Annotated in this window: 51 protein-coding genes and 1 pseudogene; 32 read left to right on the top strand and 20 right to left on the bottom strand. The window is 53.3% G+C overall.

The window, feature by feature from the left end; genetic code table 11:
- From V7028_RS10965 to V7028_RS10945, 5 genes are all read left to right on the top strand, one after another.
- Nucleotides 1–1,245, top strand: a 1,245-nt coding sequence (locus tag V7028_RS10965; protein ID WP_334120119.1) for a class I tRNA ligase family protein, incomplete at its 5' end; no start/stop codon positions are given.
- Entirely contained in the window at nucleotides 1,238–1,765 is a 528-nt protein-coding gene (gene lspA, locus V7028_RS10960; protein ID WP_334120118.1) for a signal peptidase II, read from the top strand. The genes V7028_RS10965 and lspA, both read left to right, overlap by 8 nt.
- Before the next feature lie 11 nt (nucleotides 1,766–1,776).
- Nucleotides 1,777–3,009: a bifunctional phosphopantothenoylcysteine decarboxylase/phosphopantothenate--cysteine ligase CoaBC gene (gene coaBC / locus V7028_RS10955; protein WP_334120117.1), complete on the top strand. Its 1,233-nt coding sequence runs from the start codon at nucleotides 1,777–1,779 to the stop codon at nucleotides 3,007–3,009.
- Nucleotides 3,010–3,022: 13 nt separating this feature from the next.
- Nucleotides 3,023–3,475, top strand: a complete 453-nt coding sequence (dut, locus tag V7028_RS10950) for a dUTP diphosphatase (RefSeq protein ID WP_442918731.1) — start codon at nucleotides 3,023–3,025, stop codon at nucleotides 3,473–3,475.
- Between the two features lie 61 nt (nucleotides 3,476–3,536).
- A complete protein-coding gene (locus V7028_RS10945) occupies nucleotides 3,537–4,688 on the top strand; it encodes a GGDEF domain-containing protein (RefSeq protein WP_334120116.1) in 1,152 nt (383 codons plus the stop codon).
- Here V7028_RS10945 and clpA read toward each other — a convergent pair.
- Nucleotides 4,685–7,009, bottom strand: coding sequence for an ATP-dependent Clp protease ATP-binding subunit ClpA (gene clpA / locus V7028_RS10940; protein WP_334120115.1), 2,325 nt, complete (start codon nucleotides 7,007–7,009; stop codon nucleotides 4,685–4,687). The genes V7028_RS10945 and clpA overlap by 4 nt on opposite strands.
- A complete protein-coding gene (gene clpS / locus V7028_RS10935; RefSeq protein WP_334120122.1) occupies nucleotides 7,006–7,314 on the bottom strand; it encodes an ATP-dependent Clp protease adapter ClpS in 309 nt (102 codons plus the stop codon). The genes clpA and clpS overlap by 4 nt, the downstream gene beginning before the upstream one ends.
- A 363-nt stretch (nucleotides 7,315–7,677) precedes the next feature.
- Between clpS and V7028_RS10930 the strand changes: the two genes are divergently transcribed.
- Entirely contained in the window at nucleotides 7,678–7,899 is a 222-nt protein-coding gene (locus V7028_RS10930; protein ID WP_305563770.1) for a cold-shock protein, read from the top strand.
- Between the two features lie 138 nt (nucleotides 7,900–8,037).
- Here V7028_RS10930 and icd read toward each other — a convergent pair whose 3' ends face one another.
- A complete protein-coding gene (gene icd, locus V7028_RS10925; RefSeq protein WP_334120114.1) occupies nucleotides 8,038–9,285 on the bottom strand; it encodes an NADP-dependent isocitrate dehydrogenase in 1,248 nt (415 codons plus the stop codon).
- 161 nt (nucleotides 9,286–9,446) lie between these two features.
- On the opposite strand from icd, the gene V7028_RS10920 reads away from it, so the two are divergent.
- Nucleotides 9,447–9,938 (top strand): DUF192 domain-containing protein, encoded by a 492-nt coding sequence (locus V7028_RS10920; RefSeq protein WP_334120113.1) that lies wholly within the window; start codon nucleotides 9,447–9,449, stop codon nucleotides 9,936–9,938.
- Between the two features lie 73 nt (nucleotides 9,939–10,011).
- On the opposite strand, the gene sodB is transcribed toward V7028_RS10920, so the two are convergent.
- Both sodB and xseA read right to left on the bottom strand, forming a co-directional pair.
- Nucleotides 10,012–10,593: a superoxide dismutase [Fe] gene (sodB, locus tag V7028_RS10915; RefSeq protein ID WP_334120112.1), complete on the bottom strand. Its 582-nt coding sequence runs from the start codon at nucleotides 10,591–10,593 to the stop codon at nucleotides 10,012–10,014.
- Nucleotides 10,594–10,668: 75 nt separating this feature from the next.
- Nucleotides 10,669–12,036 (bottom strand): exodeoxyribonuclease VII large subunit, encoded by a 1,368-nt coding sequence (gene xseA, locus V7028_RS10910; protein ID WP_334120111.1) that lies wholly within the window; start codon nucleotides 12,034–12,036, stop codon nucleotides 10,669–10,671.
- Between the two features lie 299 nt (nucleotides 12,037–12,335).
- On the opposite strand from xseA, the gene V7028_RS10905 reads away from it, so the two are divergent.
- From V7028_RS10905 to adk, 6 genes are all read left to right on the top strand, one after another.
- The gene (locus V7028_RS10905) at nucleotides 12,336–12,953 is read left to right on the top strand and encodes a MotA/TolQ/ExbB proton channel family protein (protein WP_334120110.1); all 618 of its coding nucleotides are present in this window, start codon (nucleotides 12,336–12,338) and stop codon (nucleotides 12,951–12,953) included.
- 11 nt (nucleotides 12,954–12,964) lie between these two features.
- Nucleotides 12,965–13,393 (top strand): ExbD/TolR family protein, encoded by a 429-nt coding sequence (locus V7028_RS10900; RefSeq protein WP_334120109.1) that lies wholly within the window; start codon nucleotides 12,965–12,967, stop codon nucleotides 13,391–13,393.
- On the top strand, nucleotides 13,390–14,460 hold the full coding sequence (gene lpxK / locus V7028_RS10895) for a tetraacyldisaccharide 4'-kinase (protein WP_334120108.1): 1,071 nt from the start codon (nucleotides 13,390–13,392) through the stop codon (nucleotides 14,458–14,460). The genes V7028_RS10900 and lpxK overlap by 4 nt, the downstream gene beginning before the upstream one ends.
- Entirely contained in the window at nucleotides 14,441–14,617 is a 177-nt protein-coding gene (locus V7028_RS10890; RefSeq protein ID WP_334120107.1) for a Trm112 family protein, read from the top strand. The genes lpxK and V7028_RS10890 overlap by 20 nt, the downstream gene beginning before the upstream one ends.
- A 6-nt stretch (nucleotides 14,618–14,623) precedes the next feature.
- On the top strand, nucleotides 14,624–15,391 hold the full coding sequence (gene kdsB, locus V7028_RS10885) for a 3-deoxy-manno-octulosonate cytidylyltransferase (protein ID WP_334120106.1): 768 nt from the start codon (nucleotides 14,624–14,626) through the stop codon (nucleotides 15,389–15,391).
- A gap of 165 nt (nucleotides 15,392–15,556) precedes the next feature.
- Nucleotides 15,557–16,210: an adenylate kinase gene (gene adk, locus V7028_RS10880; protein ID WP_334120105.1), complete on the top strand. Its 654-nt coding sequence runs from the start codon at nucleotides 15,557–15,559 to the stop codon at nucleotides 16,208–16,210.
- Between the two features lie 61 nt (nucleotides 16,211–16,271).
- Here adk and murJ read toward each other — a convergent pair whose 3' ends face one another.
- Nucleotides 16,272–17,831, bottom strand: coding sequence for a murein biosynthesis integral membrane protein MurJ (gene murJ / locus V7028_RS10875; RefSeq protein ID WP_334120104.1), 1,560 nt, complete (start codon nucleotides 17,829–17,831; stop codon nucleotides 16,272–16,274).
- 75 nt (nucleotides 17,832–17,906) lie between these two features.
- Between murJ and rpsT the strand changes: the two genes are divergently transcribed.
- Nucleotides 17,907–18,173, top strand: a complete 267-nt coding sequence (rpsT, locus tag V7028_RS10870; RefSeq protein ID WP_334120103.1) for a 30S ribosomal protein S20 — start codon at nucleotides 17,907–17,909, stop codon at nucleotides 18,171–18,173.
- Between the two features lie 83 nt (nucleotides 18,174–18,256).
- On the opposite strand, the gene V7028_RS10865 is transcribed toward rpsT, so the two are convergent.
- The 5 genes from V7028_RS10865 to xseB all read right to left on the bottom strand — a co-directional run bounded on the left by V7028_RS10865 (nucleotide 18,257) and on the right by xseB (nucleotide 22,538).
- Complete coding sequence (locus V7028_RS10865; RefSeq protein WP_334120102.1) at nucleotides 18,257–18,583, bottom strand: DUF3579 domain-containing protein; 327 nt, start codon at nucleotides 18,581–18,583, stop codon at nucleotides 18,257–18,259.
- A gap of 68 nt (nucleotides 18,584–18,651) precedes the next feature.
- Entirely contained in the window at nucleotides 18,652–19,482 is an 831-nt protein-coding gene (gene folE2, locus V7028_RS10860; protein ID WP_334120101.1) for a GTP cyclohydrolase FolE2, read from the bottom strand.
- A 7-nt stretch (nucleotides 19,483–19,489) separates the two neighbouring features.
- On the bottom strand, nucleotides 19,490–21,412 hold the full coding sequence (gene dxs / locus V7028_RS10855; RefSeq protein WP_334120121.1) for a 1-deoxy-D-xylulose-5-phosphate synthase: 1,923 nt from the start codon (nucleotides 21,410–21,412) through the stop codon (nucleotides 19,490–19,492).
- Nucleotides 21,406–22,275, bottom strand: coding sequence for a polyprenyl synthetase family protein (locus tag V7028_RS10850; protein WP_334120100.1), 870 nt, complete (start codon nucleotides 22,273–22,275; stop codon nucleotides 21,406–21,408). Before V7028_RS10850 ends, dxs begins: the two co-directional genes overlap by 7 nt.
- A gap of 2 nt (nucleotides 22,276–22,277) precedes the next feature.
- Nucleotides 22,278–22,538, bottom strand: a complete 261-nt coding sequence (gene xseB / locus V7028_RS10845; RefSeq protein ID WP_334120099.1) for an exodeoxyribonuclease VII small subunit — start codon at nucleotides 22,536–22,538, stop codon at nucleotides 22,278–22,280.
- A gap of 193 nt (nucleotides 22,539–22,731) precedes the next feature.
- Between xseB and V7028_RS10840 the strand changes: the two genes are divergently transcribed.
- The 4 genes from V7028_RS10840 (at nucleotide 22,732) to V7028_RS10825 (ending at nucleotide 27,203) form a co-directional block, all read left to right on the top strand.
- A complete protein-coding gene (locus V7028_RS10840; protein WP_334120120.1) occupies nucleotides 22,732–23,823 on the top strand; it encodes an aromatic ring-hydroxylating oxygenase subunit alpha in 1,092 nt (363 codons plus the stop codon).
- 122 nt (nucleotides 23,824–23,945) lie between these two features.
- Entirely contained in the window at nucleotides 23,946–26,303 is a 2,358-nt protein-coding gene (locus V7028_RS10835) for a hypothetical protein (protein WP_334120098.1), read from the top strand.
- A 47-nt stretch (nucleotides 26,304–26,350) separates the two neighbouring features.
- A complete protein-coding gene (locus V7028_RS10830) occupies nucleotides 26,351–26,776 on the top strand; it encodes a CesT family type III secretion system chaperone (RefSeq protein ID WP_334120097.1) in 426 nt (141 codons plus the stop codon).
- Nucleotides 26,763–27,203, top strand: coding sequence for a CesT family type III secretion system chaperone (locus V7028_RS10825; RefSeq protein ID WP_334120096.1), 441 nt, complete (start codon nucleotides 26,763–26,765; stop codon nucleotides 27,201–27,203). Before V7028_RS10830 ends, V7028_RS10825 begins: the two co-directional genes overlap by 14 nt.
- On the opposite strand, the gene V7028_RS10820 is transcribed toward V7028_RS10825, so the two are convergent.
- The 3 genes from V7028_RS10820 to polA all read right to left on the bottom strand — a co-directional run bounded on the left by V7028_RS10820 (nucleotide 27,145) and on the right by polA (nucleotide 31,654).
- Nucleotides 27,145–27,744, bottom strand: a complete 600-nt coding sequence (locus V7028_RS10820) for a ZIP family metal transporter (protein WP_334120095.1) — start codon at nucleotides 27,742–27,744, stop codon at nucleotides 27,145–27,147. The genes V7028_RS10825 and V7028_RS10820 overlap by 59 nt on opposite strands.
- Nucleotides 27,745–27,948: 204 nt before the next feature.
- On the bottom strand, nucleotides 27,949–28,854 hold the full coding sequence (locus V7028_RS10815) for a dienelactone hydrolase family protein (protein ID WP_334120094.1): 906 nt from the start codon (nucleotides 28,852–28,854) through the stop codon (nucleotides 27,949–27,951).
- 16 nt (nucleotides 28,855–28,870) lie between these two features.
- Entirely contained in the window at nucleotides 28,871–31,654 is a 2,784-nt protein-coding gene (polA, locus tag V7028_RS10810; protein ID WP_334120093.1) for a DNA polymerase I, read from the bottom strand.
- Here polA and V7028_RS10805 point away from each other — a divergent pair, their 5' ends adjacent.
- The 3 genes from V7028_RS10805 to V7028_RS10795 all read left to right on the top strand — a co-directional run bounded on the left by V7028_RS10805 (nucleotide 31,655) and on the right by V7028_RS10795 (nucleotide 34,226).
- A complete protein-coding gene (locus V7028_RS10805; RefSeq protein ID WP_334120092.1) occupies nucleotides 31,655–32,392 on the top strand; it encodes a TIGR00730 family Rossman fold protein in 738 nt (245 codons plus the stop codon).
- A 65-nt stretch (nucleotides 32,393–32,457) separates the two neighbouring features.
- Nucleotides 32,458–33,420: a homoserine kinase gene (locus tag V7028_RS10800; RefSeq protein ID WP_334120091.1), complete on the top strand. Its 963-nt coding sequence runs from the start codon at nucleotides 32,458–32,460 to the stop codon at nucleotides 33,418–33,420.
- Nucleotides 33,421–33,431: 11 nt separating this feature from the next.
- Nucleotides 33,432–34,226: a BPSS1780 family membrane protein gene (locus tag V7028_RS10795; RefSeq protein WP_334120090.1), complete on the top strand. Its 795-nt coding sequence runs from the start codon at nucleotides 33,432–33,434 to the stop codon at nucleotides 34,224–34,226.
- Nucleotides 34,227–34,262: 36 nt separating this feature from the next.
- Here V7028_RS10795 and V7028_RS10790 read toward each other — a convergent pair whose 3' ends face one another.
- Nucleotides 34,263–36,494: a UvrD-helicase domain-containing protein gene (locus tag V7028_RS10790; protein ID WP_334120089.1), complete on the bottom strand. Its 2,232-nt coding sequence runs from the start codon at nucleotides 36,492–36,494 to the stop codon at nucleotides 34,263–34,265.
- Between the two features lie 130 nt (nucleotides 36,495–36,624).
- On the opposite strand from V7028_RS10790, the gene V7028_RS10785 reads away from it, so the two are divergent.
- The 7 genes from V7028_RS10785 to V7028_RS10755 all read left to right on the top strand — a co-directional run bounded on the left by V7028_RS10785 (nucleotide 36,625) and on the right by V7028_RS10755 (nucleotide 45,916).
- Nucleotides 36,625–38,496 (top strand): adenylate/guanylate cyclase domain-containing protein, encoded by a 1,872-nt coding sequence (locus V7028_RS10785; protein WP_334120088.1) that lies wholly within the window; start codon nucleotides 36,625–36,627, stop codon nucleotides 38,494–38,496.
- Nucleotides 38,497–38,618: 122 nt separating this feature from the next.
- Complete coding sequence (leuS, locus tag V7028_RS10780; RefSeq protein ID WP_334120087.1) at nucleotides 38,619–41,264, top strand: leucine--tRNA ligase; 2,646 nt, start codon at nucleotides 38,619–38,621, stop codon at nucleotides 41,262–41,264.
- 25 nt (nucleotides 41,265–41,289) lie between these two features.
- Nucleotides 41,290–41,784: an LPS-assembly lipoprotein LptE gene (locus V7028_RS10775; RefSeq protein ID WP_334120086.1), complete on the top strand. Its 495-nt coding sequence runs from the start codon at nucleotides 41,290–41,292 to the stop codon at nucleotides 41,782–41,784.
- The gene (gene holA / locus V7028_RS10770; protein WP_334120085.1) at nucleotides 41,781–42,821 is read left to right on the top strand and encodes a DNA polymerase III subunit delta; all 1,041 of its coding nucleotides are present in this window, start codon (nucleotides 41,781–41,783) and stop codon (nucleotides 42,819–42,821) included. The genes V7028_RS10775 and holA overlap by 4 nt, the downstream gene beginning before the upstream one ends.
- Nucleotides 42,822–42,834: 13 nt before the next feature.
- Nucleotides 42,835–44,091: a glutamate-5-semialdehyde dehydrogenase gene (locus V7028_RS10765; RefSeq protein WP_334120084.1), complete on the top strand. Its 1,257-nt coding sequence runs from the start codon at nucleotides 42,835–42,837 to the stop codon at nucleotides 44,089–44,091.
- Between the two features lie 27 nt (nucleotides 44,092–44,118).
- Nucleotides 44,119–44,550, top strand: a complete 432-nt coding sequence (locus V7028_RS10760; protein WP_334120083.1) for a CopD family protein — start codon at nucleotides 44,119–44,121, stop codon at nucleotides 44,548–44,550.
- Between the two features lie 16 nt (nucleotides 44,551–44,566).
- Complete coding sequence (locus V7028_RS10755; protein ID WP_334120082.1) at nucleotides 44,567–45,916, top strand: THUMP domain-containing class I SAM-dependent RNA methyltransferase; 1,350 nt, start codon at nucleotides 44,567–44,569, stop codon at nucleotides 45,914–45,916.
- Nucleotides 45,917–45,927: 11 nt separating this feature from the next.
- Here the strand turns inward: V7028_RS10755 and V7028_RS10750 are convergent, their stop codons facing one another.
- Complete coding sequence (locus tag V7028_RS10750; RefSeq protein WP_334120081.1) at nucleotides 45,928–46,416, bottom strand: glutathione peroxidase; 489 nt, start codon at nucleotides 46,414–46,416, stop codon at nucleotides 45,928–45,930.
- A gap of 57 nt (nucleotides 46,417–46,473) precedes the next feature.
- A complete protein-coding gene (locus V7028_RS10745; RefSeq protein WP_334120080.1) occupies nucleotides 46,474–47,508 on the bottom strand; it encodes a type IV pilus twitching motility protein PilT in 1,035 nt (344 codons plus the stop codon).
- A 39-nt stretch (nucleotides 47,509–47,547) separates the two neighbouring features.
- Here V7028_RS10745 and V7028_RS10740 point away from each other — a divergent pair, with 39 nt between their 5' ends.
- Complete coding sequence (locus V7028_RS10740) at nucleotides 47,548–48,261, top strand: YggS family pyridoxal phosphate-dependent enzyme (protein WP_334120079.1); 714 nt, start codon at nucleotides 47,548–47,550, stop codon at nucleotides 48,259–48,261.
- Nucleotides 48,262–48,277: 16 nt separating this feature from the next.
- A complete protein-coding gene (proC, locus tag V7028_RS10735; RefSeq protein WP_334120078.1) occupies nucleotides 48,278–49,081 on the top strand; it encodes a pyrroline-5-carboxylate reductase in 804 nt (267 codons plus the stop codon).
- On the opposite strand, the gene ubiA is transcribed toward proC, so the two are convergent.
- The 3 genes from ubiA to V7028_RS10720 form a co-directional block, all read right to left on the bottom strand.
- Nucleotides 49,013–49,918 (bottom strand): 4-hydroxybenzoate octaprenyltransferase, encoded by a 906-nt coding sequence (ubiA, locus tag V7028_RS10730; protein WP_334120077.1) that lies wholly within the window; start codon nucleotides 49,916–49,918, stop codon nucleotides 49,013–49,015. The genes proC and ubiA overlap by 69 nt on opposite strands.
- A gap of 3 nt (nucleotides 49,919–49,921) precedes the next feature.
- A complete protein-coding gene (locus V7028_RS10725; protein WP_334120076.1) occupies nucleotides 49,922–50,866 on the bottom strand; it encodes a LysR substrate-binding domain-containing protein in 945 nt (314 codons plus the stop codon).
- A 71-nt stretch (nucleotides 50,867–50,937) separates the two neighbouring features.
- Entirely contained in the window at nucleotides 50,938–52,908 is a 1,971-nt protein-coding gene (locus V7028_RS10720; protein ID WP_334120075.1) for an APC family permease, read from the bottom strand.
- A 131-nt stretch (nucleotides 52,909–53,039) separates the two neighbouring features.
- On the opposite strand from V7028_RS10720, the gene V7028_RS10715 reads away from it, so the two are divergent.
- The gene (locus tag V7028_RS10715) at nucleotides 53,040–53,423 is read left to right on the top strand and encodes a RidA family protein (RefSeq protein WP_334120074.1); all 384 of its coding nucleotides are present in this window, start codon (nucleotides 53,040–53,042) and stop codon (nucleotides 53,421–53,423) included.
- 34 nt (nucleotides 53,424–53,457) lie between these two features.
- Nucleotides 53,458–53,713 (top strand): annotated as a pseudogene (locus tag V7028_RS10710) (ATP-dependent DNA helicase RecG); the annotation flags it as partial.

Genomic DNA, 53,713 nt, shown 5'->3' with positions numbered 1-53,713 from the left:
CATGTGTCGGTTGAAGAACTGATCGGCGATGAGGCAAAAGACTACGTCAAGAACCCCGACACGCTGGATGTGTGGTTCGACTCCGGCACCACCCACGAAACGGTTTTGCGCGGCAGCCATGCCGACGAAAGCCACTTCCCGGCTGACCTTTACCTTGAAGGTTCCGACCAGCACCGCGGCTGGTTCCATTCAAGCCTGTTGACCAGTTGCATGATCAACGGCGTGCCACCTTACAAAGCCCTGCTTACCCATGGTTTTGTGGTCGACGGCCAGGGCCGCAAAATGAGCAAGTCGGTGGGCAATGTAATTGCACCGCAGCAGGTTTCAGACAAAATGGGCGCTGAAATTTTGCGCCTGTGGGTGGCCAGCACCGATTATTCTGGCGAGTTGACAATCTCTGACGAAATCCTGAAACGTGTGGTGGAAAGCTACCGCCGCATTCGCAACACCCTGCGTTTTTTGCTCGCCAATATTTCTGATTTCGACTTTGCAACACAGGCCGTGCCGACTGAAGCATTGCTTGAGGTAGACCAGTACGCGCTGACGCTGATCAGCAAATTGCAAAGCGAGTGCGAAGCGCACTACTTGAAATACGAATTTCACCCGATTGTCAGCAAGCTGCAAATTTTCTGTTCCGAAGATTTGGGGGCGTTCTACCTCGATGTACTGAAAGATCGCCTGTACACCACGGGCGTCGATTCAAAATCACGCCGCAGCGCCCAAACCGCGTTGTATCACATCACGCATGCACTGCTTCGCCTGATGGCCCCAGTGCTCAGCTTCACCGCCGAGGAAGCGTGTGAAGTGATGGGCAATGTGGAAGTATCCGTGTTCTGCAACGAGTTTTACAAGGTGCCCAATGTGACCAATGCCGAAGCCTTGGGCAGCAAGTGGACCGAATTGCTGGCGCTGCGCGCACGGGTGGTGAAGGAACTGGAAAACCTGCGCACCGAAGGCAAAATTGGTTCATCCCTGCAAGGCGCAGTTGCCCTGCAACTTCCAGCCGACCTGTATGCGGCAGCTGAAAGCCTGGGTGACGATTTGAAGTTCCTGTTCATTGTGTCCAGCCTGAGCATCGCAACGGCCAGCGAGGAGAAAATCGAAGTGGGTATTGCAATAGGCGAAAAATGCGAGCGCTGCTGGCATGTACGCCCCGACACAGGCGCTGATCCGGAACACCCTGGCGTGTGTGGCCGTTGCGTGAGCAATCTGTTTGGCGAAGGCGAGGTGCGCAATCATGTCTAAAGCAACCAATGCATTGAAGCCACAAAAAAAATCAATCCTGCCCTGGATTGGTTTTTCATTGCTGCTGATTCTGCTCGATCAAATCACCAAGTTGTGGGTTCAAGCCCGACTCGACCTAGGTAACGTGGTTGAAATCACCGGCTTCTTTAATCTGGTCTATGTGTTGAATCCTGGCGCAGCATTCAGCTTTCTGGCTGACCAGGAAGGCTGGCAAAAACATTTCCTGTCTGGCGTGGCGATCGTGGCCTCCATTGTGATTCTGTTCATGATGCGTTCATCCAGCCACCGCAAATTCGCGATGTTCTGCCTGGCCTGTATTTTGGGTGGTGCAATCGGTAACCTGATTGACCGCGTAGCACATGGCGCAGTAATCGATTTTCTTGATTTCTACATTCAGAACTATCACTGGCCAGCTTTCAATGTGGCTGACATTGCGATTACCATGGGTGCAATCGGCCTGATTGTTGATGAATTGTTTTTCAACAAAGAGCACAAAGCCAAACCCGCCAAAAGCCAATAAGGTTTAAACGCATGCGTCCAGTTGAATTGCCACAACTTCCAGGTTTGAACCAACTGCGTGTGGTGCTGGGTGTGTGCGGCGGAATTGCCGCCTACAAATCTGCCGAACTGGTGCGCCTGTTAACCAAACAGGGTTGCGAGGTGCAGGTGGTCATGACCGAATCGGCCACCAAGTTCATCGCCCCACTAACCTTTCAGGCGCTATCTGGCAAACCAGTGCACGTGTCGCAATGGCCTACAGGCGCCAACGACCGCGGCATGCCGCACATTGACATCAGCCGCCAGGCCGACTTCCTGCTCGTTGCGCCCTGCACGGCCAATTCGCTGGCCAAATACACCCACGGCTTTGCCGACAACTTGCTCGACAATCTGGTGCTGGCCCGCAATTGCCCCTTGGCCATTGCACCGGCCATGAACGTGGAGATGTGGAACAACCCCGCCACCCAGCGCAACCTGACCCAGCTGCAGGCCGATGGCGTGCATGTGTTTGGCCCGGCTGCCGGCGAGCAAGCCTGTGGTGAAGTGGGCGGCGGCCGCATGCTGGAGCCGTTCGAGATTGTTCTGGAACTGGCCCGCGCAGTGAACCCCAAACCCTTAGCAGAAAAAAGCGTGTTGCTGACCGCAGGCCCCACATTTGAAGCCATTGACCCAGTGCGCGGCATTACCAACCGGTCCAGCGGCAAAATGGGCTACGCCCTTGCACAGGCAGCGTGGTTTATGGGCGCCAAGGTGAACCTGATCAGCGGCCCCACCGCCTTGCCTGCACCTTACGGTGCACATGTGCTGAACGTGCAATCGGCCAAACAAATGCACGCTGCCGTATTCAGTCAAATTGAGCACTGCGACCTGTTTATTGGTGTGGCTGCAGTGGCCGATTACGGCATCAAAAATCCAAGTAATCAAAAACAGAAGAAACAGGCCGACCAACCCGCAGGCCTGAGCATGGAATTCGAACTGAACCCCGACATTCTTGCCGATGTGGGCGAGCTGGCCGCGCAGCGACAAAAGCCACTGACCGTGGTGGGCTTCGCAGCCGAAACCGAACAGCTTGATGAATACGCAAGTCGAAAACTGACCAGCAAAAAAGCCCACTTCATCATTGGCAATCTGGCGCAAAACGCCTTGGGCGCAGACCTGACCGAACTGACCCTGTACAGCCACACAATGGCGCCCGTGCACTTGCCGAAATCCAGCAAACTGCAGGCCGCACAATCTGTACTGGTATTCATTACCGAACATTCCTAAACCACTGGCAACCATGAAAATTCAAGTAGAACTGAAAGTACTCGACCCCCGCATGCAAGAACAATTGCCAGCCTATGGCACCCCCGGCAGCGCTGGCATTGACCTGCGTGCCTGCCTGCTTGAACCCCTGACCCTGCAACCCGGTCAGGCCGAGCTGGTGCCCACAGGCCTGTCGATGTACATTGGTGACCCCAACTACTGCGCAACCATTTTGCCGCGCTCGGGTTTGGGCCACAAAAAAGGCTTGGTGCTAGGCAATTTGGTGGGCTTGATTGATTCCGATTACCAGGGCCCTCTCATGGTATCTGCCTGGAACCGCAGCCAAACTGTTGTAACGATTGAACCCATGGAGCGCATTGCGCAATTGGTTATCCTGCCGGTTGCCCATGCCGACTTCAAAGTAGTCGACGACTTCACGCCCAGCACACGGGGCGAAGGTGGCTTTGGCAGCACAGGCACCCGATAGGGGGGAACCTATTACACATTTTTGACCACTGAGTTGCATTGTAAAAACGTCAAGGAATGCAATGAACTCAGGGGTTGGCGAGCCACACGTGCCCGCGAAGTATGGTCTGCGGAAGTATTTGCTCAAGCAGATTCGCCCCTGTTCTGAAAAAGCGCTTCGCTATTTCTGGATGGGCCTTTGTGCCATGTTGGCGTTGGTGGCGGTGTTTAACTACGATCAGGCCCTGCAGATTCAGGGCGACATGGCCAAACGGCGTTTACTGGAAGTGTCTTTGCAAGACCTCATTGTGCAAAGCACTGCACTGCGCCACTTGGGCAATCCGCACGCTTACGAAACAAAACTGGGTCTTGAAACCCGGGGTTACGGTTCCCCCCAGGAACTGCTGAATCAGCTTGCAGCGCGCTTGGCCGTGATTGAGGCCGTCAACGAGCCAGCCAACCTTGTCGAGCATGCCCGCGCCTTGCGCAGGCATTTAATTGCCATTGATGAACTGATCAACAACCCGAGGCAGGCTGACCCAAAGACCATGGATCAATGGTTCATTGAACTGAGTTTGCTCAACAGCGCGATGAAAAAAAGCGCATTGGCCGCCGACGAGAAGGTCAACGCCCTTCAGCGCAACAACCTCATCCTGACCCTGATTGTCCTGTTTTTTTCCGTTGGTTTTGTCAGCGTGACACTGTGGCGTCAATCCAGACTACGGCAGCGCTTTGCCAACGAATTGCTTCACCTTGGCAACCAGGCCAGAACCGACGCCCTCACCGGTCTGCTGAACCTGCGGGGCTGGCAAGACATGACGGGGTCCTACTTGCGAAAAATGCAACGCCAAAACAACCTGCATGGCAGCGTGGCGATGATCGACATTGATTACTTCAAGCAATACAACGACACCTATGGGCACGAAGCCGGCGATGCACGCCTGCGAGAATTCGCCGAAACACTGAGAACAAACTTTCGGCCAGGCGATTTGATTGCCAGAATTGGGGGTGAAGAATTTGCGGTCTTATTACCCAATTGCGCCGCGGACGACGCGCAGCGCATCGTGGATCGAGTTCGATTGGCCAATGCGTGTCAGGTGGGGTTTTCAGCGGGGATCTGCAACATCAAGCACACGGAAGGCATTGAGCGCACCATGGCCATTGCAGACCAGGCGCTGTATCAAGCCAAACACAAAGGAAGAAATCGAAGCTGCCTTGGAAGTGTTGGTTCTTAATCAACCGCCACTTCCGTACCACTTTCCGACTCTTGTCCGGTAGCACCGTCGTCAAACGTCAAGGTCACTTCAGTTTTCCCGGCATCAAGATCCACAGTCACCCTGCCACCATTGACCAACTTGCCAAACAGCAACTCATCGGCCAAGGCCTTGCGAATGGTGTCTTGGATCAAGCGCTGCATTGGGCGCGCACCCATCAGCGGATCAAAACCTTTCTTGGCAAGGTGTTGACGCAAGTCGTCTGTGAAAATTGCATCCACCTTTTTCTGGTGCAACTGCTCTTCAAGTTCCATCAGGAACTTGTCAACCACGCGCAGGATAATTTCTTCATCCAGCGAACGGAAGGAAATCACGGAATCCAGGCGGTTGCGGAATTCGGGGCTGAACATGCGCTTGATGTCTTCCATTTCGTCGCCCTGCACCTTCGACTCCATGAAGCCGATGCCACGTTTGGTCAAGGCCTCCGCACCCGCGTTGGTGGTCATGATAATGATCACGTTGCGGAAGTCGGCTTTGCGGCCATTGTTGTCGGTCAGCGTGCCGTTGTCCATCACCTGCAACAGAATGTTGAATACATCTGGGTGCGCCTTCTCAATTTCATCGAGAAGCAACACGCAATGTGGCTTTTTGGTAATGGCCTCGGTCAGCAAACCACCCTGGTCAAACCCCACATACCCGGGAGGTGCACCAATGAGGCGCGACACAGCGTGGCGTTCCATGTATTCCGACATGTCAAAGCGCAGCATTTCAATGCCCAGAACAAAGGCCAACTGCTTGGCAACCTCTGTTTTGCCCACACCTGTGGGGCCGCTGAACAGGAATGAACCAATTGGCTTATCGGCTTTGCCCAAACCGGCACGCGACATTTTGATCGCATTGGCAAGTGCATCAATGGCCGGGTCTTGACCAAACACAGTGGCTTTCAGGTCGCGGTCGAGCGTGGCCAGCTTGTTTCGGTCATCGGTGTTGACCGACTGAGGCGGAATGCGGGCAATCTTCGACACGATGTCTTCAATATCGCCTTTGGTAATGGTTTTTCGCTGTTTGCTTTTCGGCAAAATGCGCTGCGCAGCACCCGCTTCATCGATCACATCGATGGCCTTGTCGGGCAAGTGGCGGTCGTTGATAAACTTGGCTGACAATTCCGCAGCAGCAGAAATCGCAGCGCTGGAGTATTTCACACCATGGTGGTCTTCAAAGCGGCTTTTCAGGCCCCGCAAAATTTCAATGGTTTGTTCCACGGTGGGCTCAGACACATCAATTTTCTGGAATCGACGAGACAGCGCGTGGTCTTTCTCGAAAATACCGCGGTATTCCGTGAAGGTGGTAGCACCAATGCACTTCAACTGGCCCGAAGACAAAGCCGGCTTCAACAGATTGGACGCATCCAGCGTGCCGCCCGAGGCAGAGCCCGCACCAATCAAGGTGTGAATTTCATCGATGAACAACACAGAATCAGGATTGGCCTTCAACTGCTTTAACACAGCTTTCAAGCGTTGTTCAAAATCACCGCGATACTTGGTGCCCGCCAGCAGCGCGCCCATGTCCAGAGAATGCACTTGGGCGGAGTTCAAAATTTCAGGCACATCGCCTTGCACAATTCGCCAGGCCAGGCCTTCGGCAATTGCGGTTTTGCCTACGCCCGCCTCACCCACCAGCAGCGGGTTGTTTTTGCGGCGGCGGCACAGTACCTGAATAACGCGCTCAACTTCCTGTTCGCGACCAATCAAGGGGTCAATTTTGCCTTCCTTGGCCAGGATATTCAGGTTCTGTGTGTACTGATCCAAAGGCGACTGCTTGTCGCCCACGGTTTGCGCAGTTTCTGCTTCCTGTTCCGGATTCTCGTTTTGAGCACTTTCCGGCTTCGGTGCAGGCGCCTGCGGTGTTTTGGTGATGCCGTGGGAGATGTAATTCACCACGTCCAGGCGTGTAATGCCCTGCTGGTGCAGGTAATACACAGCGTGGGAATCTTTCTCGCCAAAAATCGCAACCAGCACGTTGGCACCGGTCACTTCTTTTTTGCCATTCGAGGTGCTTTGCACGTGCATGATGGCGCGCTGAATTACGCGCTGGAACCCAAGCGTGGGCTGCGTGTCCACTTCGTCCTGACCCGACACCACAGGGGTGTTGTCCTTGATGAAATTTTGCAGGTTCTTGCGAATCTCTTCAACATCGCAGGAACAGGAACGCAACACTTCAGCCGCCGACGGATTGTCCAGCAAGGCCAGTAGCAAATGCTCTACAGTGATGAATTCATGCTTTTGCTGACGTGCGTCAACAAATGCCATGTGCAAACTTACTTCCAATTCTTGCGCAATCATGTTTCCTCCATCACGCACTGCAGCGGGTGTTGATGCTGCTTTGCGAAACCGCATACCATCTCGACCTTTGTCGAGGCGATGTCTCTGGGATATACCCCACAGATCCCTTTTCCCTCACGATGCACTTTCAGCATGATCTGGGTGGCCTGTTCCCTTCCCTTTCCAAAAAACTTCTGCAAAACAATCACGACGAACTCCATGGGGGTGTAGTCATCGTTCAAAAGCACGACTTGATACATCGGGGGCAGCTTCGCTTTTTGCGCCTGCGACTCTACGACTGTTGATGGACTGTTTTGCGAACTCATGACTTCATTGTAATCACTTCCAAGGGGCACGCAACAAGGATAAGGGAGCAATACACCGCCTTTATTCGAGGCTAGAAATTTTTCCTGAAAATTCAATCAATCCCGGCCTTGAAATTATGCGAACCCGCCAACCAATTTGCAATTGATTCAAGCCAGGGTCAATCACCCGAAAAGCCTGAATCTTTCAGATAAGGACAAACAGGGCTCAACACAAGGGGTAAACCCTGAAAAAATGTATCTATTGTATGGTTGACCACAACCCAAACAGGTCAAAGAATAGGAGTCAAGCTGGTTACGACTGGTGAGTTGTCGGAAAGTTCTTGCGTTCCGATCGAAGTATCGTTTTTTGAAGGAGGTTTCGCGATGGCGACCGGCACCGTAAAATGGTTCAATGATGCAAAGGGTTTTGGTTTTATCACGCCTGATGAAGGTAGTGATGAACTGTTTGCCCACTTTTCAGCAATCCAGGCATCTGGGTTCCGCACACTTAAAGAAGGCCAGAAAGTGACCTTTGAAGTGGTGGATGGACCAAAAGGTAAGCAGGCTCAGAACATCTCAGTGATGGACGCAACCAGCGCCGCCTGACAAGTAAAATAATCAAACCACCGATTAAGGAAAAAGCCGGTCCCAAGCCGGCTTTTTTCTTGCCTGTCACCTAAAAACAAACCGCCATGAAAAAAGCCCCTTCGCAGGGGCTTTTTCAAGATTTACAGGCAGACCGATTTACATGTGCTCGATCATCACCTGACCGAAACCGGAACAGCTAACCTGTGTTGCACCTTCCATCAGGCGTGCGAAGTCGTAAGTGACCTTCTTCGACGTGATGGATTTTTCCATCGAACTGATGATCAGGTCGGCCGCTTCAATCCAGCCCATGTGGCGCAACATCATTTCTGCAGACAAAATTTGCGAACCGGGGTTCACGTAATCTTTGCCAGCGTACTTGGGTGCTGTGCCGTGCGTGGCTTCAAACATGGCGATTGAATCAGACAGGTTTGCACCTGGTGCAATACCAATACCACCCACCTGTGCGGCCAACGCATCAGAGATGTAATCGCCGTTCAGGTTCATGGTTGCAATCACGCTGTATTCAGCAGGGCGCAACAGGATTTGCTGCAGGAAGGCATCGGCAATCACGTCTTTGATCACGATGTCGCCGTGCGGAGCCTTGATTTTCATCCAGGGGCCGCCGTCCAGCAGCTCGGCTCCGAATTCATTCTTCGCCAAAGCATAAGACCAAGCTGCAAATGCACCTTCGGTGTACTTCATGATGTTGCCCTTGTGAACAATGGTCACAGAAGGCTTCTTGTTGTCGATGGCGTACTGAACAGCTTTGCGGAACAGGCGTTCGGTGCCTTCCTTGGAAATTGGCTTGATGCCGATGCCAGAAGTTTCGGGGAAGCGGATTTTGCTCACACCCATTTCTTCACGCAGGAACTTGATCAGCTTTTTGGCCTTGTCGGTTTCTGCTTCGTATTCAATGCCGGCATAAATGTCTTCGGAGTTTTCACGGAAGATCACCATGTCGGTTTTGTGGGGTTCTTTCACGGGGCTGGGCACACCAGCGAAGTAACGCACTGGGCGCAAGCACACATACAGGTCAAGCTGCTGGCGCAGGGCCACGTTGATGGAACGAATACCGCCACCCACGGGCGTGGTCAGAGGGCCTTTGACGGACACCACGTATTCTTTCAACACTTGCAGGGTTTCTTCTGGCAGCCACACATCTGGACCATACACTTTGGTGGATTTCTCACCGGCGTAAATTTCCATCCAGCTGATTTTGCGCTTGCCGCCGTAAGCCTTGGACACAGCTGCATCGACCACGTCGATCATGACAGGTGTAATGTCAAAGCCAGTGCCATCGCCTTCGATGTACGGAATAATGGGTTGATCGGGTACATTCAATGAGTAATCACTGTTGACTGTAATTTTTTCACCGACTGATGGGACTTTGATGTGTTGGTACATGGTCTCTCCGCTGCTTCTCTGGTGTGTTAGAGGGAACATTCTAGTGTATTCCCCCAATACGAAAATCTCAATTATTTCGCAATATGAAATCGCATTCCTTATTGCGCCAAGCCGTATAATAACTCCATCTTCTTTCAGATCTCTGACAGGACCTTGATTTCATGCACTTTCATCGTATCAAAAATTCAATTTTCACACTGACCCTCGGTGCGCTTGGTGCCACGCTGGGCTTGGCAGCATGCGCATCCAGCGCAGCCGGCCCGGTGCAGGCGGAATTGCCCAAAATCGAAATTCAGGTAGAGGCCATGCGAGTAATCGCCGAGGTGGCCAATACGGACACAAGCCGGCAAATCGGGATGATGAACCGCGAAAGTTTGGGGCAGAACGAAGGCATGCTGTTTGTATTCAAGCGCAGCGAAACACAGTGCATGTGGATGAAAAACACGCTGATTGACCTGGACGTGGCTTTTGCAGATGAATCGGGGAAAATTTTGAATGTAGCGCAGATGAAAGCGGGCACCGATGGCATTCATTGCTCCAAAGGCAATGCGAAACTGGCGCTTGAAATGAACTTGAGCTGGTTTGCAAGGCGTGGCCTTGGCGAGGGCCATGTGGTGCGCGTACCGGAATCGGCCCTGCAGGCACAGCAATAAAAAAACCGACCCGTTGATGCGCATAGTGCGCAACTTGGGGCCGGTTTTTTTTATTCAACCAGAAAGCGCGATATCAGCCTTCGAAGTTTGAAGATGCAAATGACCAGTTCGCCAGGTTCCAGAACGTTTCCAGATACTTGGGGCGGGCATTGCGGTAGTCGATGTAGTAGGCGTGTTCCCACAGGTCACAAGTCAACAGTGGCTTGTCCTGGGTGGTCAGTGGCGTCGCCGCATTGCTGGTGTTCACAATGTCAACTGTACCATCGGTCTTCTTGACCAACCATGTCCAGCTGGAACCGAAGTTGCCAACAGCGCTTTTCGTGAACGCATCTTTAAATGCATCAAAGCTGCCAAACTTGGCATTGATTGCCTCGGCCAGCTTGCCAGTGGGTGCGCCGCCACCGTTGGGTGACAGACTGTTCCAGTAGAAGGTGTGGTTCCAGATCTGGGCTGCGTTGTTGAACACACCACCAGTGGACTTCTTGACGATGTCTTCCAGGCTTGAGTTTTCGAACTCGGTGCCCTTGATCAAATTGTTCAGGTTGGTGACATAGGTTGCATGGTGCTTGCCGTAGTGGTATTCCAGTGTTTCCTGGGAAATGTGTGGAGCCAGGGCGTCCATGGCATATGGCAATTCGGGCAGTGTATGTTGCATTTGATTATCCTCTCTCGCTCAATCATCATGAAAACTGTAGCTGAGGACAAACCCCAGCAATTCAACCCTTCAATTCTATCTTGATTTGCTGTCATCCATGTTGGCAAGCCCGTGCACGCTTGTTTTCTCGCGAACATTCATCAAAATTTCACCGTCAGCCAATGTGGCGCGAACGCCATCGCCCGGTTGAACCTGCTGCACGGAACGAATCACAGCATTGCCCGGCTCGGGTTGTAAAAATGCATAACCGCGCTCCAGCGTGCGCTGGGGCGACACCGCTTCAATCACGGAACCCAGCCGCTGCAAGTTCCCGTCAACATTCGACATACGTTTGGATTGCGCGGCATTCAATCCTTGCCCCAACAACTGGACACTCCGGTTTGCCTGGGTTTGGGCCACACCCATGTCGTTAATCAAATATTGGCCCAGCCTGTCAAGCCCATCAGTCTGTTGGGCAATATGTCGCCGGGCAACGCCGGGCAGTCGTGTCACCGCATGGGTCAACCTGACCTGAAGTGAATTCACGTAGGCTGTGGGCGTGATCAAACCCAATTCAGCCCGGTCAAGTTGTTGCACCAGTGACTGGGCACGGTGACGCAATGCGCGGCGCAAATTGCTGTGCAAGCCTTGAATATCGGCCAGCAATTCACGCGTTGGCCTGCTAATCAACTCTGCCGCTGCGGTGGGCGTAGCGGCCCGCAAATCGGCTGCGAATTCTGCCAAGGTGACATCGGATTCATGCCCCACGCCCACTACAATCGGCGTTTTGCAAGCGGCAACCGCCCTGACCACCGCCTCAACGTTAAAGCTCCACAGGTCTTCCAGGCTACCGCCACCGCGACACAAAACTATGGCCTCGTGCCCTGCCCCATCGGCTTTTCGCAGGGCCTCGATAATTTGGCCCGCTGCCTGTGCGCCTTGCACTGCCGTGTGGTAGACGGTGTATTGAACATGGGGTGCTCGCCGGGCCAAAGCCTGTTTGACATCGGCCAACGCTGCTGCCTGCAGGGAAGTGACCACACCCAGATTGAACACCACCACGGGCATCACCTTCTTGCGGGTCAGATCAAACAAACCTTCCTGGGTCAGTTTCGCCTTCAACTGCAAATACTGCTCGTGAAGATTGCCCTGCCCCGCTTTTTTGATCACGTCGACAATCAGTTGCAACTCGCCGCGCTGTTCGTACATGGCAAGCTGGGCCAGCACCTCCACTTTGTCACCCACAGCGGGCAAAAAGCCAGCCAACACATTGCGTTGGCGAAACATGACCGCCCTTAACTGGGCTGAATCATCTTTCAAGGCCAGGTACCAATGCCCCGACGACGCCTTGGTGAAAGCGGCCACCTCGCCCTGAATTCTCATGGCGCTGAACTGTGTGCGAAAGTGATCATTCAGCAAGCGGGCGAACTGGCTTACGGAAAAAACTGTTTTGAAGTCAATCATTTATGACATGACCCGAGGGATTTCTCGACACATTTCCACAACAACCAGCAAAAAGCCATCTTGGGCGCAACAAGCCTGAAACACAGGAAAATTCAAATAAACACATGATTTTATTGAAAAAAAACACAAGAAGACACAACACAAAAAGTTCATTATTCAAAAAACCTGTTGATTCCTGAACGAATCAAGGGATTTTTCCCCAAAGTTATCCACAATGACCGCACGCCGCACAAAGAAAGCAATTTGTGTAATGTTGGATTTTTCGCTAGAGTCCGTGTCTTGTTCAATAGGAGTCTACTGTGTGGTCTATCATTTCCGCTGCGGGCTGGCCAATTTGGCCTTTGATTTTTGGCTCGGTGGTTGCATTAGCAATCGTATTTGAACGCATTTGGGCACTTCGAAAAAACCAATTGTTGCCAGGCAATCTGGTGGCCGATGTATGCAAAACCCTGCCCCAGTTCAAAGACAGGCAAAACATTGCCCGGCTTGAGGCGCACAGTGCGCTGGGCGGGCTGATGGCCGCTGGCCTTGCTGCATTCTACAAAAACGAAGACATTGAGCTGGCCATGCAAGACAAGTCGATCGGCGTACAAAACACGCTGGAGAAACATCTGGACGTGCTCTCGATGATTGCAAGTGCAGCCCCCTTGATGGGACTATTGGGCACGGTAATAGGCATGATCGAAATTTTTGCAGTTCAAGGATCAAGCGCGCAAACACCCGAGGCGATTGCTGCGGGTATTGCCGTTGCGTTGTACAACACTGCATTTGGTTTGATTGTGGCCATTCCGGCAATGGTGGCTTACCGACTGTTCAAAATCCGCATCAGCAACATTCTGGACGACATGGGTGAAGCCTTGAAACCATTTGAAGATTTGCTGAAACAACACGCCACCAGCAACCGCAAGGCTGGCTGAGGACAATTGCCTTGAGAATCAAACGCACCAGCGCCCCAGAGGCACCCGACATCAATCTGATCCCGCTCATTGACGTGCTGTTGGTCATCGTGATTTTTCTGGTGGTGTCCACCACTTTCATGCAACCCAGCCAGCTAGAGGTCGACCTGCCCGGCACGCAAAGCGCGAAAGAAGACGACACATCGCCCGAGGCACTGCGCATACGCATTGGCCGCGATGGAAACTATGCCCTTGGTTCGCAGGCGATTTTGAACGAAACCCAGTTGCGCCGCGAATTAAGTAAAGTTATTTCGGCTGGCAATGCCCGCGAAGAAAAACGTGCAATTGTTGAAGCGGATGCTGCGGCCACGCACCAATCCGTCGTTGTGGTCATGGACATGCTGGCTTCGCTGGGTGTGGCGCGGGTGTCAATTGCCACGGCAGGTGGCAAGGCGAAATGAACCACCCCGACCGCAAAGCCAGACTTGAAACGGCATTGCTGCAAATTTGGTATGGTGGCTACCAGCCTGGCTGGTCAACGCACACCATCCTGAACATTCTGGAACGTGTTTACAAAGGCTTGCGCCTATTGAGCCGACAAAATTCCAAAACCCTTTCCAGCAAAAGAAATACCAATCCACCGGTGCTGGTGGTTGGCAATTTAATCGCTGGCGGCGCTGGCAAAACCCCGATTGTGATGGCGGTGTGCCAGCATCTTTCAGCAACGGGCAAGAAAGTGGGCATTGTCAGCCGCGGCTATGGGCGCAAGGGCAGCCGCGCCGTATTGATCGACCCAAGCAAGCCATTGCCACAGGCCAGCGAAGTGGGCGATGAACCCCTGTTTTTGTGTGCACAAACACATTGCCCGGTGGCTGTGTGCACAGACAGGGCTGAAGCACTGGACACTTTGTTGAGTGCGTTCCCGGACCTGGACCTTGTTGTTTCAGATGATGGCCTGCAACACCACCGCCTTGTGCGCCAACTGGAATGGGTCGTGTTCGATCAACGCGCCCAAGGCAACGGCAGGCTGTTGCCTGCAGGGCCCCTGCGGGAACCTTTGTCACGCTTGGGCACGGTTGATGCAGTATTGGCTTCCAACATCGGGATTGAACAATTAAGTAGTGCGCTGAACATGCCTTCGCAAAACAACTGGCATGCGGTGTGCGTGCTGCTACAAGGTTTTCGCCACCTGCAAACGGGGCAATTCATGTCAACCCGCCAGGCCACTGAACGCTGGAAAGACACACCGTTGCTGGCTTTCACAGGCATTGCAAACCCGGACAAACTGTTCAATGCAATCAAGACCGCAGGCCTTGAACTTCAGGAAACACGCGGGCTGCCAGACCATTACAATTACCCAATGGACTTTTGCGCGCAGTTCGATCAACCCATTCTGATCACAAGCGGCAAAGATGCCGTAAAATTAAACGCATCAAACCCCAAGGTGTGGGTGGCTGAAATCAGCGTTGAATTGCCACTCACCCTGACCCAAGCCCTAGAGGACTGCATTGGATCCACAATTGATTGACATTCTGGTTTGCCCCATCTGCAAAGGTCCGCTTCAAAAGCGCCCTGCTGACGGTTTTTTGGTGTGCAAGGCAGACAAACTGGCTTTCCCCGTGCGCGACGGCATACCCATCATGCTGGTCGAGCAGGCTGAACCCACAACAACACCCAACAACTAAATTCATATGTTCAAAGCCGTCATTCCAGCCCGCCACGCGTCCATGCGCCTGCCAGGTAAACCATTGCTGGACATTGCGGGCAAACCCATGGTGGTGCGTGTTGCTGAACAGGCCATGCAATCAGGGGCGGACGAAGTGCTTGTTGCCACAGACCATGCGGACATTGAAGCCGCTTGCAAAGCCCACGGCTTGCAGGTGCTGATGACGCGCGGCGACTGGCCCACGGGCACCGATCGAATTGCCGAGGTGGTTCACCAAAAAGGCTGGGCCGACGACACCGTGGTGGTCAATGTGCAGGGTGACGAACCGTTGATTGACCCCGCCCTGATCGACCTGGTGGCGAACACCCTGTTGACCGGCGAGCAAGACATTGCGACCTGCGGCCATGCAATTGACAACTGGGAAGAATTCAAAAACCCGAATGTCGTAAAAATTGCCATGCGCGAAGACGGCGAAGCGCTGTACTTTTCCCGCGCACCCATTCCCTATCCACGGGACGCATTTGCTGCCCAAAGTTGGCCTGCCAGTGCGCCAGCCGGCCAACTGGGCATTCGCCACATTGGCCTGTATGCCTATCGCGCCCGGTTTCTGAGAAAATACCAAATCCTGCCCCCAGCAGCTATTGAGGTGCTTGAATCACTTGAACAACTCCGGGCGCTGGCCAATGGCTTTCGCATAAAAGTGTGTATGATTCAGGATGCCCCGCTTCCTGGGGTAGACACAGTGCAGGACCTGGAAAAAGTCAGGTCACTGTTCCTGTCTCGTTTGGGCTAAACGACCACTAAATAAATATTCGAACCTGCGATTGGTAAGCTAGCTGCAAGTTGACATGCCTACAATCGCAAAGGCCTCGAATAATAAAAACGGCCAGAAATATCGCCTGTTGTAATCAACGCATCTTGTACAACGGGCAGCAAATTAAAAACTCTTGAGGCGACTATGCGTTTAATTCTATTGGGAGCGCCCGGTGCTGGCAAAGGCACGCAGGCGACATTCATCAAGGAAAAGTTTGGCATTCCCCAAATTTCCACTGGCGACATGCTGCGTGCTGCAGTGAAAGCTGGCACCCCCTTGGGCATTGAAGCCAAGAAGGTCATGGACAGTGGCGGCCTGGTTTCGGATGACATCATCATTAACCTGGTCAAAGAACGCCTGAAAGAATCGGATTGTGCCAATGGCTACCTGTTCGACGGTTTTCCACGCACCATTCCCCAGGCGGAAGCCATGAAGGAAGCAGGCGTGAAAATTGATTTCGTGCTGGAAATTGACGTGCCCCACGATGCGATTGTTGACCGCATGAGCGGACGTCGCACACACCCCGCTTCTGGCCGCACCTACCACGTCAAATTCAACCCGCCAAAGCAGGAGGGCATTGACGACATCACCGGTGAACCACTGGTTCAGCGCGATGACGACAAGGAAGAAACCGTGAAAAAACGCCTGGACGTGTATGAAAAACAAACACGCCCCTTGGTGGACTACTATGGCCAATGGGCAACCACAGGCGATGCCAATGCGCCCCAGTACCGCAAAATTGCGGGCGTTGGCAGCGTAGACGAAATCAAGACCCGCGCCTTTGATGCATTGAAGTAAACCAAAGCAATTCGCAGCGCCAGTGCAATGTTTGCGCAGGCGCTGCGCGCGGATGCTGCGTTTACCCCGCAGGCTTTCGAATCAGCCGTTTCGGATTCAAACCCAACACAGCCAGCACAGCGAAATACACCGCGCCACATGCTGAGACAACCCCCAGCACCACACCAATACGAACAGCAGGCGTTGAAGCCATTGCAAGCCAGTCAAATTGCCGGTTCGTTGCCCAAAGGGCTGTGCCCATGACCACTGCAGCCAACAACACTTTCATGAAGTACAAACCCCAGCCCGCAGACGGCGTGTAAAGCCCTCGCCTGCGCAAACCCCAATACAACACCCCTGCGTTCAACAAGGCCCCCACACTGATGCTGAGCGGCAAACCGGCATGCCCCAGCAAAGGCACGGTGAGCAGGTTCATGAGCTGCGTTGCGAGCACCACCACAATGCCGATTTTAACCGGGGTGCGTATGTCTTGCCTGGCATAAAAACCCGGGGCCAGAATTTTTACAAGCACCAGGCCAGCCAAACCAATGCTGTAGGCCATCACGGCCTGGCTGGTCATGGCCACATCGTTGGCGTCAAAGCGGCCATAGTGAAACAGCAAGGCCACCAAGGCATCGGAAAACAACCCCATGCCCACGGCAGCAGGCAGAACCAGTACAACGGTCAGGCGCAGCCCCCAGTCCATCAGGCGGGAATATTCCTCATGACTGCGGGTGGCGGCTGCTGAAAGCGAGGGAAGCAGCACCGTGCCCAAGGCGACCCCCAGCAAGGCAGTGGGAAATTCCATCAAGCGGTCGCCATAGGAAATCCAGGACACGCTGCCTTTATCCAGGTGCGACGCAATATTGGTGTTGATGATCAAACTGATTTGCGCAACAGAAACCGCCAGCGTGGCCGGTACCATATTCTTCAACACACGGCGCACGCGTTCATCCCGCCAGGCAGCTTTGATGGATCCAAACCCGGCAAACGGGTTGATCAGGCAACCCGTGCGGGCCAAGCCGTACCACAGCACCGCCACCTGCAGCACACCACCCACCATGACAGCAATTGCAAAAGCCTTCACGGCTTGATCAAAGTAAGGGGCAAGCAGCAAGGCACCAGCAATAAAGCTGAGGTTCAGCAACACCGGGGCAAACGCAGGCAGGGCAAAGGAACGAAAGGTGTTCAACAGGCCCGACGCCAACGCCACCATCGAAATTAAAAGGATGTATGGAAACATCCACTGGGTAAGCAGTACGGTCAGTTCGAACTGTTCACTGCCCTGCTCCAGCCCGCTGGCCATGCCCATGACCACCCAACTGCCGCCCAGCACACCCAGCACCACAATCGCGAGCAAGCTGAGAAACAGAAGCGAGCTGACCCGCCGCGCAAGGTCAACTGCGGCCAGCTTGCCTTCGGTGGCATTGGTTTGAGACAGGATGGGAATGAACGATTGGGAGAAAGCCCCTTCGGCAAACAAGCGGCGCAGCAAATTGGGAATTCGAAAGGCAATGAAAAAAGCATCGGATTCAGCCCCCGCCCCCAGAAGGCGCGCGGTGATTGTCTCTCGAATTAAACCGGTGATTCTGGAGAGCATGGTCATGGCACTGACCGCAGCAGCCGACTTCAATAAATTCATATAGTGATTGTTAAAAGGCTAGTATTTTGTTAAAATTGCGGGTTTTCGAATTCTACACCCTGGAACACAAGCAATATGGCCAATTCAGCACAGGCGCGCAAGCGCGCAAAACAAGCCGCCAAAGCAAATGCGCACAATTCTGCCATTCGCTCGGCGATGAGAACCGCGGTTAAAAAAGTACGCGCTGCCGTTGAAGCAGGCGACAAAACTGCTGCACAAGCAGTGTATCGCGAAACAACCCGCATTCTGGATCGCGTGGCAGACAAAGACCTGATCCACAAGAACAAGGCCTCACGCAACAAGTCACGCTTGTCTGCACTTGTGAAAGGCATGGCTGCTTAAAAGCATCCATCGCGTGCCCAACATGAAAAAGCCCCTTGATTGAAAGGGGCTTTTTGTGTTTCCTGGATTTCTTTCATTCTGAATCATTGCTCAGGATCAGGCAGCAAACACGCATCCAGCAGTTGTAAATCGTTGTCCCTGGCGAAATTCAGCACGAAAGTCATGGCCATGGGTTCAATGTCGCGAAGGCGCTCATCCACCACTACGCACTTCACACCGCTCATCACGATGGGTTTGGCATACGGGCTGTAAGCAAGATGTTGCTGGTTTTGTTGGCGCCCGGGCGGGCGGTAGCAGGACAGCACACCGCACAGGCGCTCTGCCCAGTCGGATGGGCGAAAAGGCCGCCCGGCTGACGTAAGTCCGAGAATAAAGAATTCCTTGGGCTTGACCTTGGGTGGTTCAGCCATAACCGAATAGCTCCTGAGGTGTATTGGCACCCCGACATGTCATTTTGATGTGTATTGTCGGGGTTGATTCAAGCGCGATCGATTCGCGCGTAGGCCGAGTGGTTGTGAATGGACTCAAAGTTTTCTGCTTCCACGGTGTACTGCCCCACCTGCTGGAATTTGTTCATGGCAATGGCCACATCGCGCACCAGATCTTCAACAAACTTGGGGTTGTCGTAGGCGCGCTCGGTGACGTACTTTTCATCGGGGCGTTTAAGCAAGCCATACAACTCACAAGAGGCCTGCTGCTCAATCGCCGAAATGAACTGCGCAATGTCCACGTCTTCTTTCAGCTGAACACGGGCTGTAACATGTGATCGCTGATTGTGCGCGCCGTATTCTGCGATTTTCTTGGAGCAAGGGCACAGGCTGGTTACTGGCACCACCACGGTCAGGTAAATGTCTTGCCCTTTTTCGGTGGCAGAACCTTCCAGGATCAACTGGTAGTCCATCAGGCTTGACACGCCGCTGATGGGTGCAACTTTGGAGAGGAAGTAAGGCAGTTCCATCTTGATGCGGCCAGAAGGCGCATCAAGACGCTGCAGCATTTCAATCAGCATGGCGCGAAAACCGGCAACGGTCAGCACGCTGCCCTGCGACTCTTCCAGCAGCGCAACGAAACGCGACATGTGCGTGCCTTTTTGATCGGCAGGCAGAAACACGGTCATTTCGAATTCAGCCACGGAAGGCATTGGCTTTTGGCCCAGAAGTTCGATCAGAACTGGATATTTGACAGAACGAATACCCACCGACTGGATTGCAATGTGGCGGGTGTCGACGGTGCTTTGGACATCGGGAATAGCCTGGTCGATTGGATTGGTGGCCACGGCATTCTCCAAGCCTTTGTCACGTGTATTCATAACTTCCTCATGTGTTCGCGGCGCGCCCTGCTACATGGCGTACCACATTGGTGTGGCGATCAAAGAGCTCGCCATGGTGCTGCTTGATGGACGTTTCTATGCCTTGGGCGTCCAGTCCAAGATTCTTGAGCAGAAGAACAGGGTCTCCGTGATCGATGAATTCATCGGGCAAGCCGAGCTGCAAAACCTGGTTATTAAAGCCTTGAGAATGCAGGTGTTCCGTAACAGCAGAACCTGCGCCACCCATGATACAGCCCTCTTCCACGGTCACAAAGCTGTAGCGCTGCTCGGCAAACTTTTGTAACAGTTCCGCATCAATGGGCTTGACCCAGCGCATGTCCACCACGGTGGCACCCAGCGCACGGCCAGCTTCCAGGCTTGGCTCACACATGGAGCCAAATGCCAAAATTACAAGTTTATGCTCTGTTGTATCGGGCGAATAACGCACAATTGCCTTGCCAATTTCAAGGGTATCCAGCGATTCATCGGCCACAACGCCAGGACCCACGCCCCGCGGGTAACGCACCGAGGCACAGCCCGGGTAACAGTAAGCCGTTGTCAGCAATTTGCGACACTCGTCTTCATTCGACGGCGCTGCAATCGCCATATTGGGAATGCAGCGAAGGTAGGCAATGTCGTAGTTGCCGGCATGGGTGGCACCGTCAGCCCCCACTAAACCAGCACGGTCCAATGCGAAAGTAACATCGAGGTTTTGCAGGGCAACGTCGTGAATCAGCTGATCATAGGCGCGTTGCAGGAACGTTGAATAAATAGCCACCACCGGCTTCATGCCTTCGCAAGCCAAACCGGCGGCGAAAGTAACCGCGTGTTGCTCGGCAATGCCCACATCGAAATAGCGCGAGGGGAAGCGGCGCTCGAATTCAACCATGCCGGAACCTTCCCGCATGGCAGGCGTAATGCCCACCAGCTTGCGATCCGATTGCGCCATGTCGCATAGCCACTTGCCAAAAATTTGCGTGTAGGTGGGCGGCTTGGGGGTGGTCGATTTTTGAATGCCAATGCTGGGATCGAACTTGCCGGGGCCGTGGTACAGCACCGGGTCTTGCTCGGCCAGCTTGTAACCAGCGCCTTTTTTGGTGATCACGTGCAGGAATATCGGACCTTTCATGGCACGAAGGTTTTGCAGGGTGGGCACCAGGGCGTCCAGGTCATGGCCATCGATCGGCCCGTAATAGTTGAAACCAAATTCTTCGAACAGGGTGGCCGGGCTCATCATGCCTTTTACATGCTCTTCGAGGCGATGCGCCAGTTCGTACAAGGGGGGCGCCACGCCCAAAATGCCCTTGCCCACTTCTTTCACATTGTTCAACATGCGGCCCGACAACAGCTTGGCCAGGTACTTGTTCAGCGCGCCCACCGGCGGCGAGATCGACATGTCGTTGTCGTTCAGAATGACCAGCAAATCAATGTCGGGTGTAACGCCTGCATTGTTCAGCGCTTCGAATGCCATGCCAGCGGTCATGGAGCCATCGCCGATCACGGCAATGTGCTTGCGGTTCACGCCCAAATTGCGGGAAGCCACCGCCATGCCCAACGCGGCAGAAATGGAGGTGCTGGAATGCGCCGTGCCAAAGGCGTCGTATTCAGATTCAGAGCGTTTGGGAAAACCGGAAATACCGCCATACTGGCGTAAACTGGGCATGGCTTCACGTCGACCCGTCAAAATTTTGTGCGGGTAGGTTTGATGACCAACGTCCCACACCACGCGATCGTTCGGGGTGTTGAACACGTAGTGCAAGGCCACGGTTAATTCGACCGTACCCAGGTTGGATGACAAATGCCCGCCCGTTTTGGCCACTTGCTCAACAATGTAATTGCGCAACTCGTCGGCCAGCGTGGGCAACTGGTTTTCAGCCAGTCGCCGCAGGTCTGCGGGGCAATCAATTTTTTTCAGCAATTCGGTCATGATTTCCGGTTTGTAATCAGTTCTACAAGGGTTTCCAGTGGAGCCCGCCGCTGCGGCTCCATGGCCTGGCATGCGGTCAAGGCATGTGCACGCAACTCGACCAGCAATTGCCTGGCCTGGCTCAGGCCCATCAAGCTCACCATGGTGGGTTTGTTGTTCAGCGCATCCTTGCCTGATGTTTTGCCGAGCACTTCGCTGCTGGATTCCACGTCTAATATGTCGTCAATTACCTGATATGCCAAGCCCAAACAATGGGCATAGGCCTCTAATCCTTCCTTCTCAGCGGCCGAAAGGCTTGGGTTGCTGACATAGCCCATGCGCACCGACGCCTTGATCAAATCGCCCGTTTTGCGGGCGTGCATGTGTTGGAGCGAATCGAGATCCATTGGTTTCCCGACATGCGCCAAATCGATGGCCTGCCCGCCCGCCATGCCTTGCGAACCCGAGGCCTGCGCCAACACAGCTATTTGCTGCATGCGAACCTGCACACTGCCCTGGCTTGATTCAGCCAGCCATTGAAATGCTGCCGTTTGCAGGGCATCCCCTGCCAGCAACGCAAATGCCTCGCCAAACTTGACATGGCAGGTGGGCTTGCCGCGGCGAAGCACATCGTTGTCCATGCTGGGCAAGTCGTCGTGCACCAGCGAATACGCGTGCATGGCTTCGATCGCGCAGGCCGCATCGGTCAATTCATGGGGCGGTGTGCCCACTGCATGGCCAGCCGAGAATACCAACATGGCGCGCAAACGCTTGCCGCCTTCAAGCAGGGCGTATTGCATGGCTTGGTCAAGCACAGGGGAGGATCCTTTGAACTGCTGCAATTTTTGGGCAAGTGCATGTTCAAAATCGGCTCTGGTTTGCGCCACGATCACTGATCACCCTCAACGCTGGGTTCATTCAGTGCCTGTTCAATTTCAGCAACTTCCTTGCGCACATGGCTTAAGCGGTCGCGGCAATACTTCACCAGAAACGCACCCCGTTTGTAATCCGTCAACAGTTGATCCAGCCCCATGTTCTGGGAATCCATGGCATTGACCAGGGTTTCCAGTTCGGCCACGGCTTCTTCGAATGAAGCGGGGGCGGCCTGATTGGCTTGAACAGCGGCGGTTTTGGGTTTGCTTGGGCTCATTGGGCTTGCTGTAATTGGTGCAAAGTCTTCTATTTTACTGCGACTTTGCCCAAAGGCGAAAAGTCTTTGGCCGGAATGCAGACTAAAGGGTACAATCCCACTTTCTCTTTTTGTTCAACAGGTTAATTTGCATCAGTGTCTATCCGGGACACTGTTGGAGGAGGTCCCCGGGATCATGTCCGATTTGAGTGATTTGTCCAATGTGTCGCACGCCGTAACACAGTCAAGCTTGCAGCCCCATGTTTCAGCGTATTTCGATGAACATGTTTTAAAGGATGAAATCCAACTACTCTATCGAGACGGCCCGGGTTACGTCGGCCACACCCATTGGGTACCCGCGCATGGTGACTGGAGGTCACTTGCCTGGGAAGGCGACGGCCGCATCTTGGTAAACAATGGCCAGGAAATCGAACTGCTTTCCAATGTGTGCCGCCACCGCCAGGCCATCATGCTGAAAGGCCAGGGTAACTCGAGTAATATTGTGTGCCCCCTGCACCGCTGGACCTACGATTTGAAAGGCGATTTGCTGGGTGCGCCGCATTTTGAGCAGCAACCCTGCACGAAGCTGCAGTCTTACCCGCTACAAAACTGGCGTGGCTTGCTGTTTAATTCGGGCCGCAATGTGCTTGAAGAACTCAAAAACGTGCCATTTCTGAAAGAGATTGATTTCTCGGAGTTTCAACTCGATTCCATCAAAAGCAATGTACTGCCCTACAACTGGAAAACCTTCATTGAGGTTTATCTGGAGGACTACCACGTCGAGCCTTTCCACCCCGGTTTGGGCCAGTTTGTAAGCTGCTCGGATTTGCAGTGGTACTACGGTGATAACTGGAGCGTGCAATCGGTTGGCGTGAAGGCCGGCTTGCGCCGACCCGGAACACCGGTGTACCGCCAATGGCACGATGCCGTGAAAAAATTCAGCAACGGTGTGGAACCCAAGTACGGCGCAATCTGGTTTTGCATGTACCCCAACATCATGGTGGAGTGGTATCCGCATGTGTTGGTGGTGTCTACACTACACCCCAAAGGCCCGCAGGAAACACTGAACGTGGTCGAGTTTTATTACCCCGAGGAAATTCGCCTGTTTGAACGCGAGTTCGTGGAGGCTGAACAAGCCGCTTACATGGAAACTGCCGTGGAAGACGACGAAATTGCTGAACGCATGGACGAAGGCCGCCGGGTACTGATGGAACGCGGCGAACACGATGCGGGCCCATACCAAAGCCCGATGGAAGACGGCATGTCCCATTTTCACAAGTGGTACGCAGCGCACACCGGATGCTAAGCCCCCCCGATCGAGTCACCAGAACAGATAATTTTCGCATCGAGCCGAGGAACTTTACTCCCGCAAAAGCCACTTAATGCACTTTTGGTTTTACAGCCATCCCTTACCATAGAGAAATTAAAGTGCTACCAGCGATTACTGCCTCCAGTTCATCTTGCATAGATGAACACACCCCCCTTCTGACACAAATCACCACAAGCGATCATCCCGACGTAAGGACTACGGTTGGCCATTCATTCAACGCGCCCTTCAGAAATCTGCAAGGGCAACAACCCGGCATCCTCGCCTCCTCAAGCAATGCCAAAGACTTGGCTTATATTGAACTGGCAAAAGAGATTCTTGCCCAAGACGATAGGATCCTCCAACAAAATCCAATGAACATTGCCATCGGTCATAAATTGGATGGAAGCAGTCAAAGACTTGCTGGCTTTGAGCAACAAATGTACAAATTAATGTTTAGGCCCTATTCCACCAGGCTTGATCGACTGACCGAAGACCAGACAGACAAACATTTTGAGTGGGTATCTGCAAAAGCCGAGAAACTTGCCAAAGCCCTAGGCTCCCAAACAGTGGGAATGGACACATTTGGAGTTCAAACAAAATTGGTGCAATTGCTCAACCGTTGCCCATCGCTGGCAACCGTGCTGGAAAACGCCACCATGGGTCGAATCATGGCAGCACTGTGTTTGCCTGTGGCATCAAAGCCTGAACTCAATACAACCTTGCGAGCCATTGATTCTTTGCACACACAACTGCAGGACTTACTGACAAAGAACACCAGCAACGAAACAATCGGGCTGACACTAGAACAAAGTACAAAGAACTTGCTGGCAACAGGAAACCTGTTGGGCAAAATATCCGCAAAAATAAAGGAAAATCCTTCCAACAACGACAAGTTGCTTGATCACACGCTTGCGAAATGGATGTCGAAGGGCAAGGAACTGGAGTTCGATGAACCCGTTATTTATGGCGTCATCAACCCGAACCAAGACAAACCTGACACAAAAAAACAAGGGGTTCTTGACAATTTGCTCACAGCAACAAAAGTAGACGCATCGGGCTGCGAACCCAATACACCGATTGTCATCAGAATGTCGGGCAACAAGGATACGTTTAAAGAGCAGATTCTAAAACCCTTTCGGGAACGGCTGATTGTAAACACCAAGGTGGAAGTATCACAACCCGGTGCCTTAACGGAAGACAGCAAAGAAATTGATCTGAAAGTGGCCCCTTTCATTCAAACCCTGGAAAACATTATTTGCGGAAATTACGATCTTGTACACAAGGACATCATTGCCCTTATTGACAACGCAGACATATTTAATGCCTCCTGTACCAACATGCCAGAAGCTTCGGAAAAACTGCGCCAGCAGTTTAACCACCCCGACACTGAAACTGGCAAATCACTGAAAAGAACCATGGTGGCTCGCCTATTGCTGCCAACAATGTGCCTGGAAGGCACCTCATTGAGCGAAACCGCCCGGAATCTTGCAGTGCCTACAATTGCAGGTTTGGTAATAGACATAGGAAAAAACTATATTCCTGACAAATATGGCGTTTTGAAAACTGTCCTTATGCAGGCTTTCTTTCTTGGGGTTGATGCGGCCGATAACCTTGCGGGGGCTTGGCCTGAAGTTCAATCATTGCTTGAAACGCTGGGAATTGAAAATGTGGACTATCAGTCCGTGTTTAACGAAACGCCACCGGAAAGTGACTCTGCCAAAGCGCTGGAGTTCGTCAAACTGGCGCTGGGATTGCGCAGCGCAGAGGGAGAAGCAGGCCCGGCAGTCGCCACCGCGCTTCGCTCTGCGGTCTTGGGCACTATTTTTGGCAATCTGTGTACAACAGGCTACACCCTGGGAATTGGTGCACTCAACCTGAACCCAGCCTTTCGTGCAGCTATTGGCATTCCCGCAATTGTAGGTACGTCATTGGGGATTGCCATTAATTTCGCGGCAAACCATGCAGATTTGTCCATGGGCTACAAAAAACAGATTCACGATGGAACCATGGAAGTGCCCGATGCCATCAAGAACAGCCCAACAAAACTGAATGAGCATTGCAGTGATTTGGCAACAAAACAGTTGATGCTTCTCTCGGGCACCGGGCCAGCAACAAAAGCGTTTACCTTGGCACCACTGACATCCATATTCAGTTTGCTGGGATATATAGCACCCAAAAAATGGGTGGAAGCCGTTTTCACCCCGTTGATGCCGGGTATGGAAAATCTGGTTCGCCTGGACGCAATGTCCAAGCATGGCGACAAGGTAGAGAAGGCGCTTGATTTAATTGACGAAAAAGTAATTTCCCAAGCCGCACAAGGCAAGTCCGCCACAATGAGCAAAGAAGAATTTGAGGCGCTTCTATATGGCAAAGTAGATAAAGCAACGGCAAATATTACCCTGACGATCGGTAATCTTTTTATTGGAATACTGGGAAAAAGAGGACACCACACATTCCAGATTAAACCCAACGTATGACACCTCCCGCTCATCAAATATTGCTAAAAAAGTACCACGAGGTGCTTTTGGCTAAAAACGGCAACCAGGATTCCGCACGCAATGATTCTTTCTCTATCGAGGGAATTGACTTTACGTTTTACCATGACCCAGAAATTGCTTGGGATCGTTTGTACATAAGGTGCGAGGTATGCGATCTTGAAGGCGAAGACAACAAACAGTTCGTTGCGCGCTTGTTGACTGATAACTTTCTCCGCTATCGTCAGCGCAAACCGGTTTTTGCTTTGTGCCCGGACATGATCAGGGTTGTCGCCCTGATCAATTTGCCCCTCAGAGAAACAAATGCAAAAACGCTTGATGATATTGTTTTTGGCCTGGTAAAAGAGGTTGCACAATGGCGAACGCTTTCGCTGTTAAAAGACCAGAAAACCCTGTCGAACGAGAGCGTGGTAAAACACCCTCCTCTCTGGAAAATGGCTCATGTCAAAAGATAACTTTTACAAACTCATCATGGACTACAGTGCGTTAACGGGCTTGACGCAGCCGGGAAAAGTGATTGACGGTGCGCCTGTCTGCGTGGACGATGTTTTGTTTTCTTTTGTTTACGACCAAGAAAGCAATCCGGACGAAATTTACATTTGTGGAGATCTGGGTCCGTTGTCAGAAAAACTGCAAGAAGAAGACCAACGAGCCCTGCTGTCAGCCAACCTGGATTTTTATGTGGATTACAACGTTTGCTTTGGGCTGTCTCCAGTCAATGGCCATGCTGTCATTTGCCTTAGATCAAGACTCGGCGCATTGACCCCAAAAGACTTGCGTGATCAATTGGAGACCGCAGCGTGTATTGCCAAAGCCTGGAATATCAGTGCTGATGGTGGAGGATACTGGCAAGATAAGCCACCAGCACCACCCCACCGGTGATATAAGCAAGTTGCAAAGCACTTTCCTTTAGCGCCAAACGCTGCTGCATTTGCGGAATAAGGTCGGCCACGGCCACATACAAAAAACTGGCTGAGGCCAAAACCAGTGCAATCGGCAACAAGTCTTCAACCTGCGAAAACAAGGTGTAGCCAATCCCGGCACCAGCAACCGCAGCCAAGCCAGCGATAGCCATCAGTTTCAACGCCTTGGCACGTGAAAGACCTGCATTGACCAGCACCAGAAAATCGCCTGTTTGCTGCGGGATTTCATGCAATACAATAGACAACGTGGTCAGCATACCCAACTTCTCGTCGACCAAAAACGCGCTTGCAATCAACAAACCGTCGGCAAAGTTATGGATCGAATCCCCGACAACGATCAGGAAACCACCGCGCCCTGCGGCCTTTTTATCAAAACCGTGATGGTGATCGTGCCCATCGTGCTCGTGGTGGTGGCTATGGCGAAAAATCGAAAACTTTTCCAGCACAAAGAAAAACAGCAAGCCAGCCAACAACCATGTAAACAGGTTATGGTGGTCCATCCCACGGTCCAGCGCCTCGGGTAACAGGTGTAACAATGCCGTACCTAGCAATACACCAGTTGACGCGCTCACCATCGGCTCAAGGGATTTGACAATCGCTTTAGATGTCAACAAAGCTGAGGCAAAAATTGCCAAGGCCGTGCCCAAGGCAGCGGCCAGGAGAACAAGAGGTAAACTGGATTGCACGATTGATTGGGTCCGAGATTAAATCAGGTTCTTGCCCCGCAAGAACTCAAGCGCCTGATTGTACGCCTGTTTCGCTGCAGCGGAATTGTAGGTGGGGCGATAATCAGCGTGGAAACCATGCTCGGCATTCTCAAACACGGTGATGCTGCTGGCTTTGGCATTGGGGTTGCCTTTGGCACCAGCCAGTGCTTTTCGCATTTGCTCAACAGTGTCCAGCGCAATGGAGCTGTCTTTGGCACCGTACAAACCCAACACAGGGGCTTTTAACTGGGCCGCCACGTCCACCGGGTGTCGGGGCGTTAATTCAGTGGTTGCACCCACCAAACGACCATACCAGGCCACACCTGCTTTCACGGCGGGCTGGTGTGCTGCGTACAGCCAAGTGATCCGCCCACCCCAGCAAAACCCCGTTACAGCGAGTTTTCCAATATCTACCCCTTCAGTGCCTGCAAATTCAACGCACTTGTCCAGGTCAGCCATCACCTGCTTGTCGTCCATTTTTGAAATCACGTTTTCCAAAATGGCGGCCACCGTGGCGTACTGCCCGGGCTCGGAATGGCGAAAGAAAATTTCCGGGGCCAATGCATAAAAACCGGCTTGGGCAAAACGTCGGCACACGTCTTCGAGATACGCATGCACACCGAAAATTTCAGGCACGACCAAAATAACTGGTGCATTCTTTTTGCCTTTTGGATAGGCGCGGTAAGCAAACATGTCGTCGTCACCCACGTCCACCAACACACGCCCTTCCTCAAGGCCGTCGCCTGGCGTGGTGATGGCTTGGGCCAATACAGGCGAAGCCGCAGCAGCAAAGCCACCCACGGTGAAACCTTTCAGCAGGGTGCGGCGGTTCATCGGCAATTTTCCACCCCCCGTCAAGGCTTCAAGGTGTTCTTGGTGTTCTGTCTTTTTGATGTCGCCCATACAGTGCTCCTGAAATTTAATGTGCTTCTTCCCAGTTGTTGCCCACGCCACAGCCCACTTCCAGTGGAACACGCAACTTGGCCACTTGCGTCATGATTTCAGGCACACGCTTTTGAATCAATTCGAGTTCACCCTTGGGTACTTCGAAAATAACTTCATCGTGTACCTGCATGATCATTTTGGTTTGCAATTGTTCGGCCTTCAACCATGCGGACAATTCCACCATGGCCATCTTGATCAGGTCTGCTGATGTGCCCTGCATCGGCGCGTTAATGGCCGCACGTTCAGCACCTGCGCGGCGCGGTCCGTTGGGGCTTTTAATCTCGGGTAGCCACAGCCTGCGACCAAACACGGTTTGCACGTAGCCGTCTTCCCTGGCCTGTGCGCGCACATTGTCCATGAACTTGGCCACACCTGGGTAGCGCGCAAAATATCGGTCGATGTACAGTTTGGCAGCTTCACGGGTAATGCCCAGGTTGCCGGCTAAACCAAATGCGCTCATGCCATAAATAAGGCCAAAGTTGATGACCTTGGCGGTGCGGCGATGATCCGATGTCACCTCACCCAGACCCACGCCGAAAATTTCAGACGCGGTGGCACTGTGAATATCCAACCCTTCGCTGAAGGCATGTATCAGCGCCTCATCACCTGAAATATGCGCCATGATTCGCAACTCAATTTGCGAATAATCGGCCGACACCAACACGCAACCTGGCGCAGCAACAAAGGCTTCCCGAACGCGGCGACCTTCGGCGGTGCGCACCGGAATATTTTGCAAATTCGGATCGTTGCTGGCCAGACGGCCAGTTACAGCCACGGCTTGCGCGTAATTGGTGTGAACACGCCCAGTGCTTGCATTCACCATGCGGGGCAGCTTGTCGGTGTAGGTGCTTTTCAGTTTGGCCAGTGAACGATGTTCCAGCAACTTAGCGGGCAGCGGGTAGTCTTCTGCCAGTTTGCTGAGCACTTCTTCATCGGTGGAAGGCGCGCCGCTGGCTGTTTTTTTCACCACGGGCAAACCCAGCTTGTCGAACAACAATTCGCCAATTTGCTTGGGTGAATTCAGGTTAAAACTGCCCCCCGCCAATTCAAAAGCCTGCTCTTCAATCAGTTTCAATTTGTCTGCAATTTCAGCGCTTTGGGCATCAAGCTTGTTTGAATCAATCAACACGCCGTTGCGCTCAACCTCGAACAACACTTGCCCGAAAGGCAGTTCAACGTCGCGGTACAGCTTGGCCAGTTCGGGCACCTTGTCCAGCTCGGCTTTCAAGGCGTGGGCAAGGCGCAAGGTCACCTCGGCGTCTTCAGCCGCGTACCTGGTGGCGGTGTCAATAGGCACTTGGTCAAAGGTAATTTGATTCGCACCCTTGCCCGCTACCTCTTCATACTTGATGGTGTTGTAATTCAACCAGCGCAGTGCCAAGGCGTCCATGCCGTGCGGCTTGTGCGCTTCCAGAATGTAGCTGGCCAGCATGGTGTCCTCGAACAGGCCTTTTACCCATACATCGTGATTGGCCATCACATGGAAATCGTATTTGGCATTCTGTGCAATTTTCGGTGAATCGGTGTCTTCAAACCAGGGCTTTAAAAACGCCAAAATTTCCGCCAACGGCAGTTGCGGCTCAGCAGTCAAGTCTTGATGGGTCAGTGGAATGTAATAACCGACACCCGGCTTTGTGGCGAATGAAAGACCCACAATTCGAGCGTTCATGGGCTCCAGTGAATCGGTTTCGGTGTCGAAGGCCACAGGTGTTTTGCTGGCGGCAGCGGCTTTCAGTTCAAGTAACAAAGCATCTAGTTGCGCTTGCGTTTGTACGCAGATGGTTTCAATGGAATCAACGGCTTGCGTGGGTGCATCAAACAGGCTCATGGAGCTGCCATCGGGCGGGCCTTCCACTTTCGGTTTGGCTACAGATTCATCCTCTGCCACGCCGCCTAAGGCGCGGAACCATGTTTTGAACTCAAAACGTTGAAACAGCTGCTTTAACGCTTCTTTGTTTTCAGCGTTTGCCTTGAGCTGTTCCTCAATGTGGCGGCGCAACTCGAACTCACAATCAATTTTGATGGTAACCAGCGATTTGCCGGTGGGCAGCCAATCCAGCGCTTTTTGCAGGTTCTCACCCACTTTGCCGCCAATTTTGTCGGCATTGGCCACCACGCCGTCCAGCGTTTTGTATTCTGCCAGCCACTTGGCCGCAGTTTTCGGGCCAACCTTTTCCACACCGGGCACGTTGTCCACGGTGTCGCCCACCAAGGTCAGGTAATCAATAATTTGCTCGGGGTACACGCCAAACTTCTCAAACACGGCGTCCCGGGTCATCACCGCGTTTTTCATGGTGTCCACCAAACGAACCTTGTCGTTCACCAGCTGGGCCATGTCTTTGTCGCCCGTGGACACTATCACTTCATCGAAGCCCTGTTCAAGCGCCACTTGCGCCAGGGTGCCAATCACATCGTCTGCCTCAATACCGGGCTCCATCACAATGGGCCAGCCCATGGCCCGGGTCACGTCGTGAATGTGGGGGATTTGCGCGGCCAGATCTTCCGGCATGCTGGCCCTGTTGGCTTTGTATTCGGGGTAAATGTCGTCGCGAAAGGTTTTGCCCGGCGCATCGAACACGCAGGCGATACAATTGGAGCTTACATCGTCGGTGTTGTAATCTGCTCGCAGGCGTCGAAGCATGTTGACCATGCCGTATATGGCCCCAGTGGGCTCGCCTGCGCGGTTTCGCAGATCGGGCATGGCGTGAAAGGCACGGTACAGGTAGCTCGACCCATCAACCAGGAGTAATCGCTTCATATGACAACCAAAAATAAGAATATTCCAACATTGCGCCACCTGCCCTCCAAGGAACAGTCCACCGCGGTGAAAGCCCGGGAGTCGTGGCATGTGTTGGGAATTATGGCAGAGTTCATTGAGGCGACCGAGAAGCTGTCGGCAATTCGCCCTTCGGTGTCTATTTTTGGCAGCGCCAGAACTCCGGTGGACCACCCCTACTACGCGCTGACAGAAAAGATCGCCCGCGCCCTTTCTGATTCCGGTTTCGCGGTGATCAGCGGCGGCGGGCCCGGCATCATGGAAGCGGCAAACAAAGGCGCACACGCTGGTGAATCGCCCAGCGTGGGCCTGAACATTGAGCTGCCCTTTGAGCAAAGCGGCAACTCCTTTCAAGACATTTCACTGACCTTTCGGCACTTTTTTGCGCGCAAAGTGGCATTTGCCAAGTACGCCAGTGCCTACGTGGTAATGCCCGGGGGATTTGGAACGCTCGATGAAATGTTTGAAGCACTGACATTGATTCAAACCAACAAGGGCAGGCGCATACCGATCATTCTGGTGGGTTCGACGTTTTGGGCTGGCCTGATTGACTGGGTAAAAAGCCACTTGCTGGGTGAAGGCATGATCAGCCCCAGCGACATGAACCTGTTTGAAGTGGTTGAAACACCAGAAGAGGTTTTGGAATGTATTTTCCGTTTCTACGAAAAACGCACCTTCAACCCGTCAGAGAGTGAAACAGAGAAGCTGCTGGACTTATAAAGCGGGGCCAAACACAGGTAAAATCCGGGTGCTTTACTGGTGGTGTGACCTTCTCAGGATATTGAATGGCTGTTTTTACGCGCATTACACAAGATGAACTGCAACCGTGGCTGAAAGGTCGCAAGTGCGGTGAGCTGCTTTCATTCGAAGGAATTGAGTCGGGCATCGAGAACACCAATTACTTCGTGAACACCAGCACGGGCCGGTTTGTGCTTACACTGTTCGAAAAACTGCGCGCAGAAGACCTGCCGTTTTACCTGGGCTTGATGGAACACCTGGCAAAAAAGGGTCTGGCGGTTCCAGGCCCAATCGCCAATGCCGCGGGCGAGCTGTTCAATGTGCTGCACGGCAAGCCAGCCACGCTGGTGACGTGCCTGAGCGGGAAATCGGTGGATCATCCCAATGCCGCCCAGTGCCATTCTATTGGCAAGTTCAGTGCGCAAGCCCACCTGGCGGTGGCCGACTTTGCAGGCAACACTCCCAACCCGCGTGGATTGGCCTGGATCGAGAAGGCCATGAATGAACTGGACGACCATTTGCCCGACGCTGTGGGTACGCTGCTGCACAGCGAAGTGAGCCACCAAAAAACCGTGCTTGCAAGCAATGCCTACAAAACGCTGGCCAAAGGTGCTGTGCATGCTGATCTGTTTCGCGACAACGCATTGATGCAGGGCGACGCGCTGGGTGGTGTCATCGATTTTTACTTTGCAGGGGTGGACACCTTTCTGTTTGATTTGGCAGTGACTGCCAACGACTGGTGTATCCACCCGAACAGTGGCGAATTGAAAGAGGAGCAGCTGGAGGCCTTGCTGACCGGTTACCAGGAAGTTCGCCCGCTGACCATCCATGAGTGTGAACTGTGGCAAGACATGCTTCGCGCCGCGGCACTGCGATTCTGGGCCTCTCGCCTTTACGACTTTTACATGCCCCGCGAAGCCGAAGTTTTGAACGTGAAAGACCCGCAACATTTTGAGCGAGTACTGTTGGCGCGTCGCCAGGGTATTCCATTTGCAGTGCAACCGAATTAAGGACTTTTCAATTGGCCAATTACGTACACACTTGCCCACCCAGCGCTGGTTGGGACTGGCTAATGCAGGGCGTACAGCTTTTTCGCAGCAAGCCGGGCGAGATGTTTTTGTTCGGCAACACCTACCTGTTCATTATCCTGTTCGTGGGGCTATTGATCCCGTTTCTGGGTGCGGCAGTTGTGGCCATGGCATCACCCGCCATGGGATTCGGCATTATGCTGGCCGGGCGCATGGGGCAAAAGGGCTTGCGGGTCAGCCCGATTGTGCTTTTCAACGGATTCAGCCCGGAAAACAGAAAACACCTGCAGTCGCTGATTGTACTGGGTGCCATTTACACCGCGTGCTTTGCCGTGATCAAGCTGTTGGCACACCTGTTGCTGGGTGCACAACCCAATGTGTCCATTGAAGACCTTCAAAAAGCTGACCCGGCAGCAAGCGCAGCCTTTATGGAATACATGGTGCTGTACATGGTGTTTGTGGGCATCACCAGTATCCCGATGTTGCTGGCATTCTGGTTTGCACCAGTGCTGGTGGTGTGGCACAACATGAAACCTGTGCAGGCCCTGTTCTCAAGCTGGGTCGCGGTGTGGCGCAACAAGGCCAGCTTTTTCATCTATGGCATGGGCTGGCTGGTGCTGGGCCTGGGTTTCTCATCCGTATTTTTGGTCATTTTTACCATGCTCGGTTTGCCCGCTGTGTTTGTCAGCGCACTGAACATGATGTGTGTGGCACTGGTGATGGCGGTTTCTTTGTGCACTTTTTACCCCACCTACCAAGCGGTGTTTGAGCACGACCCACAGGATTGACTGGCGCAGGTTCGTTGAAGAGGTTGACAATTGCAATCAGCTTCGCTCAAGCTTCGCCAAACTCAGCATGAGCCACTTCATCCCCTGTCGGCCAAAGTTGATTTGAATTCTTTGGTCGTCACCCTCGCCTTCATAAGCCACCACCACGCCATTGCCAAATTTGGCATGCGCCACTCCGGTGCCAATGTCGTAAGGGCGCTTTGCAGTTTTGTTGCTGTAGCCCACATTCAGGGTTTTGTTCTGACCCCAAACTTTGGAATCAAGCGCATCCCAACCCTGACTTGCAATGTGGGCACGCTTGGGGGTCAGCCACTTCAGCACTTCCTCGGGCAATTCATCCAGAAACCGTGAACGCAAGTGGTAACGAATTTGCCCGTGCAGCATGCGCTGCTGCGCATGGCTTAAAAACAGTTGTTCGCGCGCACGGGTTATGGCCACGTACATCAGGCGGCGTTCTTCTTCCACTGCCTCCACGCTGGTGCCATCGCCCCCTTCCACAGAATTGCCAATGCTGTTTTCATGCGGAAACAGGCCTTCTTCAAGGCCAGTTACAAACACGCACTTGAATTCAAGCCCCTTGGCCGAATGCGCTGTCATTAGCTGAATGGCTTCTTGCCCGGCAGCTGCTGCGTTGTCGCCTGCTTCCAGTGATGCATGGGAAAGGAAATCAGCCAACGGCGTGATCAACTTTTCTTCATCCACCATAGTGGCGGCAGCATCCTGATAATAACCTTCTGCAATTGCAAACGATGCCGCAGCGTTGACAAGTTCTTTCAAGTTCTCGACCCGGTCTTCACCGTCTTTGTCGGCCTGAAAATGCGCCACCAAACCCGATTCATTGATCACCTTGTCGACCAAATCTGCAAGGCTTAAACCGCGGGTTTCAAAACGCATGCGCTCGATCAAATCGGCAAACTTTTTCAAGCCTGCCTGCGCCCGACCTTCCATGCGGTGTATGGCACGGTACAGCGATGTGCCCTGTGCCGTGGATATGTCTTGCAACTGCTCCACGCTGCGTGCGCCAATGCCACGGGCGGGAAAGTTCACAACACGGGAAAATGAATTGTCGTCGTCGGCGTTGTCCATCAAGCGCAAGTAGGCCAGTGCATGTTTAATTTCAGCACGTTCAAAAAAGCGCAGGCCACCATATACGCGATACGGCATGCCGGCATTGAACAAGGCCTGTTCCACCACACGCGATTGCGCGTTGGACCGGTACAGAATTGCGATATCTGACCGGCCATACGCTTCTTCCAGCACCAATTTTTTGATGCGGTCGATGATGAAAGCAGCCTCGTCCTGGTCGCTGGTGGCTTCATACACCCGAATGGCCTCGCCCTCGCCTTCCTCAGTCCACAATTCTTTGCCCAAACGGCCTTTGTTGTGCGCAATCAGCACGTTGGCAGCTTTCAGCACATTGCCAACTGACCGATAATTTTGCTCAAGCTTGATTCTGTTTTGCACTGCAAAATCGTTTTCAAACTGCGCCATGTTGGCCACACGCGCACCGCGGAATGCGTAAATGGACTGGTCATCATCCCCCACTGCAAAAATGCACCCTTGTGGCCCAGCCAAACGTTTCAGCCAGTTGTATTGCAAACTGTTGGTATCTTGAAACTCGTCGACCAAAATGTATTTGAACCGCGCCTGGTAATGTTCGCGCAGAGCGGGGTTGGCCCCCAGCAATTCGAATGAACGCAACAGCAATTCTGCGAAATCCACCACGCCTTCGCGCTGGCACTGGGCTTCATAGGCTTCGTAAAGCCGAACCATCATGCGGTGGTATTCATCGTGCGCCTCCACATCTTTCGGGCGCAGGCCTTGGTCTTTCGCGGAACCAATGAAATAGCTCAGTTGCTTGGGCGGAAACTTTTCAGCATCAATGCCCAGCACCTTGTACATGCGCTTGATTGCGGACAACTGATCTTGCATGTCCAGAATTTGAAAAGCCTGCGGCAAGCCTGCTTCTTTCCAGTGCGCACGCAACATGCGGTTGCACAAACCGTGAAAGGTGCCCACCCACATGCTACGCGTGTTGATCGGCAACATGGTTGAAATGCGGTGAAGCATTTCCTTGGAAGCCTTGTTGGTGAACGTGACCGCAAGCACCCCGTTGGGGCCCGCCTGCCCGGTTTGAATCAGCCAGGCGATTCTGGCGGTCAGCACTTTGGTTTTGCCACTGCCTGCGCCCGCAAGAATCAGCGCAGATTCACGCGGCAAGGTGACGGCTGCCAGTTGTTCGGGGTTCAGGCTATCAAGTAAAGACACGGCTTCTCACATCAAAAATTGGTTTTGCTGTTGATTTTAACAGTGATTGCGCCCTTGACCCGAGCTTTAAATATCCATCAGCGGCGATTTGGCAGGATAATCACGCCCTTGTTGAGCCTGACTTAAGCACATGAAGTACACCAATAAAAATCTTACCGTCATGTTCACCGACATTTGCGGCTTCACTGAACAAACTGGCAGAACCAGCCGCAAAGACCTGATGGAACGGTTGAGCACCCACAATTCATTGCTGCTCCCTGTAATTCGCCTGTGGGAAGGCAAGATCATCAAACCGATCGGGGATGCTTTTCTTCTCACATTCGAAAGCCCCACCGATGCGCTTCACTGTGCACTTTGCCTGCAACACACCCTTTTCTTGCACAACCAGAGAGTGCCTGAACCCAGGCAGATCCACATCAAAATCAGTGTCAATTGTGGAGAAATCACCGTGACCGACACCGACGTGTTTGGTGACCCGGTCAATGTGGCCGCAAAAATAGAAAAGGCCACCAAACCCGATGAAACATACTTTACCGAGGCTGTTTTTCTGTCGATGAACCGGTCAGAAGTACGTTGTGAGCATGCAGGTTCATTTGGATCCAAGGGAGATCACGCCCCGGAGATTGAACTGTACCGACTTGTGATGGATCAGACTGATCCGCACCACAAGCGAATTTGGGGTGAGTTCGAAAAAAGACGTGCCACCGCTCAAGGTCAGGAATCAACCACGCTACGCTCAGGTCACAGGTTCGCATTGCCAGGGTTCTTGAAACGGCACGGAAAAATTGCAGGCCTGGGTGCAGCCGCATTGATAGGTGGGGCAGGTACCTCATTGCTGCTCATTCACAACCCGAACGCGACATCTACACCAACCGGCTACGCCAAGCCTGTTTTAAGTAACCAGGAAACAAAAGCTGTACTGTCAGTGACTGACCACACACAGTTGGCAACGGAGCTCCCAAAACCGGATCTGAACAATTCCACACAGACCACCACACTGGCGTGGGTCAAATCAGTTGTTCTGGACGAGGCACAGTTGAAAGAACAAAGCGACATCGTGATTGAAAAAATCTCGAACGAGTTTGGGGAACTCACCGGCAAAAACGAGGAACTGCAGTCGCTGCTCCGGACAGCCCTTCGGTCAAGAATTTATTGGGAAGCACGAAATGCTTCTTTTGAAAAGGCGACTCAGTTGCTTGGCCCGTACCGTGCCCGGTTTTTGTGGATTAAGGACTGGTCCTTTCTTGAACGGGAAAAGCATTTGGGCGGCTTGCACAATTTGGCCCGAGACCAATGGCGCAGCGTGTGGAACGACAAATGGGTCGAGCACTACACGGCGCTAAAAACATTTTCCGACCTGGACCCTGACTTTGGCATGCGCGTGGCACTCGAAATCAGCGCAATCAACAAAAAACACAACAAAGTGGCCGCACCTGAAGAACAATACCTGGTGAGTGGCGCAATCAAGCTAAAACCCGCATTGTTGGAAACTGAGCGCAACAACCTGGTTGCGCTTGCTCAAGGCTGGTTGAAAATTGAGCAGGAAGACAACGGATTTGCCCGTGAAATGGTGCGCAAACACTTTTATAAAGAAATGCGCCCGTGGCTTGTTTCCAACCTGATGGCTACAAACGAACAACGCAGCCCCCCTGAGCCAGAGTTCGCCTGGCGACAGAATTGCCTTGCCTTATTGGTCGATCAGCGTGATCTCGAAGCCTTGGGCAATCCTCGGGCTTACTTTGAGAAAAATATCCCACTGTTTTTACGCGCTTCCGAGACCGTTCAATGGGGCGACGGCACCCGGCGAACTCGCGTATTTCTGACTCGGGAACAAATCAGCCGGGTGTTTCAACAACCCATGCCCGACACCGACAAAAACGCGCTCATCCAGATGTTGGATGGCATGCTGACCGAAATTGAAGGCAAACAAGGTCCATGGGCTGACAATGATGACGCCCGGTCTACGATTGCAGCCATGAAGACCGCGCTTTTGACGCGTTGAGCCCGGGTATACCACGACTGATCACGTAAAAAGAAAAAAGCCCGATATAATGGCCGATTGGCCTGCCTCACCGGGCACGGCCCCGCCAGCATTCAAAATTCACACCCAAGTTTCAACACACCATGTTCGACAAATACGCCGCCCAAGACATTGAAAATGCCGTTCAAGGCCAATGGAAAGAATCCAACGCTTACACGGCCGAAGCTTTCGCGAAAGACGCGAGCGGCAAGCTCAAGCCCAAGTATTACTGTGTTTCGATGTTGCCCTACCCCAGCGGCAAATTACACATGGGCCATGTGCGCAACTACACCATCAACGACGTGATGATTCGCCAGAAACGCATGAAGGGCTACAACACCCTGATGCCCATGGGCTGGGACGCATTCGGCATGCCCGCCGAAAATGCGGCAATGGCCAACGGCAAACCGCCCGCCGCCTGGACCTACAGCAACATTGATTACATGAAAAAGCAGATGGAATCGATGGGCTTGGCCATTGACTGGTCCAAAGAAGTGGCCACCTGCAAACCCGACTACTACAAGTGGAACCAGTGGCTGTTTTTGAAAATGCTTGAGAAAGGCATTGTGTACAAGAAAACAGGCACCGTGAACTGGGACCCGATTGACCAAACCGTGCTGGCCAATGAACAGGTCATCGACGGCAAAGGCTGGCGCTCGGGCGCTGTGGTTGAAAAGCGCGACATTCCCATGTACTACATGGCGATCACCGATTACGCCGATGTGCTGCTCGACGATTTGAAAGAATTGCAGTGGCCTGACCGCGTCAAAGTGATGCAGGAAAACTGGATTGGCAAGTCCACCGGCGTGCGCTTTGCCTTCCCACATGACATCAAGGATTCCGAAGGCAAGCTGGTTCAAGACGGCAAAATGTACGTGTTCACCACGCGTGCCGACACCATTATGGGCGTAACCTTCTGCGCTGTGGCCGCCGAACATCCACTGGCCGCGCTCGCCGCCGGGAACAATCCTGAACTTCAGGCATTCATTGTCGAATGCAAAGCTGGCGGTGTGGCCGAAGCAGACATGGCCACCATGGAAAAGAAAGGCATGCCCACGGGCTTGACCGTAACGCACCCGCTGACCGGCGAAAGCGTGCCGGTTTGGGTTGGCAATTATGTGTTGATGAGCTATGGCGATGGCGCCGTGATGGGCGTGCCCGCACACGACGAACGCGACTTTGCATTTGCCTTGAAATACGGCATTGCCATCAAACAAGTGATCAACGTGAAAGGCGAAGTGTTCAACAACGTCGAATGGGCAGAATGGTACGGCGACAAAGAACGTGGCGTTTGCACCGCAAGCGGTCCGCTTGACGGACTGAATTACTCACACGCCGTGGACAACGTAGCCGAACTGCTGGCCGCAAAAGGCTTGGGCGAAAAGCGTATCCAGTTCCGCTTGCGCGATTGGGGCATTTCACGCCAGCGCTATTGGGGTACTCCCATTCCCATGATTTACTGCGACACCTGCGGCGACGTGCCTGTACCAGAACGCGATTTGCCCGTGATATTGCCCGAAGATTTGGTACCCGATGGCAGCGGCAACCCGCTGGCCAAAAGCGCGGCATTTTACGAATGCACCTGCCCCAAGTGCGGCAAGCCTGCGCGCCGTGAAACCGACACCATGGACACATTTGTAGATTCAAGCTGGTACTTCACGCGCTATGTGTGCAACAACGCGCCCACCATGACCGACGAACGCAGCGACTACTGGATGCCCATGGACCAGTACATCGGCGGCATTGAACACGCCATTTTGCACCTGCTGTACAGCCGCTTCTGGACCAAGGTCATGAACGACCTTGGGCTGGTGAAATTCCGCGAACCTGCCACTGCCCTGCTAACCCAAGGCATGGTGCTGAACGACACCTATTACACCGAGGAAGCCAACGGCAAGAAAACGTGGATCAACCCGGCCGATGTGGCCGTTGAATTCGACGACAAAGGCCGCCCGGCTTCAGCCAAACTGAACAGCACTGGCGCTGCCGTGCACATTGGTGGCGTCGAGAAAATGGCGAAGTCAAAAAACAACGGCATCGACCCACAAGCCTTGATCGACCAGTACGGTGCCGACACAGCCCGCCTGTTCACCATGTTTGCAGCGCCGCCCGAGCAAAGCCTGGAGTGGAGTGATTCTGGTGTGGAAGGTGCGCACCGCTTCCTGAAGCGCTTGTATCAACTGGCATTGAACCAGCACGAACACATCAAGGCACAGCCTTCATTGAATGCAGGGGAATTGAGCAAAGCCGCGCAAAACACCCGCCGCGATGTGCATGAAATTCTGAAGCAGGCCAACTTCGACTATGACCGTCACCAGTACAACACAGTGGTGTCGGCAGGCATGAAAATGCTGAACACGCTGGATGCATTTGCAAGCGAAGCGAACACACCTGCGGACCATGCCATGCTGTCCGAAGGCTTGAGCATTCTGTTGCGCGTGCTGTACCCGATTGTGCCGCACATCACCTTCCACATTTGGAGCAGCCTGAATTACAGCGCTGCGCACGGTGAGTTGCTCGACGCTCCCTGGCCCGAAGTGGATGAAAAAGCATTGGTTCGTTCAGAACTTACCTTGATGGTGCAAGTGAACGGCAAACTACGTGGCAGCATTGAGGTGCCAGCCGATGCGGACAAAGCCAACATCGAAGCCACCGCCTTGGCCAGTGAAGCCGCACAGAAGTTCATGGAAAGCAAACCCGCGAAGAAAGTGATCGTGGTACCCAACAAACTGGTCAACATCGTTGTTTGAGATCGAACCCTACAAGCGAGTCCCTATGAAACGATTCATTCAAGCCATCGCCCTGTTGACAGCAACCATCGCACTGACGGCCTGCGGCTTTCAGTTGCGTGGCCAGTACAACTTCGATTTTGAAACTATCGAATTGCGCGGCATGGAAAATTCCGAAATGAACCGCAACATGGACTTGCAGCTTCAAATCCTGAATCTGAAAGTGAACCCGCAGGAAGGCGCGCCGCTGAAGTTGAACCTGATCAGCGAACTGCGCGACCGCAGCATCGTGACGTTCAGTGCCACAGGCCGTGCGCGCGAAGTTCGGGTAACCTATGAACTGATGTACAGCGTCACCGACAAAAATGGTGATTTCCTGATTGCCACCAACCAACTAAGCCAGCGCCGCGAACTGACCTACACCGACGACCAGATTTTGGGTAAAGAGGGTGAAGAAAACCAGCTTTACACCGAAATGCAGCGCGACATTGCACGCCAAATTACTGGGCGGCTAAGCGCATTGAAACTGAGCCCGAAGTGAAACAGATTGCGCTCGACACATGGTTAAACGACGGAGCAAGCACTGCGCTACCCCAGTTGTTGTGCGTGTTCACCGACGAACCTCTGTTTGCCACCCAAGCCGCCGATCTGTATCGCCAGCGCCTGAAAAAGCAAACCGACTACCAGCGCCAAATTGTCGAAATAGATCGCCAGTTCGATCCACAAGAATTTTTGTCACTGTTTGCCGAGGTCTCACTGTTCGGCGATGTGTCGCTGGTTGATTTGCGCATCAATCAACCCAAACTCAGCAAAGAGGCGGCTGAAGCCCTGGGCAAAGCCGCGCAGTGGATTGCAGCAGGCGACACAGGCCACCACCTGCTGGTAAACGCACCCAAACTGAACAAAACCCAGGAAAAAAGCGCTGGCTTTGCCGATCTGCTGGCCAGGGGCACCGAGATTGCCTGCCGCCCCGTGGGCGCAGACACCCTGCCCGGCTGGATAGCGCAGGCCGCAAAACGCAAAGGCGTACAATTGAACCGCGAAACCTGCAGCTGGCTGGCTGAGAAAACCGAGGGCAACCTGCTGGTGGCCCACCAAACCATTGCAAAACTGGCCCTTGAACACCAAGGCACCGTGACCATTGAACACGTTCAAGGCATGGTGGCCAATTCGGCCCGCTTCAATGTATTCGATTTGGGGGGCAGCCTGCTGGCCGGGGATGCAAAACGCATTACCCGCATGATGGAAGGTCTGGAAGCCGAAGGTGAAGCCCCCACGCTAGTGCTGTGGGCACTGCAAGAAGAAATTCGTGCCATTCGCGACACACAGCAAGCCATGCGGCGCGGAATGTCTTTGTCGGATGCCTGCCGACAAAATAGAATTTGGGGACAGCGGCAAAATCACATTGCCGCCGCCCTGAAACGGCACAACCCCGGTAGCCTGCAAAAGCTGACAGCTTGGTGCTACGCCGCCGAGAAAACCATTAAGGGCATGAAACAGGGCAACCCCTGGACCCTGTTTGAAATTATCGGTTTGGGCGTGGCCGGCATTGAACCGCCTGAACTTTGGAATACCTGAAAGAGCACGTACCATGAGCATTGAAAAACAAATTCTGGCCGTCGGCAAAAAAGCCCGCGCAGCCGCCGTGTACATGGCCAAGGCCGACACCCACGCCAAAAACCAGGCCCTGCTTGAAACCGCCAGGCTGATTCGTGCCAACAAAGCCGAACTGACCAAAGCCAACCAAGCAGACATGGCGCAGGCCAAGGCCAATGGCCTGGACGCAGCGCTGCTTGATCGCCTGGCACTGAGCGACAGCGCCATTGAAACCATTGCAGAAGGTTTGGAACAAATTGCCCAGCTTCCCGACCCAATCGGCGAAATGACTGATTTCAAAAACCGCCCCTCTGGCATTCAGGTGGGCAAAATGCGCGTGCCTTTGGGCGTTGTCGGCATCATTTATGAAAGCCGCCCGAATGTCACCGTGGACGCAGCGGGCCTATGCATCAAATCAGGGAACAGCACGATTTTGCGCGGTGGCTCGGAAGCGTTTCGCTGCAACCAGGCTTTGGCCGCCATTGTAGCCCAAGGTCTTGAAGCCGCCGGTTTGCCTGCGGATGCGGTGCAAGTGATTGATACCACCGACCGCGCAGCTGTGGGCACCCTGATCACCATGACCGAATATGTGGACGTGATTGTTCCCCGTGGAGGCAAAGGCTTGATCGAGCGTATTTCACGCGATGCGAAAGTGCCCGTGATCAAACACCTCGATGGCATATGCCATGTGTACATTGATGAATCCGCCAACATGGCGCATGCAGTGAACATTGCCGAGAACGCAAAAACCCACCGCTATGGCACCTGCAACACCATGGAAACCCTGCTGGTTCACACCCACGTGGCCAAGCCCGCGCTCGCGGAACTTGCGCAGCGCTATGCCGCAAAAGGTGTTGAATTGCGCGGTTGCAAACGCACCATGGCGCTATTGCCGAAAGTGAAGCCCGCCACGGAAGAAGACTGGAACACCGAATATTTGGCACCCATTTTGTCGATCAAGGTGGTCGATAGCCTCGATGAAGCCATTGCGCACATCAACCACTACGGCTCGCACCACACCGACAGCATCGTGACTGAAAACCACAGCCACGCCATGCGTTTTATTCGGGAAGTCGACTCCGCATCCGTCATGGTGAATGCGTCCACGCGTTTTGCAGACGGGTTCGAATACGGCCTGGGCGCTGAAATTGGCATTTCAACCGACAAAATTCATGCGCGTGGCCCAGTGGGCCTTGAAGGTTTGACCAGCCAAAAGTACGTGGTGTTTGGTCATGGCGAAACAAGAAACTGATTAATTCATAACTAACTGGAGCAGTACATGGGTGGTTATCTTTGGGTGAAAGCCTTTCACATATTGTTTGTGGCCTCGTGGTTTGCAGGCCTGTTTTACCTGCCGCGCATTTTCGTGAACCTGGCCATGGAAACAGAACCGGCAGCCACCGCACGCCTGCTGCAAATGGCCAGAAAACTGTACAAGTTCATGACCCTGCTGGCCATTCCCGCACTGCTGTTGGGTTTCGCTCTGGTGGGTGTGTATCAAATCGGTGTGGGTGGCCAAAGTGGCTGGCTGCATGCCAAAATTTTTGTTGTTTTCGCCATTGCCGGTTACCACTACAGCTGCGGCCGTATTCTGCGCAAATTTGAATCTGGCCAAAACACACGCAGCCACACCTATTTCCGTTGGTTCAATGAAGTACCCGTGGTGCTCATGGCCATTGCCATCATCCTGGTGGTTGTAAAACCTTTCTAATTTTTAAAAGCAATTCATGCCCAATTCAAACCCAAGTCATTCCACGCCGAGCAAAGCCGGTCAGCAACACAACTCCACCAAGCAGAGTGTGTTCAACTGTTTTGCAAGCTGCCCGCGTGGCCTGGAAGAAATTCTGGTGGCTGAACTGGAAACCATGGGTGCGCAAAAAACGCGTGCCGTCACCGGTGGCTGTACCTTTGAGGCCAGTTGGCGCCAGGCCACCCGCATGACCTACTGGACCCGCTTTGCAGGCCGAATTGGGCTTGAATTGGCGCGCGGCGAATGCACCAGCGAAGACGAGTTTTACAACCTGGCCAAATCGGTGGACTGGCACAACTGGTTCAGGCTGTCGAACACCTTCCGTGTTGACCTGAACAACCTGGGCGCAGACATTCAAAGCGTGCGCTTCACACAACTGCGCCTGAAAGACGCAGTGTGCGATGCATTCCTTGAACGTTTCGACGAACGCCCGAACGTGAGTGTAGAAGCACCCGATGTACGCATTTTTGCAGCCATCAACCCCACAGAGGCCATGGTGTACATCGACCTGGCCGGGGAAAACCTGTTCAAGCGCGGTTGGCGCGAAGAAGCGGGTGTGGCACCACTCAAAGAAAACCTGGCCGCCGGCCTGTGGCACATCGCCCGCCAAAGCGAAGCAGGCAAAAACGCCGATGTGTTTCTCGACCCGTTTTGCGGCAGTGGCACCCTGGTGATCGAATCGCTTTCGCAGCTGTGCGATCGCGCACCAGGGCTGGAACGCACCTTCGCCTTTGAAAACCTGAAACCTTTCACCCTTGATTGGGGCAAAGAATTGCAGGAAGACGCCAATCGCCGCTTCAATGCGGGCCTGGACAAAGCACTGACCACGCCCTATTTCCAGTGGTACGCCAGCGACATCACCGAACTGTTGATCGACATTGCACAAGAAAATCTGGCGCGCGCGGGCTTCGAAGAACTTCTGGACGCTGGCATTGTGCAATTCGCCCAGCGCGATGCACTTACCGTTGAGCCACCTGCCCCAACTGGCATTGTATTCAGCAACCCACCCTATGGCGAACGCGTGCGCGCGAAAGGCGCCGATGTGCCCGAAGACGAAGCCTACGAACGCCTGTTCAAAGCCTATGGCGACCATTTGAAAATGAATTTTTCCGGCTGGACCGCCTTTTTGTTCTCTGGCGACCTGGAAATCAAGAAAACACTGGGCCTAAGCCCAAAGCGCAAACGCCCACTGTTCAACGGGCCAATTGAATGCCGTTTGTTTGAAATTCCATTGACCCGGGGTGTGTACCGACCACGGGCCAATCAGGAAAACCCAGCAGAAGATTCCGCAAACAATGCGGCGAAAAACGAGAACACCGACAACTAGGAAAACCGGAACTATTCTGCCAACAGCTTGGCAATGTCTGCCTTCAGGTCAGCAGGCTTGGTGGTGGGGGCGTAACGGTCATACACCTCACCATTTTTGCGAACCAGAAACTTCGTGAAATTCCACTTGATGGCCTCGGTACCCAAAATGCCCTTGGCCTGTGCAGTCAGGTATTTGAACAAGGGGTGGGCATCATTGCCCTTCACATCCACTTTTTCAGCCATCAGAAAATCAACGCCATAGTTTTTCTGGCAAAAATTGGCGATCACGTCCTCGGAACCGGGTTCCTGCCCGCCAAACTGGTTGCACGGAAAGCCAATGATCACCAAACCCTTCTGGCCCAACTCCGCGTGCAAAGCCTGCAAGCCCTCGTACTGGGGCGTGAAGCCACACTTGCTCGCCGTGTTCACAATCAACAACACCTTGCCTTGAAAATCAGCAAGGCTCAGCGGTTTTCCATCCAGGGTTTTGCTGGAAAATTCGTACACATTGCTTGCCATGGGTTTTGCCTTTCAAGTTTTTATTGAAAGCCAAGTGTACCGTCAAACTTAAAACACTCAAGGTTGATTCGAACCTGAAATCACGCTCATCGCCACTTCTCGAGTAATTTTTCCAGTCATCAAAAGCCGCTGCACTGCCTGCTCCATGGTTTGCATGCCGTGCTGCGAACCGGTTTGAATGGACGACAGCATTTGCGCCACCTTGCCCTCTCGAATCAGGTTTCGAATCGGTGGCGTGGCCATCATGATTTCATGCGCAGCCACACGGCCACCGCCCTGCCGTTTCAACAGGGTTTGACAAACCACCGCGCGCAGCGATTCCGACAACATGGCACGCACCATCGATTTGTCTGCCGAAGGGAACGCATCAATAATCCGGTCGATGGTTTTCGGTGCCGAAGACGTGTGCAAGGTTGCAAACACCAGGTGACCGGTTTCAGCCGCAGTCAGCGCCAATTGAATGGTTTCAAGGTCGCGCATTTCACCCACCAGAATCACATCAGGATCTTCCCGCAAGGCCGATCTCAACGCGGCGCCAAAAGAATGCGTGTGCTCGCCCAACTCGCGCTGGTTGATCACACAATTCATGGGCGTGTGCGTAAATTCAATGGGGTCTTCAATCGTCAGAATGTGCGCCTTCTGGTTGCGGTTCACATCATCGACCATCGCAGCCAATGTGGTGCTTTTGCCTGAACCTGTGGGCCCCGTCACCAACACCAAACCATTGGGTTCACGTGCAATTTGACGAAACACGGCAGGCGCCTCCAATTCTTCAAGTGTTTTTACACGGCTGGGCACCACGCGAAACGCCGCAGATGCCCCCCGGCTTTGCATGAAGGCATTCACCCGAAACCGTGACAAACCCTCAACAGAAAAGCTGTAATCGCATTCGTGCGACTGTTCCCAGCCTTGCCATTGCACTTCGGTCATCGAACCCTGGATCAGTCGATAAATTTCGCGATGTCCCATCACCGCATCGTTCAATCGCCGCATCTCGCCATCCACGCGAATCATGGGTGGCATGTCGGCAGACAAATGCAGGTCCGATGCGTGCTCATCCACGGTCCAGGTTAGCAACTCGGTCAGTGTCATGTGGCTATAATCTCCCTTTGAGCATTGAATTGATTCACCATGGTCCAGGCCGAACAACTTGCAAGTATCCGGAACCGAATCGCGGCAGCGTGCGCAAAAGCGGGCCGAACCAGCGATTCAGTTCAATTGCTGGCTGTCAGCAAAACCTTTCCGCTTGGCGACATTCTCGAATTCCACGTCTGCGGACAAACTGCTTTTGGTGAAAATTACCTGCAAGAAGCGCTGGATAAAATCACCCAGCTGGCTGATCACCCCAATGCGCAGCAAAAAGCCCCACCCATTGAATGGCATTTCATTGGCCCCATACAAAGCAACAAAACCAAACCCATTGCAGAAAACTTTCCCTGGGTGCACAGCGTGGATCGTTTAAAGATTGCACAACGCCTGTCCGATCAGCGCCCCGCGCACCTGCCGCCCTTGAATGTGCTGGTACAAATCAACACATCGGGCGAAGACAGCAAATCAGGAATTGAACCTGAACAGGCACATGCGATGTGTATGGCCATCAGTGCGATGAAAAACCTGACATTGCGCGGCCTGATGACCATACCCAGCAACACCGACAACAGCGAAAAACTAAAAGCCGAATTGTTGAAATGCAAATCAATATTTGATGACCTGAACGCACAAGGATTGAGCATGGACACCCTCTCGATGGGCATGTCCGCAGACCTTGAGTTGGCCATCGAATGCGGCTCCACTTGCGTGCGCGTGGGCTCAGCCCTGTTTGGCGCCCGCAACCACTCCAGATAAACACAAGGGGATCATTATGCAGAACACTCTTTTCATCGGCGGCGGCAATATGGCTTATGCCATTCTGGGCGGCCTGATCCGCAGCGGCGTTCCAGCCAGCGCCTTCCATGTTATTGATCCCAGCCCTGAATCTGCTTCAAAAATGGCCGAACTGAAAGTGCACTGCACCGCTGACTGGCCTTCAAATTTCAAAGCCGAAGTGGTGCTGCTGGCGGTGAAACCGCAGGTCATGCAAAGCGTGCTGAACAGCCAGGCCACTCACATGGGCAACATGCTGATCGTCAGTATTGCAGCCGGTGTCAGCGTTGCACAAATTCAAACCTGGAGCCTGCAAACCAATGCACGCGTGGTGCGCTGCATGCCCAACACGCCTGCACTGGTGGCACAGGGTATTTCAGGTTTGTTTTTCACAGCCAACTGCACAGGCGAAGACCGCGTCACCGCCAACCAAATTTTCAGCAGTTGTGGCGAAGTGGTGGTGGTAAATTCTGAAGAGGAAATTAACACCGTAACTGCCATTTCAGGCAGCGGCCCCGGCTATGTGTTTTTCCTGATGGAAGCGCTGGCGCAGGCCGCACAAAACCTGGGCTTCAATGAGGCGCAGGCCAACCTGCTGGTGAATCAAACCTTTTTGGGTGCCGCCACACTGGCCAAACAGTCGGATGACTCATTTGCCACGCTGCGCGAAAAAGTCACCAGCAAAGGCGGCACTACATTTGCAGGGCTTGAACAACTGCGTGCGCTAGGCGTTTCAGAAGCCATTCAAAGCGCAGCCAAAGCCGCTTACGACCGGGCCGTGGAACTGCAGCACCAAACCTGAAAACAAGGCACCACCAAACCAGTTGTTGTGCAAAAAGGCTTTGAAACACTTCGCCCGGTCGCGATTGCGGATCAGGGTGAAGTGGTACACCGCAATGGCAATGGCAACCAACCAGGCTGCCCAAAAAAACCCGCCAAAACCCAGTTCACAAGCAACCCAGGCCCACAACAACAAACACACTGCGTAGCAGGTCATGATGCCCGCAATGTCATACCGGCCCAGCGTAATGGCCGCGGTTTTTATATCGAGCTTTAAATCATCGGGTTTGTCCACCAATGCATATTCGGTATCGTAAGCCACTGTCCAAAACACATTGGCAACAAAAATCAGCCAACCCTCTAAGGGCACACTGCCCTGCACCGCCACATAAGCCATCGGAATTGCAAAACCGAAAGCAATGCCCAGATAAGCCTGCGGCATCGGGAAAAATCGTTTGGTGAATGGATAGCTGCCCGCCAGAAATGCTGCCGGAATGCTCATCAAAATAACTGACCACCCCAGGGGCAAGGTGATCAACAAGGCCACAATCGCCAAGCCAGCCGCCAGCAACAACGCCTCTTTGGAACTGATTCGCCCGCTGGTCAAAGGGCGGTTGCGCGTGCGTTCCACATGCAAATCAATGTCGCGGTCTGCGTAATCGTTGATTGCACAACCTGCCGAACGCATCAACACCACACCGGCCACAAAAATCAGCAACACATGCAAAGGTGGCAAACCTTCAGCGGCCATCCACAGGCCCCACAAGGTGGGCCACATCAACAACAGAATACCAATGGGTTTGTTCAGCCGAAGCAGCAGAACATAGTCTTGCATGCGGGCTGCATTGAGCTTGCTCATGTTTTATCGAACCATTTGGGGTGAATCCAGAAACTCCACACCATTCAAATCGCACCCCATGATGCATGCGCGCAGCGCATCGAGCGCCTCACGCCGACCAAAACTTTTTCGCCAAACAAGTGCCACCGTGCGGCGCGTGTCGTCATCAGCCAGTGGAATATAGGTAAGCCTCGATTCTTTGGGCACCGGGTTGGGCACCGAACTGGATGGCAGCACCGTGATGCCCACTCCCGAAGCCACCATGTGGCGAATCGTTTCCAGTGAGCTGCCCTCGAAGGTGCGCTGAATGCCCTCAGAGGACTGCGAAAAACGAGACAGTTCCGGGCACACACCCAGCACCTGATCGCGAAAGCAATGGCCCGTGCCCAGCAGCAACATGTTCTCGCTTCGCAAATCATCCGAACAGATTGACGTCTGGTTTGCCCAACGGTGTGTTTTTGGCAAGGCCACCATGAAGGGTTCATCGTACAGCGGTTGAATCACAAAACCCGATTCATTGATCGGCAAGGCCAACACCGCCACATCGATTTCCCCCTGCTTGAGCAGTTCAAGCAAACGGACTGTGAAGTTTTCTTGCAAAACCAGCGGCATGGAAGGCACGCCCTCGATCATGCTGGACACCAAACCCGGCAACAAATACGGACCAATTGTGTAAATAACACCCACCCGCAAAGGACCAGCCAGCGGGTCCATGCCCTGTTGGGCAATCGACTTGATTGCAGAAGCTTCTTCCAGCACGCGCTGGGCTTGCACCACAATGCGTTCGCCCACAGGCGTTAAGGACACCTCGCTGGAACCCCGTTCAAACAGCGACACGCTCAATTCTTCTTCAAGTTTTTTTATGGCCACAGACAAGGTGGGCTGGCTGACAAAGCAGGCATCAGCCGCACGGCCAAAGTGTTTTTCACGGGCCAGCGCGACGATGTACTTTAATTCGGTGAGTGTCATTTAATTTTGCTATCAGAACTGCAGGTTTGATTATTATTGCAAAGGCCTGCAGTTCAGGCAACACATCTTTTTTACAAACGCATTGGCAAAATCACCATTTGCTGGCCAGTGTTGTGCAAACGCCGCTGTAGTTCCAGCGCCGCCTGGTTGTGCAACAAACGGGTCAAAATGTTTTCGTCTTCAAACACCAGTTTGCTGGTGAAGAAAATCGCATTGGGGTGGTTCTCGGCCACCTGCCCGGCCAAACTGGTTAATTCTTCCACCGCATCCGTACCAAATGACAAATAACTTTTTGCACGCAAGCCATGGCTTCTGCAGAAGTTCACAAAATAGTTCAGTGACACCGACGCATCCACGCGCATGGCCTCAAGCGCCTCACGACCCCCATAGGCTTTCGAATCCACAGTGCGAGCATTCATGAATACGAAATTCTGAAAGTGATTCGGGAACATGCGTTGCACCCACAGCAACGCATGCAAACCACCGCCCCGGCTATTGCCAACGATGAACACGGCTGTGTTGCCATCCGGAATCAGCTCGGGCGGGGAATGTGCAGAACCATACTGTGCCATCGCAAAAACCTCGTCGATTTTCGCAATTTTTTCCTTGGTTTCACGGTAATGGTTGCGCACCCACAAACACACAAGCACAACCACAGTGGTGACCAGCATAGTGATCCAGCCGCCCTGGAAAAACTGGGTCACGATGGTGCCCAACAGAATAGACGCCGACACCGCAAATCCCAGCGAAGCCGACAAAAAACCTTTCACAAAGCGCTTCTCGTGCTGGTTTCGCAACCAGTACACACACAAACCCAGCATGGACAAACTGAACACAATGAACACATTGATGGAGAACAACACCACCAGCAAATCAACGTTCGCGTCGCTTAAATAAATGGCCAGCAAGGCCAGACCACCCATCAACATGATGCCGTTTTTGGTCACAAACCGGTTTGACAAATACCTGAACTGGTGCGGCAGCCAGGAATCGATCGCCATCGTCGACAACACACGAGGCCCCACCACAAATGCCACATGGGCAGCCAAAAGCAACACAGCCGTCTCCAGGCCCAGCATCACCAGCAAACCGAAAATGACATAAGGCCAGTCCCAGCCAATGTCGGTGAACACCCGCTCAAACAACACACCGTTCAAGGCCATGGTGGGTTCAATATTCACATCCCACAAGGAATACAGCACTGCCAGGCTGGCCGCCGCAAAAGCCAGCGCACAGGCCACGTAGGCCAACATCTTTCTGCGGTTCGCGCTGCTTTGGCGGTAGCGGCCAAGCTGCACGGTGTCCGACGCCGCCTCAATGCCAGTGTAGGTGCCACCACCCAGAAAAAAGCCACGCGCAAAAACAGCCAATACCGGCAGCCAGCCCAAGGTTTCCAGATCGGATTGTGTGCTTTCCACACTGCGCGTAACCACCCCGCCAATGTCTTGAAAATGGTCTGAAAAACCGACCAGAATAAACAGCAGGTGTGTGCCCAGAAACGCCACGAAAAGATACTTGAAGGGCTTCAGGTTCAAATGACGCCCTTGTATGTGAAATGTCATCAGCCCCACCATCAAGGCCATCGACACCCACACCCGATAATCATAAAAATAAGGAGGCAGGAAACTGAACATCAAATGCGTGGACGCACTGATACCCAGGGCAACCATCAACACGTAATCCACCAGCAAAGCCGCGCCCGCGATCAAACCAACCCTAGGGCCCAACAAATTGGTCGCCATGGCATAACCGCCACCACCCTTGGGAAATAGCTCGGTGACCCGAAAATAGGTCAGCGACACCAGAAGAATGGAGAAGGCTGTCAGCAGGCCAAGAAACATCAACAGGTGACGCGAATCACCCAAGGCCTTGAACGATTCTTCGGGGCCAAAGGCAACGGAAGCCAAACCACAGGAACCGACAGCCACCCAGGCGTACTTTTCGGAAAAAATGTCGTCTCGCTCTTGTGCGTCAATTGACGTGGTCGCGTTTGCACGACCATTCTGGTTTACGGCCTTGGCCGATTTTTGGGTTTGGCTCATGCGTACATTGCAGCGCAACAAATAAGCCAAGTATGGTATACCGTCCCCATGGGCAACACAATGCGCGTTGTAGCGTTATCATTGCAATTGAACATTGTTAACCCATTTATCCCAACATTTTTGTGCACATCATGACCCAAGCCACCGTAGTTTCCACCCCCCAGGCCCCCGCAGCCATTGGCCCTTACAGCCAGGCCATCAAACTTGGCAACCTTGTTTTCACATCAGGCCAGATCGGCCTGAGCCCCAGCACCGGCGAAATCGTTGGGCCATCTACCGCAGAACAGGCACGCCAGGCATTCACCAACCTGAAGGCCGTGGCCGAAGAAGCGGGCGGCAGTTTGGCCAATGTGGTGAAATTCACCCTCTTTCTGACCGACCTCAGCGAGTTCGCACAGGTTAATGCCATCATGCAGGAATACGTGTCAGCGCCGTTCCCTGCGCGTTCCACCGTTGGCGTGGCCAGCTTGCCCAAAGGTGCCCGCTTCGAAGTTGAAGCCATTTTAGCCCTGTAAAACACTCATCCAACCAAAACATCGAACCCGACAATTGACACCAGCAGCAGCCGCCCCCGCCGCCCCCCGCTTCGAGGAGCTGCTGCCCCTTCCCGTTTCCATTACCGACGCCACCAGTGGCCTGCTACACGCCCCACACTGGATGGGCCTGGCCCTGCACCTGCCACTTCGGTTTGAAGACAAAGCCTCGATTACCGCAATGGACTCCTTGCAGGTGGGGCAGAAAGTCAACCTGCTGGCAACCGTTGTGGGTTCAGAGGTACAGCACCACCCCCGCAAACAACTGCGTG

Source organism: Limnobacter sp., assembly GCF_036846585.1.
Taxonomy (GTDB): Bacteria; Pseudomonadota; Gammaproteobacteria; order Burkholderiales; family Burkholderiaceae_B; genus Limnobacter.
Note: the sequence above shows the minus strand (reverse complement) of the source record. Positions and strands in the feature narration are given on the sequence as shown.

What these genes read in the sequence shown, in the direction of transcription:
- V7028_RS10800 (WP_334120091.1), top strand. Translation starts at nt 32,458, where the DNA reads ATGGCTGTTTTTACGCGCATTACACAAGATGAACTGCAACCGTGGCTG.
- V7028_RS10785 (WP_334120088.1), top strand. Translation starts at nt 36,625, where the DNA reads ATGAAGTACACCAATAAAAATCTTACCGTCATGTTCACCGACATTTGC.
- V7028_RS10945 (WP_334120116.1), top strand. Translation starts at nt 3,537, where the DNA reads ATGAACTCAGGGGTTGGCGAGCCACACGTGCCCGCGAAGTATGGTCTG.
- V7028_RS10740 (WP_334120079.1), top strand. Translation starts at nt 47,548, where the DNA reads ATGGTCCAGGCCGAACAACTTGCAAGTATCCGGAACCGAATCGCGGCA.
- coaBC (WP_334120117.1), top strand. Translation starts at nt 1,777, where the DNA reads ATGCGTCCAGTTGAATTGCCACAACTTCCAGGTTTGAACCAACTGCGT.
- V7028_RS10720 (WP_334120075.1), bottom strand. Translation starts at nt 52,908, where the DNA reads ATGAGCCAAACCCAAAAATCGGCCAAGGCCGTAAACCAGAATGGTCGT.
- V7028_RS10715 (WP_334120074.1), top strand. Translation starts at nt 53,040, where the DNA reads ATGACCCAAGCCACCGTAGTTTCCACCCCCCAGGCCCCCGCAGCCATT.
- V7028_RS10820 (WP_334120095.1), bottom strand. Translation starts at nt 27,744, where the DNA reads ATGGACCACCATAACCTGTTTACATGGTTGTTGGCTGGCTTGCTGTTT.
- murJ (WP_334120104.1), bottom strand. Translation starts at nt 17,831, where the DNA reads ATGAATTTATTGAAGTCGGCTGCTGCGGTCAGTGCCATGACCATGCTC.
- V7028_RS10825 (WP_334120096.1), top strand. Translation starts at nt 26,763, where the DNA reads ATGTCAAAAGATAACTTTTACAAACTCATCATGGACTACAGTGCGTTA.
- proC (WP_334120078.1), top strand. Translation starts at nt 48,278, where the DNA reads ATGCAGAACACTCTTTTCATCGGCGGCGGCAATATGGCTTATGCCATT.
- xseA (WP_334120111.1), bottom strand. Translation starts at nt 12,036, where the DNA reads ATGATTGACTTCAAAACAGTTTTTTCCGTAAGCCAGTTCGCCCGCTTG.
- V7028_RS10775 (WP_334120086.1), top strand. Translation starts at nt 41,290, where the DNA reads ATGAAACGATTCATTCAAGCCATCGCCCTGTTGACAGCAACCATCGCA.
- polA (WP_334120093.1), bottom strand. Translation starts at nt 31,654, where the DNA reads ATGAAGCGATTACTCCTGGTTGATGGGTCGAGCTACCTGTACCGTGCC.
- lspA (WP_334120118.1), top strand. Translation starts at nt 1,238, where the DNA reads ATGTCTAAAGCAACCAATGCATTGAAGCCACAAAAAAAATCAATCCTG.
- rpsT (WP_334120103.1), top strand. Translation starts at nt 17,907, where the DNA reads ATGGCCAATTCAGCACAGGCGCGCAAGCGCGCAAAACAAGCCGCCAAA.
- sodB (WP_334120112.1), bottom strand. Translation starts at nt 10,593, where the DNA reads ATGCAACATACACTGCCCGAATTGCCATATGCCATGGACGCCCTGGCT.
- V7028_RS10815 (WP_334120094.1), bottom strand. Translation starts at nt 28,854, where the DNA reads ATGGGCGACATCAAAAAGACAGAACACCAAGAACACCTTGAAGCCTTG.
- V7028_RS10865 (WP_334120102.1), bottom strand. Translation starts at nt 18,583, where the DNA reads ATGGCTGAACCACCCAAGGTCAAGCCCAAGGAATTCTTTATTCTCGGA.
- V7028_RS10745 (WP_334120080.1), bottom strand. Translation starts at nt 47,508, where the DNA reads ATGACACTGACCGAGTTGCTAACCTGGACCGTGGATGAGCACGCATCG.
- folE2 (WP_334120101.1), bottom strand. Translation starts at nt 19,482, where the DNA reads ATGAATACACGTGACAAAGGCTTGGAGAATGCCGTGGCCACCAATCCA.
- V7028_RS10760 (WP_334120083.1), top strand. Translation starts at nt 44,119, where the DNA reads ATGGGTGGTTATCTTTGGGTGAAAGCCTTTCACATATTGTTTGTGGCC.
- ubiA (WP_334120077.1), bottom strand. Translation starts at nt 49,918, where the DNA reads ATGAGCAAGCTCAATGCAGCCCGCATGCAAGACTATGTTCTGCTGCTT.
- V7028_RS10725 (WP_334120076.1), bottom strand. Translation starts at nt 50,866, where the DNA reads ATGACACTCACCGAATTAAAGTACATCGTCGCGCTGGCCCGTGAAAAA.
- V7028_RS10755 (WP_334120082.1), top strand. Translation starts at nt 44,567, where the DNA reads ATGCCCAATTCAAACCCAAGTCATTCCACGCCGAGCAAAGCCGGTCAG.
- xseB (WP_334120099.1), bottom strand. Translation starts at nt 22,538, where the DNA reads ATGAGCCCAAGCAAACCCAAAACCGCCGCTGTTCAAGCCAATCAGGCC.
- clpS (WP_334120122.1), bottom strand. Translation starts at nt 7,314, where the DNA reads ATGAGTTCGCAAAACAGTCCATCAACAGTCGTAGAGTCGCAGGCGCAA.
- V7028_RS10765 (WP_334120084.1), top strand. Translation starts at nt 42,835, where the DNA reads ATGAGCATTGAAAAACAAATTCTGGCCGTCGGCAAAAAAGCCCGCGCA.
- kdsB (WP_334120106.1), top strand. Translation starts at nt 14,624, where the DNA reads ATGTTCAAAGCCGTCATTCCAGCCCGCCACGCGTCCATGCGCCTGCCA.
- icd (WP_334120114.1), bottom strand. Translation starts at nt 9,285, where the DNA reads ATGTACCAACACATCAAAGTCCCATCAGTCGGTGAAAAAATTACAGTC.
- dut (WP_442918731.1), top strand. Translation starts at nt 3,023, where the DNA reads ATGAAAATTCAAGTAGAACTGAAAGTACTCGACCCCCGCATGCAAGAA.
- lpxK (WP_334120108.1), top strand. Translation starts at nt 13,390, where the DNA reads ATGAACCACCCCGACCGCAAAGCCAGACTTGAAACGGCATTGCTGCAA.
- V7028_RS10920 (WP_334120113.1), top strand. Translation starts at nt 9,447, where the DNA reads ATGCACTTTCATCGTATCAAAAATTCAATTTTCACACTGACCCTCGGT.
- leuS (WP_334120087.1), top strand. Translation starts at nt 38,619, where the DNA reads ATGTTCGACAAATACGCCGCCCAAGACATTGAAAATGCCGTTCAAGGC.
- clpA (WP_334120115.1), bottom strand. Translation starts at nt 7,009, where the DNA reads ATGATTGCGCAAGAATTGGAAGTAAGTTTGCACATGGCATTTGTTGAC.
- adk (WP_334120105.1), top strand. Translation starts at nt 15,557, where the DNA reads ATGCGTTTAATTCTATTGGGAGCGCCCGGTGCTGGCAAAGGCACGCAG.
- V7028_RS10930 (WP_305563770.1), top strand. Translation starts at nt 7,678, where the DNA reads ATGGCGACCGGCACCGTAAAATGGTTCAATGATGCAAAGGGTTTTGGT.
- V7028_RS10805 (WP_334120092.1), top strand. Translation starts at nt 31,655, where the DNA reads ATGACAACCAAAAATAAGAATATTCCAACATTGCGCCACCTGCCCTCC.
- V7028_RS10750 (WP_334120081.1), bottom strand. Translation starts at nt 46,416, where the DNA reads ATGGCAAGCAATGTGTACGAATTTTCCAGCAAAACCCTGGATGGAAAA.